The organism is Mycobacterium sp. IS-2888 (genome assembly GCF_001954215.1).
Classification (GTDB): Bacteria; Actinomycetota; Actinomycetes; order Mycobacteriales; family Mycobacteriaceae; genus Mycobacterium.
The window spans coordinates 55001-111921 of record NZ_MBET01000026.1 but is presented as its reverse complement, the minus strand read 5'-3'; the positions used below and the strand labels follow the sequence as shown (position 1 = coordinate 111921).

54 protein-coding genes (2 of these 54 running past the window's edge) are annotated in these 56921 nt (G+C 66.2%); 30 read left to right on the top strand and 24 right to left on the bottom strand.

Translation table 11 applies throughout. From position 1 onward, the window contains the following. Together A5745_RS05035 and A5745_RS05030 are read left to right on the top strand one after the other, a co-directional pair. On the top strand, window positions 1–2415 hold the final stretch of the coding sequence (locus tag A5745_RS05035; protein ID WP_076115318.1) for a type I polyketide synthase. It extends 10098 nt beyond the left edge of the window; 2415 of the gene's 12513 nt are visible here — the last part of the coding sequence; the start codon falls outside the window, past its left edge; the stop codon is at window positions 2413–2415. 19 nt (window positions 2416–2434) lie between these two features. Continuing rightward, window positions 2435–5002 carry a sugar epimerase family protein gene (locus tag A5745_RS05030; protein WP_076115317.1) on the top strand — a complete coding sequence of 856 codons (2568 nt, stop codon included), beginning with the start codon at window positions 2435–2437 and terminating at the stop codon, window positions 5000–5002. A gap of 20 nt (window positions 5003–5022) precedes the next feature. Here the strand turns inward: A5745_RS05030 and A5745_RS05025 are convergent, their stop codons facing one another. The 9 genes from A5745_RS05025 to A5745_RS04990 form a co-directional block, all read right to left on the bottom strand. Continuing rightward, a complete protein-coding gene (locus A5745_RS05025) occupies window positions 5023–6048 on the bottom strand; it encodes a fused (3R)-hydroxyacyl-ACP dehydratase subunits HadA/HadB (RefSeq protein ID WP_076115316.1) in 1026 nt (341 codons plus the stop codon). 158 nt (window positions 6049–6206) lie between these two features. Beyond that, window positions 6207–6647 (bottom strand): hypothetical protein, encoded by a 441-nt coding sequence (locus A5745_RS05020; protein WP_076058557.1) that lies wholly within the window; start codon window positions 6645–6647, stop codon window positions 6207–6209. 20 nt (window positions 6648–6667) lie between these two features. Beyond that, complete coding sequence (locus A5745_RS05015) at window positions 6668–7372, bottom strand: hypothetical protein (protein ID WP_170874416.1); 705 nt, start codon at window positions 7370–7372, stop codon at window positions 6668–6670. Continuing rightward, a complete protein-coding gene (locus A5745_RS25175; RefSeq protein ID WP_256385461.1) occupies window positions 7369–7497 on the bottom strand; it encodes a hypothetical protein in 129 nt (42 codons plus the stop codon). The genes A5745_RS05015 and A5745_RS25175 overlap by 4 nt, the downstream gene beginning before the upstream one ends. A 15-nt stretch (window positions 7498–7512) precedes the next feature. After that, window positions 7513–8322, bottom strand: a complete 810-nt coding sequence (locus A5745_RS05010) for a CbbQ/NirQ/NorQ/GpvN family protein (protein WP_076115315.1) — start codon at window positions 8320–8322, stop codon at window positions 7513–7515. Next, window positions 8319–9848 (bottom strand): nitric oxide reductase activation protein NorD, encoded by a 1530-nt coding sequence (locus A5745_RS05005; protein ID WP_076115314.1) that lies wholly within the window; start codon window positions 9846–9848, stop codon window positions 8319–8321. The genes A5745_RS05010 and A5745_RS05005 overlap by 4 nt, the downstream gene beginning before the upstream one ends. A 158-nt stretch (window positions 9849–10006) precedes the next feature. Beyond that, window positions 10007–10717, bottom strand: a complete 711-nt coding sequence (locus A5745_RS05000) for a hypothetical protein (RefSeq protein WP_076058564.1) — start codon at window positions 10715–10717, stop codon at window positions 10007–10009. Window positions 10718–10944: 227 nt separating this feature from the next. Beyond that, the gene (locus A5745_RS04995; protein WP_076115313.1) at window positions 10945–11544 is read right to left on the bottom strand and encodes a TetR/AcrR family transcriptional regulator; all 600 of its coding nucleotides are present in this window, start codon (window positions 11542–11544) and stop codon (window positions 10945–10947) included. Between the two features lie 213 nt (window positions 11545–11757). Beyond that, window positions 11758–12384, bottom strand: a complete 627-nt coding sequence (locus A5745_RS04990) for a TetR/AcrR family transcriptional regulator (RefSeq protein WP_076115364.1) — start codon at window positions 12382–12384, stop codon at window positions 11758–11760. A 94-nt stretch (window positions 12385–12478) separates the two neighbouring features. Here A5745_RS04990 and A5745_RS04985 point away from each other — a divergent pair, with 94 nt between their 5' ends. Next, window positions 12479–13693, top strand: coding sequence for a cytochrome P450 (locus tag A5745_RS04985; protein ID WP_083662732.1), 1215 nt, complete (start codon window positions 12479–12481; stop codon window positions 13691–13693). Further along, entirely contained in the window at window positions 13690–14655 is a 966-nt protein-coding gene (locus A5745_RS04980; protein ID WP_083662730.1) for an SDR family NAD(P)-dependent oxidoreductase, read from the top strand. Before A5745_RS04985 ends, A5745_RS04980 begins: the two co-directional genes overlap by 4 nt. A 15-nt stretch (window positions 14656–14670) precedes the next feature. Here the strand turns inward: A5745_RS04980 and A5745_RS04975 are convergent, their stop codons facing one another. Continuing rightward, window positions 14671–15363: a hypothetical protein gene (locus A5745_RS04975; RefSeq protein ID WP_076115310.1), complete on the bottom strand. Its 693-nt coding sequence runs from the start codon at window positions 15361–15363 to the stop codon at window positions 14671–14673. A 78-nt stretch (window positions 15364–15441) separates the two neighbouring features. On the opposite strand from A5745_RS04975, the gene A5745_RS04970 reads away from it, so the two are divergent. The 4 genes from A5745_RS04970 to A5745_RS04955 are packed head-to-tail and all read left to right on the top strand — an operon-like array spanning window position 15442 to window position 19900. Further along, entirely contained in the window at window positions 15442–16953 is a 1512-nt protein-coding gene (locus tag A5745_RS04970) for a carboxylesterase/lipase family protein (protein WP_076115309.1), read from the top strand. A gap of 18 nt (window positions 16954–16971) precedes the next feature. Further along, window positions 16972–18969 (top strand): phosphotransferase, encoded by a 1998-nt coding sequence (locus tag A5745_RS04965; RefSeq protein WP_076115308.1) that lies wholly within the window; start codon window positions 16972–16974, stop codon window positions 18967–18969. Further along, window positions 18939–19502 (top strand): gluconokinase, encoded by a 564-nt coding sequence (locus A5745_RS04960; protein WP_371336851.1) that lies wholly within the window; start codon window positions 18939–18941, stop codon window positions 19500–19502. Before A5745_RS04965 ends, A5745_RS04960 begins: the two co-directional genes overlap by 31 nt. Beyond that, window positions 19502–19900 carry a DUF2784 domain-containing protein gene (locus A5745_RS04955; RefSeq protein ID WP_076115306.1) on the top strand — a complete coding sequence of 133 codons (399 nt, stop codon included), beginning with the start codon at window positions 19502–19504 and terminating at the stop codon, window positions 19898–19900. The genes A5745_RS04960 and A5745_RS04955 overlap by 1 nt, the downstream gene beginning before the upstream one ends. Here the strand turns inward: A5745_RS04955 and A5745_RS04950 are convergent. Further along, window positions 19872–20867, bottom strand: coding sequence for a DoxX family membrane protein (locus tag A5745_RS04950; RefSeq protein ID WP_076115363.1), 996 nt, complete (start codon window positions 20865–20867; stop codon window positions 19872–19874). The genes A5745_RS04955 and A5745_RS04950 overlap by 29 nt on opposite strands. 105 nt (window positions 20868–20972) lie before the next feature. On the opposite strand from A5745_RS04950, the gene pncA reads away from it, so the two are divergent. Together pncA and A5745_RS04940 are read left to right on the top strand one after the other, a co-directional pair. Further along, on the top strand, window positions 20973–21533 hold the full coding sequence (gene pncA, locus A5745_RS04945) for a pyrazinamidase PncA (RefSeq protein WP_083662728.1): 561 nt from the start codon (window positions 20973–20975) through the stop codon (window positions 21531–21533). Continuing rightward, window positions 21533–22333, top strand: a complete 801-nt coding sequence (locus A5745_RS04940; protein WP_076115305.1) for a nuclear transport factor 2 family protein — start codon at window positions 21533–21535, stop codon at window positions 22331–22333. Before pncA ends, A5745_RS04940 begins: the two co-directional genes overlap by 1 nt. 23 nt (window positions 22334–22356) lie before the next feature. On the opposite strand, the gene A5745_RS04935 is transcribed toward A5745_RS04940, so the two are convergent. Then, entirely contained in the window at window positions 22357–22707 is a 351-nt protein-coding gene (locus tag A5745_RS04935) for a DoxX family protein (protein ID WP_076115304.1), read from the bottom strand. A gap of 119 nt (window positions 22708–22826) precedes the next feature. Here A5745_RS04935 and A5745_RS04930 point away from each other — a divergent pair, with 119 nt between their 5' ends. From A5745_RS04930 to A5745_RS04910, 5 genes are read left to right on the top strand one after another with little or no spacing between them, the layout of a single operon-like run. Further along, complete coding sequence (locus A5745_RS04930; RefSeq protein ID WP_076115303.1) at window positions 22827–23759, top strand: sigma-70 family RNA polymerase sigma factor; 933 nt, start codon at window positions 22827–22829, stop codon at window positions 23757–23759. Next, window positions 23749–25071 (top strand): sugar ABC transporter substrate-binding protein, encoded by a 1323-nt coding sequence (locus tag A5745_RS04925; protein ID WP_076115302.1) that lies wholly within the window; start codon window positions 23749–23751, stop codon window positions 25069–25071. The genes A5745_RS04930 and A5745_RS04925 overlap by 11 nt, the downstream gene beginning before the upstream one ends. Window positions 25072–25124: 53 nt before the next feature. Further along, a complete protein-coding gene (locus A5745_RS04920; RefSeq protein WP_254848502.1) occupies window positions 25125–26015 on the top strand; it encodes a carbohydrate ABC transporter permease in 891 nt (296 codons plus the stop codon). Continuing rightward, the gene (locus A5745_RS04915) at window positions 26002–26844 is read left to right on the top strand and encodes a carbohydrate ABC transporter permease (RefSeq protein ID WP_076115300.1); all 843 of its coding nucleotides are present in this window, start codon (window positions 26002–26004) and stop codon (window positions 26842–26844) included. Before A5745_RS04920 ends, A5745_RS04915 begins: the two co-directional genes overlap by 14 nt. 3 nt (window positions 26845–26847) lie before the next feature. Next, complete coding sequence (locus A5745_RS04910; RefSeq protein ID WP_076115299.1) at window positions 26848–27921, top strand: ABC transporter ATP-binding protein; 1074 nt, start codon at window positions 26848–26850, stop codon at window positions 27919–27921. Here A5745_RS04910 and A5745_RS04905 read toward each other — a convergent pair. Beyond that, the gene (locus A5745_RS04905; RefSeq protein WP_076115298.1) at window positions 27913–29205 is read right to left on the bottom strand and encodes a glycosyltransferase; all 1293 of its coding nucleotides are present in this window, start codon (window positions 29203–29205) and stop codon (window positions 27913–27915) included. The genes A5745_RS04910 and A5745_RS04905 overlap by 9 nt on opposite strands. Here A5745_RS04905 and A5745_RS04900 point away from each other — a divergent pair. The 5 genes from A5745_RS04900 (at window position 29180) to efeB (ending at window position 35043) form a co-directional block, all read left to right on the top strand. Further along, window positions 29180–29911 (top strand): TetR/AcrR family transcriptional regulator, encoded by a 732-nt coding sequence (locus A5745_RS04900; RefSeq protein WP_083662726.1) that lies wholly within the window; start codon window positions 29180–29182, stop codon window positions 29909–29911. The two genes, A5745_RS04905 and A5745_RS04900, sit on opposite strands and share 26 nt — an antisense overlap. Window positions 29912–29969: 58 nt before the next feature. Next, window positions 29970–30803, top strand: coding sequence for a DUF3097 domain-containing protein (locus A5745_RS04895; RefSeq protein ID WP_076115297.1), 834 nt, complete (start codon window positions 29970–29972; stop codon window positions 30801–30803). A gap of 88 nt (window positions 30804–30891) precedes the next feature. Continuing rightward, entirely contained in the window at window positions 30892–32502 is a 1611-nt protein-coding gene (gene efeU, locus A5745_RS04890) for an iron uptake transporter permease EfeU (RefSeq protein WP_076115296.1), read from the top strand. Window positions 32503–32545: 43 nt separating this feature from the next. Beyond that, the gene (gene efeO, locus A5745_RS04885) at window positions 32546–33721 is read left to right on the top strand and encodes an iron uptake system protein EfeO (protein ID WP_175879762.1); all 1176 of its coding nucleotides are present in this window, start codon (window positions 32546–32548) and stop codon (window positions 33719–33721) included. A 2-nt stretch (window positions 33722–33723) separates the two neighbouring features. Further along, window positions 33724–35043 (top strand): iron uptake transporter deferrochelatase/peroxidase subunit, encoded by a 1320-nt coding sequence (gene efeB, locus A5745_RS04880; protein WP_076115295.1) that lies wholly within the window; start codon window positions 33724–33726, stop codon window positions 35041–35043. A gap of 7 nt (window positions 35044–35050) precedes the next feature. Here the strand turns inward: efeB and A5745_RS04875 are convergent, their stop codons facing one another. Further along, window positions 35051–36172, bottom strand: coding sequence for a peptidase M42 (locus A5745_RS04875; RefSeq protein ID WP_076115294.1), 1122 nt, complete (start codon window positions 36170–36172; stop codon window positions 35051–35053). A gap of 129 nt (window positions 36173–36301) precedes the next feature. Between A5745_RS04875 and A5745_RS04870 the strand changes: the two genes are divergently transcribed. Further along, window positions 36302–37186 (top strand): universal stress protein, encoded by an 885-nt coding sequence (locus tag A5745_RS04870; protein WP_076115293.1) that lies wholly within the window; start codon window positions 36302–36304, stop codon window positions 37184–37186. On the opposite strand, the gene A5745_RS04865 is transcribed toward A5745_RS04870, so the two are convergent. From A5745_RS04865 to A5745_RS04855, 3 genes are read right to left on the bottom strand one after another with little or no spacing between them, the layout of a single operon-like run. Beyond that, entirely contained in the window at window positions 37128–38690 is a 1563-nt protein-coding gene (locus A5745_RS04865; protein WP_076115292.1) for a bifunctional 3-(3-hydroxy-phenyl)propionate/3-hydroxycinnamic acid hydroxylase, read from the bottom strand. The two genes, A5745_RS04870 and A5745_RS04865, sit on opposite strands and share 59 nt — an antisense overlap. Beyond that, the gene (locus A5745_RS04860; RefSeq protein WP_076115291.1) at window positions 38687–39637 is read right to left on the bottom strand and encodes a fumarylacetoacetate hydrolase family protein; all 951 of its coding nucleotides are present in this window, start codon (window positions 39635–39637) and stop codon (window positions 38687–38689) included. The genes A5745_RS04865 and A5745_RS04860 overlap by 4 nt, the downstream gene beginning before the upstream one ends. Then, window positions 39634–40761, bottom strand: a complete 1128-nt coding sequence (locus tag A5745_RS04855) for a VOC family protein (RefSeq protein ID WP_076115290.1) — start codon at window positions 40759–40761, stop codon at window positions 39634–39636. Before A5745_RS04855 ends, A5745_RS04860 begins: the two co-directional genes overlap by 4 nt. 98 nt (window positions 40762–40859) lie before the next feature. On the opposite strand from A5745_RS04855, the gene A5745_RS04850 reads away from it, so the two are divergent. Further along, entirely contained in the window at window positions 40860–41513 is a 654-nt protein-coding gene (locus A5745_RS04850) for a TetR/AcrR family transcriptional regulator (RefSeq protein WP_076058614.1), read from the top strand. Here the strand turns inward: A5745_RS04850 and A5745_RS04845 are convergent. After that, complete coding sequence (locus tag A5745_RS04845) at window positions 41510–42829, bottom strand: acyltransferase (RefSeq protein ID WP_076115289.1); 1320 nt, start codon at window positions 42827–42829, stop codon at window positions 41510–41512. The genes A5745_RS04850 and A5745_RS04845 overlap by 4 nt on opposite strands. Before the next feature lie 65 nt (window positions 42830–42894). Here A5745_RS04845 and A5745_RS04840 point away from each other — a divergent pair, with 65 nt between their 5' ends. The 7 genes from A5745_RS04840 to fdxA all read left to right on the top strand — a co-directional run bounded on the left by A5745_RS04840 (window position 42895) and on the right by fdxA (window position 49066). After that, window positions 42895–43866: an aldo/keto reductase gene (locus tag A5745_RS04840; protein WP_076115288.1), complete on the top strand. Its 972-nt coding sequence runs from the start codon at window positions 42895–42897 to the stop codon at window positions 43864–43866. 88 nt (window positions 43867–43954) lie between these two features. Then, window positions 43955–44326, top strand: a complete 372-nt coding sequence (locus A5745_RS04835; RefSeq protein ID WP_205866283.1) for a DUF1801 domain-containing protein — start codon at window positions 43955–43957, stop codon at window positions 44324–44326. 71 nt (window positions 44327–44397) lie between these two features. After that, window positions 44398–45627: an acyl-CoA dehydrogenase family protein gene (locus tag A5745_RS04830; RefSeq protein ID WP_076115359.1), complete on the top strand. Its 1230-nt coding sequence runs from the start codon at window positions 44398–44400 to the stop codon at window positions 45625–45627. A 14-nt stretch (window positions 45628–45641) separates the two neighbouring features. Next, entirely contained in the window at window positions 45642–46508 is an 867-nt protein-coding gene (locus A5745_RS04825; RefSeq protein ID WP_076115287.1) for a hypothetical protein, read from the top strand. 27 nt (window positions 46509–46535) lie between these two features. After that, a complete protein-coding gene (locus A5745_RS04820; RefSeq protein ID WP_076115286.1) occupies window positions 46536–47717 on the top strand; it encodes a cation:proton antiporter in 1182 nt (393 codons plus the stop codon). Between the two features lie 48 nt (window positions 47718–47765). Next, the gene (locus A5745_RS04815) at window positions 47766–48668 is read left to right on the top strand and encodes a universal stress protein (RefSeq protein WP_076115285.1); all 903 of its coding nucleotides are present in this window, start codon (window positions 47766–47768) and stop codon (window positions 48666–48668) included. A 56-nt stretch (window positions 48669–48724) separates the two neighbouring features. Further along, window positions 48725–49066 carry a ferredoxin gene (fdxA, locus tag A5745_RS04810; RefSeq protein WP_076115358.1) on the top strand — a complete coding sequence of 114 codons (342 nt, stop codon included), beginning with the start codon at window positions 48725–48727 and terminating at the stop codon, window positions 49064–49066. On the opposite strand, the gene A5745_RS04805 is transcribed toward fdxA, so the two are convergent. Continuing rightward, a complete protein-coding gene (locus A5745_RS04805; protein WP_076115357.1) occupies window positions 49063–50505 on the bottom strand; it encodes a multicopper oxidase family protein in 1443 nt (480 codons plus the stop codon). The two genes, fdxA and A5745_RS04805, sit on opposite strands and share 4 nt — an antisense overlap. Window positions 50506–50636: 131 nt before the next feature. On the opposite strand from A5745_RS04805, the gene A5745_RS04800 reads away from it, so the two are divergent. Further along, on the top strand, window positions 50637–51419 hold the full coding sequence (locus A5745_RS04800) for an SDR family oxidoreductase (RefSeq protein WP_076058623.1): 783 nt from the start codon (window positions 50637–50639) through the stop codon (window positions 51417–51419). A gap of 6 nt (window positions 51420–51425) precedes the next feature. Here the strand turns inward: A5745_RS04800 and A5745_RS04795 are convergent, their stop codons facing one another. The 5 genes from A5745_RS04795 to A5745_RS04775 all read right to left on the bottom strand — a co-directional run. Further along, entirely contained in the window at window positions 51426–54335 is a 2910-nt protein-coding gene (locus A5745_RS04795) for an RND family transporter (protein WP_076058624.1), read from the bottom strand. Beyond that, complete coding sequence (locus A5745_RS04790; RefSeq protein ID WP_076058738.1) at window positions 54332–54748, bottom strand: MmpS family transport accessory protein; 417 nt, start codon at window positions 54746–54748, stop codon at window positions 54332–54334. The genes A5745_RS04795 and A5745_RS04790 overlap by 4 nt, the downstream gene beginning before the upstream one ends. Window positions 54749–55013: 265 nt before the next feature. Beyond that, on the bottom strand, window positions 55014–55622 hold the full coding sequence (locus A5745_RS04785; protein ID WP_076115284.1) for a TetR/AcrR family transcriptional regulator: 609 nt from the start codon (window positions 55620–55622) through the stop codon (window positions 55014–55016). Between the two features lie 145 nt (window positions 55623–55767). Beyond that, window positions 55768–56709 (bottom strand): alpha/beta hydrolase, encoded by a 942-nt coding sequence (locus tag A5745_RS04780; protein WP_076058628.1) that lies wholly within the window; start codon window positions 56707–56709, stop codon window positions 55768–55770. Between the two features lie 89 nt (window positions 56710–56798). Next, window positions 56799–56921, bottom strand: the end of a protein-coding gene (locus A5745_RS04775; RefSeq protein WP_076115283.1) for a methylated-DNA--[protein]-cysteine S-methyltransferase. The gene runs 477 nt beyond the window's last position; the window shows 123 of its 600 coding nt (coding positions 478–600); the start codon falls outside the window, past its right edge; the stop codon is at window positions 56799–56801.

Genomic DNA, 56921 nt, shown 5'->3' with positions numbered 1-56921 from the left:
GTTCTCGCGGTCGGCGAGCCGCAGGTGTTGGTGCGCAGTCGGACGGTCTACACCGCGCGGGTGCTGGGCAGCCGCGCGGTCGGCGGTCTCTTGGTGCCACCGGATGCCGGGCCGTGGCGGCTGGGCATGAGCAGTCGGGGAACCATCGAGAATCTGCGGTTGGAGCGAATTCCCGACGCCGATGCGCCGCTGGGGCCCGGTCAGGTGCGGGTCGCGTTGTCGGCCATCGCGGCTAACTTCCGCGACGTCATGATCGCGCTGGGCCTGTATCCCGATCCGGATGCGGTCATGGGTATCGAGGCCGCCGGCGTAATCACCGAAGCAGCCTCGGACGACGGACGTTTCACGGTCGGCGACCGCGTCATGGGCCTGTTCCCGGACGGGACGGGCACGGTCGCGATCACTGACCAGCGACTGCTCGTCAAGGTGCCGCAAGGATGGTCATACACGGCCGCCGCGACGGCTTCGGTGGTGTTCGCGACCGCGCGCTACGCGCTGGTCGACCTGGCGGACGTCAAACCCGGTCAGCGGGTGCTGGTGCACGCCGCCGCCGGTGGGGTGGGCATGGCCGCCGTCCAGCTGGCCCGCCACTTCGGCTTGGAAGTGTTCGCGACGGCCAGCCGCGGCAAGTGGGACACATTGCGGGCCATGGGCTTTGACGACGATCACATCGGCGATTCGCGCAGCCTCGAGTTCGAGGAAAAGTTCCGGGCCGCGACCGGCAGGACCGGTGTGGCCGGGATGGACGTGGTGCTCGACTCGCTCTCCGGCGATTTCGTGGATGCCTCGCTGCGCCTGGTCGCCCCTGGTGGGGTGTTCCTGGAGATGGGCAAGACCGATATTCGCGACCCCGAGGTCGTCGCCCGCGACCACGCCGGCGTGCGTTACCGCGCCTTCGACCTGTTCGAAGCCGGACCGGACCGCATCGCGCAGATGCTCGACGAGTTGGCGGCACTGTTCGGTGACGGCGTGCTGCGGCCGCTGCCGGTGACCAGATTTGATGTGCGACGTGCGCCTGCCGCGCTGCGGTACCTGAGCCAGGCCCGCCACGTCGGCAAGGTCGTGATGACGATGCCGGATGCGTGGACGGCCGGCACGGTCCTGATCACCGGCGCCACCGGGATGGCCGGTTCGGCGCTCGCGCGGCATGTGGTGGCCCGCCATGGGGCGCGGAATGTGGTGTTGGTCAGCCGGCGCGGTCCCGATGCACCCGGCGGTGCGGAGCTGATGTTCGAGCTGCGCGCGGCGGGCGCCCACGTGGAGCTGGTGGCCTGCGATGCCGCGGATCGCGAGGCGTTGGCGAAGGTGATCGCCGACATCCCGGTGCAGCACCCGCTGACCGGGGTGATTCACGCCGCCGGCGTGCTGGACGACGCGGTGGTGGCGTCACTGACTCCCGAGCGGGTCGATGCCGTGCTGCGAGCCAAGGTCGACGCGGCGTGGAACCTGCACGAGTTGACGCGCGATTTGGATGTGTCTGCCTTCGTGATGTTTTCGTCGATAGCCGGGCTGGCGGGCGCATCGGGTCAGGCTAACTACGCGGCCGGCAATTCGTTCCTGGACGGGTTGGCCGCTCATCGACGGGCGCAGGGGCTGCCGGCGGTCTCGCTCGGCTGGGGGCTGTGGGATCAGGCCAGCGCCATGACCGGCGGGCTGGGCGCCGCCGATCGCGCCCGGTTCGGGCGGGACGGGATTGTCGCGATGTCCTCGGACGAGGCGCTGGAATTGATGGACACGGCGCTCGTCGTCGACGAGCCATTCATGCTGCCCGCCCACATCGACCTTGCGGCGCTGCGGGTGAAGTTCGACGCCGGCACGCTGCCGCCGATGTTCGTCGATTTGATCAATGCGCCCACCCGCCGCCAGGTCGACGACTCGCTGGCTGCCGCCAAGTCGAAATCGGCTCTGCTGCAACGCCTCGAAGGCCTACCCGAGGACGAGCAACAGGCCATCCTGCTGGATCTGGTGCGCTCGAACATCGCCACAGTGCTGGGGAGCTCCAGCGCCGAGGCCATCCATCCCGACAGGGCTTTCCAGGAGCTGGGCTTCGACTCGCTGACCGCCGTCGAGATGCGCAACCGACTGAAGTCCGCCACCGGCCTGGCGCTGTCGCCGACGTTGATCTTCGACTACCCGAACTCCGCCGCGCTGGCCGGTTACATGCACCGCGAACTCGTCGGCGCATCGGAGCAACAGGCCGTCGCCGCCGCGCCGGGCGAAGCCGAAATTCAGCGTGTCGTGGGGTCGATTCCGGTCAAGCGCCTGCGCCAGGCCGGAGTCCTGGAACTGTTGCTCGCGTTGGCAAATGAAGCCGACGGCGCCCCCGCCGCCCCTGCGGTGACGACAGAGAAGGACATCGCGGACATGGACCTCGACGACCTTCTCAACGCGGCCTTGATGGACGACGACGAGTAGCCATGAGCAAAGACATTCCGTGAGGGTCGCGATCACGGGGGCCAGTGGTGTGCTCGGCCGCGGCCTCGCCGCCCGGCTGCTCAGCCAAGGCCACGATGTCATCGGCATCGCGCGCCATCGGCCCGAAAGTTGGTCGAGCGCGGCCGAATTCGTCACAGCTGACATCCGGGACGCTGAAGCGGTCAAGCACGCCGTCGCCGGTGCGGACATGGTCGCGCATTGCGCCTGGGCAAGGAACGGCGAGCAGGTCAATATCGGCGGCACACGCAACGTCCTGCAGGCGATGGCCGAGTCCCGCACCGGGCGCATCGTTTTCGCATCGTCGGCACACGTCTACGGCGGGGCAGACGCCCCGAAGGCCGAGGCCGACGCGCTATCCCCGGTACTCGAGGACGGCCGGCACAAGGCCCGCGTCGAACAGATGCTTGAGTCATCGGGCCTGGAATGGGTCGCGATCCGTTCCGCGCCGATTCTTAGCCGCGGCGTCGACAACTGGGTGCGCCGGCTGCTGGCGCTGCCGGCATTTCCCGGCGGGGCAGCCGATCGTCGCATGCAGGTGGTCCATCTCGACGACGCGCTTCGGCTATTCGTCCGGGCGCTGCTGGACACCGAAACCGGTAGCGGCCCTGTCAATCTCGCAGCCCGCGGAGCGGTGAGCTTCCGTCAGGTCGCCGCGGCCGTGGGACGCCCGATCGTGCGGTTCGGCTTGGGGCCGGCGGACCTACAGCTGGTGCGCGGCGCCCCGCTGATGGATACCTCGCGGCTGCATGACGAGTGGGGCTTCGAGCCGACCTGGAACGCCGAGGAATGCGTCGACGATTTCGCGCCGGCGGTGCGGGGCCGGATCACCATCGGCAAGCGGGTGGTGTCGCTCCCGTGGCGGCTGACCAATATCGCCGACCTGCCCGCCGTCGACGCGCCATCCGAAGACGGGGTGAAGCCCAATTTGGCTGGCCCGGCGGGAGATAACGGCGAATTCGACACACCGATCGACCCGCGTTTCCCGACCTTCCTGGCGACCAACCTGTCGGAGGCGCTGCCCGGCCCGTTTTCGCCGTCGTCGGCCTCGGCGACCGTGCGTGGGCTGCGCGCGGGGGGAGTGACCATCGCCGAGCGGCTGCGGCCCGGCGGAATCGTCCAGCGGGAAATAGCGATGCGAACCGTCGCGGTGTTCGCGCACCGGCTGTATGGGGCGATCACGTCGGCGCACTTCATGGCCGAAACCGTGCCGTTCGTCAAGCCCCCGACGGTCGTCAGGAACAGCGGATACTTCGGCCCCAGCATGGCCTCCCTGCCGGTCTTCGGCGAACAGCGCCCGCCCACCGAAACCAGCCGTGCCCGAAGGAGATTGCGCACCGTCCGCAACATCGGCGTGTTCGGTGTCAACCTGGTCGGCCTGAGCGCCGGTTCGCCCCGCGACACCGCCGAGTACCTAGCCGATGTCGATCGCCTGGAACGGCTGGTCGGTGACGACGTCACCCGGCACGACGATCGTCGCCTGCTCAGCCTGATCCTGCTGGCGCGCGACGATGTCGTGCACGGCTGGGTGCTGTCTTCGGTGTCGTTCATGTTGTGCGCCGCGTTCAACGTGTTGTTGCGGGGCGTGTGCGGGCGCGACACCGCCCCGCAGGCGGGGCCGGAGCTGGTCAGCGCGCGGTCGGTGGAGGCGGTGCATCGGTTGGTGGTTGCCGCGCGGCGCGACCCGAACGTGGTACGGCTGCTTGGCGAGCCGGGTGAGCGGCTCGGCAAGCTGGCCGCCGACGCGCCGGAGTTTCACGCGGCGGTGTGCTCCGAGCTGGAGCTGATCGGTCATCGCGGCCCCGCGGAGCTGGAGATGCTGTCGACCAGCTATGCCGACATCCCCGAGCTGCTGGTCCGGATGGTGGCCAGGGCCATGACCGCCCCGCCTACGCCGCCGCCAGCTCCTCCGCGGATTCCGTTGCGCGCCAAGCCCATAGCGGCGCTGGCCGCCCGCCAGATCCGCGACCGCGAAGTCCGCCGCGACAAGATGGTCCGTGCGAACTGGGTGCTGCGCGGTCTGTTGCGTGAGTACGGGCGCCGGTTGGCCGACGCCGGGATCTTCGCCATCGCCGACGACGTGTTCTACCTCCTGGTGGACGAACTCGACGCGCTGCCACCCGATGCGGCCGACGTGGTGGCGCGGCGCCGCGCCGAACACCGCAGACTGGCCGGCGTCGTCCCCCCGACGGTGTTCAGCGGCAGCTGGCAGCCGACCAGCGCCTCGCCGCCCGGCCTGAGCAGCGGGGACACCCTGCACGGGGTCGGTGTGTGCGGTGGACGGGTGCGCGGCAGGGTGCGGATCGTGCGGCCCGAGACCATCGACGATCTGCAACCCGGCGAGATTCTCGTCGCCGAGGTCACCGATGTCGGTTACACCGCCGCCTTCTGCTACGCCGCGGCCGTGGTGACCGAACTCGGTGGCCCGATGTCGCACGCCGCCGTGGTCGCGCGCGAGTTCGGCTTCCCGTGTGTGGTCGATGCCCAGGGCGCAACCAGGGCCTTGCCGCAGGGTGCGCTCGTCGAAGTCGACGGCGGCACCGGTGAGATTCGCGTCCTCGAGCTCTGAGCTCGCCAGGCCGAAAAGCGTTAGCGGAAGCGGACGTTCAACGTCGCCATGCCGAAGATCTTCTGGCCACCGGACTTCGCGGCGACAATCACGACGCCGGTGCGGGTGGCCGGGTCCAGCGACTTGATCCGGCCGCTGAACTCGATGTCAGCTCCCTCGGCCGCCGACACGACCGCGGGCTGGGACAGCCGCACCGCGTAGCGGGTTACCGCACCGGGGTCGCCCGACCATGCGGACGCGAATCCGGAACCCAGACCCATGGTGAGCATTCCGTGGGCGATAACGTCGGGCAGCCCTGCGAGCTTGGCGATGGACTCGTCCCAATGGATCGGATTGGCGTCGCCGGCCACGCCGGCATAGTTCACCAGGTCGCCGCGGGACAGCCGGGTGTGATGCGTCGGCAGCTCGTCGCCGACGTGCACGTCCTCGAAGGGCGGCGTCCCCGGCGTCCGGGTGGTGCCTCCCTCGGCAATCCGAACCTCGTCCTCGGGCCGCACCGTCTTCTGGTAATCGTCTTCACCGATCCCGAAGATGTCGACGTCGTGCATCATCATCTTCTGCACCGCCGTTTTGATCGCCGGATCGACGTCCTCGTTGGTGAGACCGACAACGGTGGTGTGCAGGGTGTGAACCCGCTCGCCGTCCGAGTCGGTGAAGGTGTTGGTGACGGTGATGAAATCCCTGCCGGCCGTCCTGCGCACCGACGACAGCTCGACGTCGACGTGCAGTTCGTCGCCGGCCACGATCGGGCGGTGCTGTTCGAAGACTTCTTCGGTCTGCAGGTAGGTGTCGTAACCGACGACCACCGACTCGAACATCCGGCGATTGCAGGTCATGCCGGGGACCGACGTGAACGTCAGCGGCGCCACCACGTCCGAATAGCCCAAGTCAGCCGCCGCCGTGACATCCCAGTGCGCGGGGTGATAGTCCTGCACGGCACGGGCGTATTCGCGGAGCTTCTCGCGGCCGACCACGTACGTGCCGTCCATCTGGTAGTAATGGCCGACCCGCGCCTCGATCGGTGACGTTTCTGCTGCCGCGGTCATAAATTTGCTCAACTTCTTCTATCGACGTGTCCTGAGCACACTATCGTGCGGCCACCGTAGCAGCGATCAGGCTGTCAGCGGCAGCACCGAGCGTGGGGCCTAGGGACGAACCACCAGGCGATTCCCATGCATCGGGCCCACGCTCGGGCGCCCTGGGATCACGGATGCGCGGCCGCGTGCTGTTGGGCCGCCTGGCGAGCGAGCCTTTCGTTGTGGATCCTGACGAGTTCGCGGAACCCAAGCCGGTGGTATTTCGGTATCGGCTGGATGCCCCACACGTCCTGCGCGGTGGCCTTACCCTCGGCACCCTCCGGCGGCCCCAACGGCGGGTACGGGTACTTGCATTCCAGGGTGTCGTTGGAATACCGAATCTTCAGCAGCTCGCTACAGATTTCGGTCAGGCTCAGCGTGGGGTAGCCGTAATACACTGCCATGAACGGCAACGTGAACGCGCCCTCGATCACCAGCGCGATGAGGCACACCAAGACGGCCCGTTTGATCCATTTATGCATGCGGGCGTAGTACGGGGTTGTCCCCGGCTCGAGATCGGGAGTGGGGTCTTTTTCCTCGGTTGGTGACGGCACGGAAGAACTTGTCATCGCAATGCTCCTAAACTTATTCAGTCCGAAAAGATTTCGCGGTTAACGGTGTGCAGATACGGGATGGCGAGGAACGGGGTGATGTAGAAGATGTCGTACAGCCACCAACCGATCACCGGAAACACGACACCGGCGTAGCGCACGTCGGCGAACATCGTCATGTTGAACACATAGGCTGACCAGATCACCACGCCCATCCAGCAGGTGATGATCATCCACTGGTGGCCCCACCGCTTCATCTGCAAGAACCCGATCGCTGCGGCGACTCGCATGGAGAACACCGTCAGGATCAGTCCTGCCACATAGGCTTTTTCGCCAGGGCCCGCGGCGCCCCCGACCCAGAGCTCGTTGTAATGCCAGAAGTAGCCAGCGTCGAACATGTTGCCCCAGCCGACCATCAGCACCCGGTTGATCAACGTGTGGTTGGCGACGAGGTCCAGGGCCCAGCCCAGGCTGTTGAGCATGCCGTCGATCAGCACCAGATAGCCGATCAGGGTCACGATCATGGGCCGAACCGAGAGGCCGGCGCGCAGGGCCTGGCGCTGCAGCCAAACCCCACGCATGAAGATGGGAAATCCGATCAGACCCGGAGCCCACATGCCCATCAAGGCGGCGCCGGCGATCATCCACTTGTCGGCGCGGCGCTGCGCGCGGCGGGATTCGTCGTGGTGATCCTCGAGGCTAACCGAACTTCCCGAAAGCCGGTTGAGCAGAGGAAGATTCACAGGTCCCACCAACCGCGTGCAAATGACATATAGAGCTGGATTCCGAACATCACCGCCAAGTAGCCGTAGATGAAAATTTGGAAGACGATCAGCGCCCTCTTGCGTTTCCGCTCTTTCAGGTCCATGCCAAGGGTTCCTTCCTAGCTCAGCGTTTTGGACGTTTCAGCGTCGGCGAGGCTGGCCGCCGCGACTTCCCGTAGACCGTCGGTGACGGCGCCGTCGGTGCTCAGCGGCGCGAGTATGCACGTGTCGGCCGCTTCCAATTCGGTTGCGCCGGCCGCGATCAGCTGCGCGGCAGTGACCAACACCCTGGTCGACGGAGGCTCGAAGTGAAAGGCTTCGTCGGCGGTGCGGATCGCAACCGCGCATCCGACCAGTCGCCGCGCCGTCGCGATGGGAACTCCGGATTCGGCGACGATCACCTCGGCCTCGCGGTCCGGCGGCAAATACTTCATCGCGATCGTGACGAACCGCTGGCGGAACGACGGTTTGAGGTCCTTGAGCGAGCTGCGGTATGCGGGGTTGTACGAGCACACCAGCATGAAGCCGTCGGGCGCCTGCACCACCTCGCCGGCGCGGTCAAGGAACAGCGAGCGCCGATGATCGGTGAGCGAATGCAGGATCGCCAGCGAGTCGTGGCGAGCCTCCACGACCTCGTCGAGGTAACAGATCGCGCCGGCCTTGACCGCCCGGGTCAGCGGGCCGTCGGTCCACACCACGTCGCCGCCGGTCACCATGAAGCGGCCGACGAGATCGGAGCTGGTGAGATCGTCGTGGCAGCTGATGGTGACGACGGGTCGCCCCAACAGCAGGCCCATCTGCTCGACGAACCGTGTCTTGCCGCACCCGGTCGGGCCGGTGAGCATCACGGGCAGGTGCCGCTGGAAGGCCTGCTCGAACAGCACGACCTCGTTGCCGTTAGGGAAATAGGTATCGGTGGCGGCGTTCATGCGGCGACCAGTTCACGATGGACATGAGCCAATACCCGCGGAAGCTCCTCGATGCGTCGAATCCGTTGGGACCGACGAGGACCGAACACCTCCGGGAGGGGATCGACCCGCGTCGGTCCGACGCCCACGTAGTACATCGACACCCCCGCGTCGCTGGCCTCCTCGACGGCGTGCGCGGCGTCCGCCCAGGCGTAGCTGCCCTCGTAGCCCTCATCGGAGATCAGTCCGTCGCCGATCACGATCAGCAGGCGCCGTTCGGAGGGCTGCGCCAGCAATCGGCTCGTCAAATGGCGAAGTGGCGCGCCGAGTCTGGTGTATCCGCGGGTGGACAGGCCCAGCCCGCTCGGCGGCACAAACCGGCGGTCTTCGAAGTCCTTCAGGCGGCGCACTTCGACTCGATGACGGGTATTGCCCGTGAACACGAAGATGCCATGACGCTCGCGCGCCAGCGTCATGGCGCGCGACAGCGCGTCGGCACAAGCCAATTCCAGCCGGAAGATTCGCCCGCCGTGCACCCCCAGCGACGAACTGCCGTCGAGCAGCAACGCCGTGGTGACGTCCCGGCCGCTGGGCAGCAGGTCGCGGAATATCTTCGGCTCCTCCGCCTCGCCGGTCGTGAGATCGGTGTAGTGGCTGACGTATTGGTCGACATCGAGGTCGGAGCCGTCTTCGAGGCGGTTCGTCATCGCACGGTGGGTGTGCTCTTCGAACCACTTGCGGACGTCGATGGTCACGGGCGTCGGCCCCTGGACGCTGGGCGCGTCCGCGGTCTCGACGACGGCGACGTGGTCGCGCATGAATCGCTGGGTCCATGCGTTCCATTCGGGGTAGGGAATTCCGGGCCGGTGTTGCGGGGTGAGGTCGAGATCGTTGTCTTGGGGGCGGCTCGGCGGCGGCAGGTTGGGGTTGCGGACGCCGCCGTCGCCGCCGACGGGGACGGAATACGGCCGCGGAACCCGTTGCTGCGCTGTCGTCCAGGGCATCCTGCCGAAACTGCGTCGCAACTTGTCGGTCCATCCCTGTGGCATCGTGTAGGCCAGCGGCAAGCCGCCCAGCAGCGGATGGACCGTCAAATCCTGATCCGTGGACGCCAGCGCGATCGCGCGGTCGAGCATCTCCTCGGCGTTCGTATCGCCGTCGGCGGGGAGGACTTCGGGCAGCAGTCGACGAAGCTCGGGTAGTAGACCGGGCCAGCGCGAGGCTATCCAGCCCACGGCGACGCCCGCTTCGACGAGTGTGAGCGCCCGCAGTTCGCGTGCGGAGAGCTCGTTCAGCCGATATGCGGTGATGCGTTCCTTGGATGGCGAACATTGCAGCGCCACACCGCATGTCAGGGTCCTGCGCGTCCAGTCGGCTATGGCGGGGTAGGGGACATGGACGAAGGTCAGCCTTGCGCTCAATCCGAAGCGGCGCCGCTCACCCGTGACGAGCCGCGCGCCTTCGCGGCGGTGGTCACTCAACGCCACCGCCGTCACGGCGCAACGTCGTTCGAGCGCCATCGCATGGTTGTCGGAGCCTTCAGCCATCGGAAGCCGCTCAAAACGTGCCGATGTTGGAGAACAGCCAATACCAAAACCAGATGATCAGTCCGGTGCCGCCCCAGGCGGCGACGTAGCGAAGGATTTCCCAGAGATAGCCCACGATGCGACCTCCTGATCATCGATTCAGCTGTGGTTGCGGAGTCTCAGTCGGTGAAGAGTTCACGGTTGACGGTGTGCAGATACGGGATGGCGAGGAAGGGGGTGATGTAGAAGATGTCGTAGAGCCACCAGCCGACGACCGGCAGCACGACACCGGCGAAGCGCACGTCGGCGAACATCGTCATGTTGAAGACGTAGCCGATCCAGATCACCACACCCATCCAGCAGGTGATCACCATCCACTGATGGCCCCAACGCTTCATCTGCAGGAAGCCGATGGCCGCCGCGATCCGCATCGTGAAGACGGTCAGGATGAGACCGACTTCCCAGGCCTTTTCGCCCGGGCCCGCCGCGCCGCCCACCCACAGCTCGTTGTAGTGCCAGAAGTAGCCCGCGTCGAACATGTTTCCCCAGCCGTTCAACAGCACGCGGGCCAGCAGCGTGTGGTTTGCGACCAGGTCGAGCGCCCACCCCACGGCGTTGATCGCAGCGTCGATGATGACGAGGTAGCCGAGCAGCGTGACGAGCATCGGTCGAACCGAGAGTCCATCCCGTTGCGCCCGGCGCAGTAATCGAACGCCCCAGAGGAATAGCGGCAGCCCGAAGATGCCCAGGACCGCGGTGCCGATCAGGAGACTGCCCGAGATGAGCCATTTGTCGGCCCGACGCTGCGCGAACTGCGACCGCTCCGCGTGCTCGTCGAACGTCAGTGTGGGTAGGGCAGCGTCACGCTGGTGCAGCTTCGGCACGTCTATGAACCCTCCGCGTCATCGAGGCCGATTGAGCAGGTGCGAGCACTATAACAGGCTGACTTTAGTCAACAAAAAAGCTACCACTGATGGGTCTCAGCCGGGCATGACCAGCATTTCGTGCATTTGAAGGGTCGAGTTACTGATATTAGTCAAGTTTGGCGCGGTTCCGACGGTCGGGCTGGTGCCGTTGCCCTGCGTGGTCCGCTCGTAGCGTCTCACGTCGGCAAGGGTCAAGGCTGCAAGCTTCGCAACGTCCTCGCGACGTAGTCCTCGAGCAACGCGCGACCGGTGGGCCAGTGGTTGGTGGTGATCAACAGCGAGTACAGGCCGAGCAAGAAGAACACCGCACTGTTCATGGGAATGACGTCAGGATCAACGTCGCCACGTTCTTGAGCGCGCGCGATCTCCTGGGCGACCAAGACGATCAGGGGATGATCTTCTCCGTCTTCGGCGGGGGGACGAGTTTGCGAAAAATGCAGCGCAAGAAAGTCATTGAACAGCAAGTCGCCAAGCCGGCGTTCCAACCCAACTATCAGGCGGACCGCTTCATTCAATGCGGAGGCGATATCATGCTTCGACTTCAGGAAGTGCGCGAACTGCTTGGCGATGCGGTCCTCTTCACGCCGCTCAAGTTCGAGCAGCACGTGCTCCTTGGTCGGAAAGTGAAAGAAGAAGGTGCCGTGGGCGACGCCCGCTGCGGCCACGATGGCACTGACGTCGGCCTCCGCCATCCCGGCCCTGGCGAACTCGGCGATCGCGGCACCCATCAATCGCTCCCGCGTCTGCAAGCGCTTGGCTTCTCGCGCAGACACCCTTTCCGTCACCGCCATTTCGGTCCTTCAGTTGACTTCACTCACCTAGGAGTTCTGAGGGTAGCTCACCCATTATGACTTCTATGCGCTAGAAAGGCTTGTATTACTCCATATATCGTCATGCTGCGACTTCCTGTTCCAGCCCGGAGCCCGTGAAATCATTGACGTTAGTCAGACAGTGTTCGTAGATTGAACGGCGGTCGACGCCGGGGTGACCATCAACTAGATCGCTCACAAGCGCCAGCTGCTGGGCTCCGAGACGTGCCAGGGAGTGGCGGCGGGCAACGGCTCTGCCTCGGTGATCGATATCGCGTCGAGGATCAGGGCAACGTAGCGTCGCCAGCCATCGCTGCGCGGATCCATCGTCGGTAGCACGGAATAGAGCATCGCGATCAGGCGCGGAAGATCGTCGGCGACCAGGTCGGCGCGGACGAGCCCGGACCGCTGGCCTCGCCGAACAAGCTCGTGCAGGGTCTGGTTCAGCGAGTCTGAGATGTCGGCGGTCAGCGACCCGGCCCGGTGCACGGCGGTCAGCAGGTGGCGTTCGCGAGCACCGAGTCCTATTGCCGCCCCGATCAATTCGTTCAGGCCACGCAACGGGTCGTCGGCGCGCCGCGCGCGCTCGATCGCCGGCATCAGATCCTCGGCGATGCTCTGGTCCAGAGCCGCCCGGACCAGGTCGGCCTTGGCCGGAAATCTCCGGTAAAGCGTCCGCTCGCCGACTCCCGCGCGACGGGCGACCGCTTCGATCGGCGCATCGGGTCCGAGCTCGCCGTAGACGGCCCGCGCGGCGCGCAGTATCCGCTCGGCGTTGCGGGCCGCGTCCGCTCGCAGCGGCCGGTCCTCAATGGCGGTCACCAAGACAGCTTAACTGACAGTTGACTGCCAATTGCCGGAGTCCTACGCTCAATGCAATTGACAGCTATCTGCCACTTAATGGGAAACGTCGCTGATGACAACAACTTCCGAACGTCGCTCGGAGACAGATCTTCCAGTCATACCCGCTCCGCGTGCGGCGCAGTGCCCGCTGCAGCCACCCGCCGAATTCGCGAGCTGGCGGGAGGAGCCGGGGTTGCGCCGGGCGATGTACCACGGACAACCGGCCTGGGTAGTGAGCCGCTACCACGACATCAGGGCGGCCCTGCTCGATCCGCGCCTGTCCGCGGACACCATTCCGGACTCCATCCGCCCCTCTGGGTCCGGCGGCAAGGCACCGGTGATGTTCGCGCGGATCGACGATCCCGAACACCACCGGTTGCGTCGCCAGCTGACGAGCAATTTCACCTTCCGGCGCTGCGAAGCCATGCGGCCGCAGATCCAGGAACTGGTCGATCACTACCTCGGCGAGATGATCCGCAACGGGCCGCCGGCCGACATCGTGCGTGACTTCGGCCTACCGGTGCCGTCAATGGTGATCGCGCTGCTCTTGGGAGTACCGCCGGAAGATCTGCCGCTCTTCCAGCGTCACACCACGGCCGGATTGGACACCAAGTCGTCCGACGAGGAGAAGGCCCAGGCTTTCGGGGCGATGTATGTCTACATACAGGAGTTGGTGAAGCGCAAGGCGCATGAACCCGGCGACGACTTGATCAGCCGCCTTGTCACGGATTATGTGGCTACCGGTCAGCTCGACGACGAGACCGCGGCCATGACGAGTGTGATCATGATGCAGGCCGGCCACGAAACCACCGCCAACATGATTTCGTTGGGAACCGTTGCGCTGCTGCAACATCCCGATGTCTTCGAGCGGCTCGGCCGAACCGACGATCACACCGTCGTCGCCAACATCGTCGAAGAGCTGATGCGTTATCTGACCATCGTGCACAGCCAGGTCGATCGGGTTGCGATCGAAGATCTGACGATCGGCGGACAGTTGATCCGCGCGGGGGAGCCGGTCGTCATGAACCTGCCCGCCGGAAACTGGGACGGCCAATTCGTCGACAACCCGGAAACGTTCGACGCCGACCGAAACACCCGCGGCCATTTGGGCTTCGGCTATGGCGTGCACCAATGCATCGGCCAGAACCTCGCCCGAGTCGAGATGCAGGTCGCGTTCGCGACGCTGGCGCGGCGGCTCCCAGCGTTGAAATTGGCGGTGCCACCGGATGAACTCAGATTCAAAGACGCCGACATCTACGGGATGAAAGAACTGCCGGTCACTTGGTGACCACCCCGCTGCAATTCGACGACCGGGTCGCCGTGATCACCGGCGCCGGCGGCGGATTGGGCAAGGAGTACGCCCTGCTGCTCGCTTCGCGCGGCGCGCGCATCGTGGTCAACGACACGGGCGGCTCGGTGACGGGCGACGGTTCGGACGGCGGCGCGGCCGCCGCGGTCGCGGAGGAGATCCGCCAAGCCGGCGGCCAGGCGGTCCCCGACACCCACAGCGTGGCAACTCCAGAGGGCGGAAAGGCGATCGTGGACACCGCCATTCGCGCCTGGGACCGGGTGGATATCGTGATCAACAACGCCGGGATCGTGCGCGACGCGCCGTTCGAGGACATGACCGCCGACCTGCTCGAGCCCTTGCTGGACGTGCACCTGAAGGGCGCGTTTCACGTGACCCGGCCGGCATGGAAAGTCATGCGCGAGCAACGGTACGGCAGGGTGGTCAACACGTGCTCGGCCGCCGGAATCCTTGGCGCCGAACACATGAGCAACTACGGCGCCGCCAAAACCGGATTGATCGGTTTCACCCGAGTGGTGGCTGCCGAAGGGGCGGGCCACAACATCAAGGTCAACGCCATCGCCCCGATCGCCTACACCCGGATGCTGGCGCGCGAACTCGAGAACGCGACCGGCCAGCGGGCCGCCGAAAACGACGCGGCGGCGCAGGAGGTATTGGATGACCTTGTGGGCCAATACCTTCGGAAGCTTGACCCGGCGCTGGTGGCTCCCGTGGTGGCCTTCCTGGCCCACCAGGACTGCCCGGTCACGGGCGAGATCTACTCGGTGGGCGCCGGACAGGTATCGCGATTCTTCATCGGCAGGACAACAGGCTTCTACAGTCCCGCATTGTCGGTCGAGGACGTGCGCGATCATCTCGGCGAGATCCGCGACGAAACCGGTTACACCGTGCCCGCCGGTCCGGCCGACGAAATGAGCCAGCTCTTCGCGACGATCAACTAACGCGCCCGACGTGCCTCAGCAGCTGAATGCGACGCCGACGCCGTCGGGGGCCGGGACCGAGCGCAGGCACCCGAAGGGCTGGACGCCGGCGGCGGCGAAGCGTACCGCCGACTGGTGGGCGTAGTTCACGCAGAACAGCCCGGTTTCGTCGGCGCGACAGCGATTGTCGTCGTACGACAGCGAGTCGCCACTGGCCAACTCGGGTCCGTTGCCGTTGACGAATGGACCCGGGTCGGCACGGGCCGACCCGATCTGCAGTTTCGTGCCGTCGAAGTCCACCCAGCCGCCCTTCCAATCGCCGTAGGCGGTTTCGGGCCGGGGCGGGGGATTGGCGAGGTCGACCAGACAGGCCAGCGCGTTGCCGGTGTGCTTGGAGTCCGTCGTGCACACGACTTTGCCGCCTGCGACGGTGAAGGCGATGTCATTGCCCAATGGCGTCGCGACCCCGTCGCGCGTCACGGTGTGATAGCGGCCGGGATCGGCCGGATGACCGGCCTCGATCCACGCGATGACGTCCGGCATCGCCGCCCCGGCAACCGGCGGCGTCGACGGCGCGGGAGGTTTGCTCGACGAGGGCGCGGCGGCCGTTGGCGAGAAGCCCGATACCGCCGTGGTGTTCGGGGTCGGCGTCTGCCCCGAGTGGCTGCTGCCGGCGTGGGAGCATCCAGCGATCAGCAGCGACAGGGCGATCAGCGCGGTGATCCGCATCCCGTCAGGCTAGCCGCCACGCACCGGATTTAGGCGCTCCGCGCGCCCTACGTACGTAGTGTCGGCTACCGTCGGGTTATGCATCAGCGCAGCATCCGCGCACGCACTTCCGCCGGCATCGTTGAAGGCTTCACCCGCGACGGTGTGCACCGCTGGCGCTCCATCCCGTACGCACGGCCCCCGGTGGGCAGGCTGCGCTTTCGGGCGCCGCAGCCGGCCCAGCCCTGGTCGGGCGTGCGGCATTGTCATGGCTTCGCCAACTGCGCGCCCCAGCAGCGTCGCTACACCCTGCTGGGTGTCGGCAAGTATCAGCCAATGAGCGAGGACTGTCTCACGCTCAACGTCGTCGCGCCCGAATCCGGCCCCGAATCCGCCGAACCGCTGCCGGTGATGGTCTTCATTCATGGGGGTGGATACATCCTGGGCAGCTCGGCGACGCCGCTGTACGACGGTGCCGCGCTGGCTCGACGCGGTTGCGTCTACGTTTCGGTGAACTATCGGCTGGGCGCGTTGGGCTGTCTGGATCTGTCGTCGCTGTCCACGCCGGAGATCACCATCGACAGCAACCTGTATCTGCGCGATCTGGTGCTGGCCCTGCAGTGGGTCCACGACAACATCGCGGCGTTCGGCGGCGACCCGGGCAATGTCACCATCTTCGGTGAAAGCGCGGGCGCGTGCATCACCGCCACGCTGTTGGCGGTGCCCGCCGCCGAAGGCCTGTTCTCCCGGGCGATCTCGGAGAGCCCGGCGTCGGGCCTGGTGCGGTCGAAAGAGGTTGCCGACGAGTTCGCCAGCCGATTCGCCGACCTGCTCGGGACCCGTACCCAGGACGCCGCCAACGCGCTGATGCAGGCCTCCGCGGCCCAACTGGTCGACACGCAGGACCGCCTGATCGACCAGGGCATGCAAAAACGGCTGGGAGCCTTCCCAATTGGGCCGGTCATCGGCGACGACTGCCTGCCCATTGATCCGGTCGAAGCGATGCGCACCGGCCGGGCGCATCGAGTCCCGCTCATCGTCGGTACCAACGCCGAAGAGGGCCGACTGTTCACCCGCTTCCTGGGCATGCTGCCGACGAACGAAGCGATGATCGAAGAGCTGCTGGCCGACACCGAACCGGCTGCCCGCGAACGCATTACCGCCGCCTACCCGGACTACCCGTCGCCCTCGGCGTGCGTGCAGCTCGGCGGCGACTTCGCGTTCAGCTCGGCAGCCTGGCAGATCGCCGAGGCCCACGGTGGCCACGCGCCCACCTATCTGTACCGGTACGACTACGCCCCGCGGACATTGCGGTGGTCAGGCTTGGGAGCCACCCACGCCACCGAATTGCTAGCCGTCTTCGACTTCTATCGCACCCGGTTCGGTGCGTTGCTGACGGCCGCGGCCGATCAGCGTGCCGCGCTGCGAGTCAGCAACGAGGTGCAGCGGCGTTGGCACAGTTTCAGCCGCACCGGGGTGCCGGGCGACGACTGGCCCGCCTACACCTCCGAGGACCGTGCCGTCATGGTCTTCGACCGCAAGAGCCGCATCGAGTTCGACCCGCACCCGCAGCGCCGGATGGCATGGGACGGCTTCTCTTTGGCGCAGTGACCTGGCACGCTGACCCCCATGCACGCGGACACCGAACGAGTCATCGAACGCCCCACTGACCTCAGCGCCTCCTGGCTGGCCGCGGCCATCGGCGCCGGGAGTGTCGCCGATTTCGCCGTCGAGCGCATCGGTACCGGCCAGATGAGCGAGTGCTACCGCGTCCGGCTCGACTACGCCGGCGCCGACTCGACCGGACCGGACTCGGTCGTGCTGAAGGTCGCGGCCACCGATCCGGTAAGCCGGCAGACCGGCCTCGCGCTGGGACTCTATGAGCGCGAAGTCCGGTTCTACGGCGACATCGCGCCGCGGCTCGGCGGGCCGATCGCGCCCTGCTATCACGCCGCGATCGACACGGCGACCGGAGCGTTCGACCTGCTTCTCGGCGATGCCGGGCCGGCGGTCGTCGGCGACGAAATCGCCGGCGCCACAACCGAACAGGCCGCCCTCGCGGTCGCCGAACTGGGACGGCTGCACGGCCCACTGCTGGGCGACACGTCACTGGCCGAAGCGCCCTGGCTCAATCGGGACGCGCCACTCAACCAGGCGATGATCACCCAGCTCTACGCCGGATTCGTTGAACGTTACGGCGACCGGATCGCCACTGAGCACCGGGCGGTGTGCGAACGCCTGATCGCCGCCTTCGACGGGTACCTGGCCCAGGAATCCGAACCGGGCCGGATTCAGGGCCTGGTGCACGGCGACTATCGACTGGACAACATGCTGTTCGGTACCCCAGACGCCGACCGTCCGCTGACCGTCGTGGATTGGCAGACCGTCTCCTGGGGTCCGGCACTGACCGACCTGGCGTACTTCCTCGGGTGTGCGCTCTCGACGCCGGATCGTCGCGCCGGGTACGACGCATTGCTGCGCGCCTACCACGAGGCGCTGGGACCGGCGGCGCCCCTCACCGTCGACGACGTCGCCGAAGGTGTGCGCCGCCAAAGCTTTTTCGGCGTCATGATGGCGATCGTCTCGTCCATGCTGGTGGAACGCACCGAACGTGGCGACCGGATGTTCATGACGATGCTGGAACGGCACTGTGACCACGTGCTCGACACCGACGCGTTGGCGACGCTGCCCGGGGCGGCGGTGCCGGAGCCGCTGCGCCCCTCGGAGGAGGATGAGCTCGCACACCCGCCGACCGACGAACCGCTGTGGAGCGAGAGCTGGTATGCCGACTTCGCCGATGCGGCACAGGGATTGGGCGGTTGGTTCCGCATCGGCCTGATCGCCAACCAGCGGACGGCGTGGGTTCATGCGCTGCTGTGCGGGGCCGACATGCCGACGGTCGCCGTCGACGCGCAAGTCCCGCTGCCGGCAGACCCGTGGGTGCTGAACACCGACGCTTTCGAGCTCCGCCACTGCGCGCCCGCGCCGCTGCAAACCTACAGCGTCGACGTGCGGGCACGGGCTGAGGCATATGACGACCCGGCGGCCTTGTTGCGAGGGGAGCCGGGAACTCCCGTCGACATGACGATGCATTTGGTGTGGACCACCGACGGGACGCCGTACACATACCGGCTCACGACACGCTACGAGATCCCGTGCACCGTCTCGGGCACCGTCACCGTCGACGACACCAGCTACCGCGTCGACTCCGTCCCGGGGCAGCGCGACCACTCGTGGGGCGTGCGGGACTGGTGGAGCATGGATTGGATATGGAGCGCGCTGCATCTCGACGACGGCACGCATCTGCATGGAGTGAACATCCGGATTCCCGGCGCACCCACTTTCAGCATCGGCTACGTTCAGGGCGCCGACGGCACGGTCAGCGAACTGCAGACCGTCGCCTCCCGAGAACCGTTCGGCGCCAACGGGTTACCGCTGAACGCCACGCTTAGCCTCGATGGCATCACCGCGGACGTCGAGGTGCGTGGCCACGCTCCGGTACGCCTGACGGCCCCCGACGGGCGGGTGAGCCAGTTCCCGCGCGCCTGGGCCAGCGTCAGCACTCCCGACGGCCGGACCGGCGTTGGGTGGGTGGAATGGAACCGCAACCTCACGGATCCGGCATAAGTCCGGCCTCCGATGCCGCGCCGTCACCCATCGTGGTGATGGGTGTCTCCGGTTCGGGCAAGTCGACGGTGGGCTCCGCACTCGCACAACGCCTGCGGGTGCCCTTCGTGGATGCCGACACCCTGCATCCAATGGGCAACATCGTCAAGATGACCGCCGGCGAACCGCTCACCGACGACGATCGCTATCCGTGGCTGGAAAAGGTGGGCCAATGGCTGGCCGGCCACCGCACGGGCGGGGTGGTGAGCTGCTCGGCACTCAAACGCCAATATCGCGACAGGTTGCGCGCGCACTGCCCAAGCGTCGAATTCCTTTACCTGAACGGTTCACCGGACGTGGTCATCCGCCGGATGTCGGCCAGGACCGGCCATTTCATGCCGCCCGCGTTGCTGCGGTCGCAATTCGAGACTCTGGAACCCCTCGGCGCCGATGAGCGTGGCGTCACCGTCGATATCGAACACGATGTCGGCGCCATCGTCGAGGCCTTCTTGAAAAGCTCAGCGCCACAGCGGAACTCGGGCGGCCAAACCTGATGTACCAATCCGTGGTCGGGCTCGTCGTCGTGTTGCACTTCGCGTTCATCGGTTACGTCGTCGTCGGCGGTTTCCTCGCGCTTCGCTGGCCGCGCACGATCTGGCTGCACGTCGCGGCGGTGATCTGGGGGATAGCCATTGCCGCCAAACGCGTCGACTGCCCGTTGACCTGGCTGGAACGCTGGGCTCGCGCCCGCGCCGGAATGGGGCCGCTGCCGCCGGACGGATTCATCGCCCACTACATCACCGGGGTGGTCTACCCGACGGGTTGGGTCCTCGGCGTCCAGCTCGCCTCGTTCGCGGTGGTCGCGGCATCGTGGGCGCTATACGCCCGGCGCCGCGCCAACCGATCCCGGAACAACCGTGCGGCTACCACGGACGCCGGCGACGGGTCTTGACCCCGCCGCCGACTCGGTCACGGGCGGTGTCGGCCAGCTGGCCGCCCTGTTGGCGGGCGGCCTCGGCGAGCTCCACGCCGCGCGCCCGAGCCGTATCGGCGAGCTCCGTGCCGCGCACCCGGGCCGTGTCGGCCAGCTTCTCACCACGCTTGCGCGCTTTCTTTGCCAGCGGGCCACTCTTTTCGGCCGCCGTACTCGCGAGTTCTTCGCCGCGTTTGCGAGCCCTCTTCGCCAGTGGCGCACCTCGCTCGGCCGCAGTGCTGGCAAGCTCGCGACCGCGCTCGAGTGCGGCCTCGGCGTACGGTGCGCTTCGCTCGGCGGCGGTGCTCGCCAGTTCGCGGCCGCGTTCGAGTGCGGCCTCGGCGTAGGGTGCGCCTCGCTCGGCGGCCGTGGTCGCCAGCTCGCGACCGCGCTCGGCGCCGACCTGCAGGCCGTGCACGATTTTCTCGCCGAGTTCGCCGAAGTCGGCGTCGAGCGTGTCCTGCGAACCCGGCAGTGCCGAGGACACCCGCTCGGAGAGACGGGCGGCCGCGCGGCGCCCGCGCCATCCCAGCGACGGCTTGCCCGCGGTGTCCGCGGACGCGATGACCAGCCCGCCCACCAGGCTCAGATCTTTCAGGAACGCTTGGCGCAACTCGGCTTTGCGCTGCGGGTCGTTCTCGGTCCAGAACATGTGCGTGCCGAGGTTCGCCGGTAGCACCGTCAACGCCAGGGCGGCCGACGCGACGCGTGGCAGCTTGCCGGTGGCGAGCAGCAGGCCGCCCCCGATCTGGACGGCCGCGGTGATTTGCGCGACCGTCTGGGGGTCGCTGGGAATCTTGCTGCCCACCGGATCTGGCAGCGACTGCAGGCCGTCCACCGCGGGGGCCGCGGCTTCCGCCGCCGACTTGGGGTTGAGCAGCGATTCGACGCCTTGGCCGATAAACGCGACGGACAAGAGGGGTCGTGCGATTCTGCGGATCAACATGGCAGGTGGGTTACCCGACGGTCCGGCAAACAAACCGACGACGCATCGCCCCAGCTGGTCGGTGGCCGTGCGGGTGCGAAGCCCGGCGGCGATACGCTGGATTGCGTGCGAGCGTTGATCATCGTCGACGTGCAAAACGACTTCTGCGCGGGTGGCTCGCTGGCCGTAACGGGCGGGGCCGCCCTGGCCCCTGCCATCAACGACTATCTGGCGGGCCGGCCGGGCTACCAGCACGTCGTGGCCACTCAGGACTTTCACATCGACCCGGGCGACCACTTTTCCGACCAGCCGGATTTTTCGACCTCGTGGCCACCGCATTGCATCGCGGGCAGCTTCGGTGCTGATTTTCATCCTGACCTCGACACCGGTCCGATCGAGGCGGTCTTCCGCAAAGGCGCCTACGCCGCCGCGTACAGCGGCTTCGAGGGGGTCGACGAGGGCGGAACATCGCTACTCGACTGGTTGCGACAGCACGATGTCGACGAGGTCGACGTGGTCGGAATCGCCACCGATCATTGTGTCCGGCGCACCGCCGAGGACGCTGCCCGCGCCGATCTGACCACCCGCGTCATCGTGGACCTCACCGCGCCCGTGGCACCGGATTCGGCCGAGGCGGCCCTGGCCGAGATGCGATCCGCCAACATCGCGTTGGTGCAGAGCCACTGATGGTCGTGCCACTGGACCGGGAGCGTCTGCTTGCCGCGGTGGAGCGCTCGCCGCAGGCGGTCGCCGCGCACGACCGCGACGGCTGGGTGGGCGTCTTCACCGCCGACGCACGGGTTGAGGACCCGGTCGGCTCGCGGCCGCATGTGGGACACGAGCAGATTTATCGCTTCTACGACACCTTCGTCGGGCCGCGTGACATTAACTTTCATCGCGATCTCGACATCGTCTTCGGCACCACCGTGCTGCGTGACCTCGAGCTCGAGGTGTCGATGGGTCCGGCCGTGACGATGTACATTCCCGCCGTCTTGCGCTACGACCTCCGAGAAGCCAACGGCCAGTGGCAGATTGCCGAGCTGCGGGCCTACTGGGAGTTGCCCGCGATGATGCTGCAGTTCCTGCGACGCGGATCCCGAGCCGTGACGCCCGCCCTGCAGCTGTCACGGGGCCTGGTTGCCAATCAAGGATGGCGGGGGACCGCGGGCTTCATGGCCGGCTTTCGGCGGGCCGGGGCGCGGCACAAGAGACTGGCGGAGGCTTTCCTCGGCGCCGTCGCGCGCAACGACTTGTCCGCCGCAATGCGAGCGCTATCACCCAGTGCCCTAATAACTTTGGGCGACGACGATCCGCTTGACCCCGCCGAACTCGTCGAGCAACTCGAAGGGGCCAACTGGAGCAAGGTGATCGGCGCGGGCACAACGGTCGCAGTCTCGGTCAACTCGGATCATGGGCGCGGCATCGTGTTCGCCGATGTGGTCCGGCGGGCCGACACGATTGAGCGGATCCGGTATTTCCCATCCTGACCGTGCTCCCTGCCCGACCTAGCTCAGTGCGCGACCATCAGCGCCAGCGCCGCGGCCGACAGGCATAAGAAGGCGCCGGGAAACGCGATGTTGTACAGGACGCGGGCCCGCAGGTGCGTGATCACCGCACCGATAAAGAACAGGACCAGGCCGACGGCGGCGGCAATTCCCAAGGCCCGCAGCCCCAGGAGCCCGACGATCAGCCCGGCGGCGCCGGCCAGCTTCGCCGCGCCTAGCGCCGGCAGCCAGGACCGTGGCACCCCGACCTCGGCCGAGTTTGCCAGCACGAATTTGGCGGGAACGAGGTCGGCGACGGCAATTGCCGCGGTGACGACTGCGGTGGTCGCAGTTACCGCGATGAATGTCGTGTTCATTGGTCAATCCTGGTGCGGCGCACAATCGGTAGGGTCATGGTGCTGGGTCTCCTTTGCGACAGAGGGTTCGATGGATGTGGTCATCTGCTTGACGACTCCCATGCGGAAAAGGTGACCTTTTGAGCGCTCCGGAAAGGCTCGAGGATCTCGCGCAACGCTTCGACGCGGATCGCCGGCATCTAAGGTCGGTCGCGTTTCAGCTGCTCGGCTCGGCCGCCGACGCCGACGACGCGGTGCAGTCGGCCTGGCTCAAAGCCAGTCGATCGGATTTCGGCGCCGTCCAGAACCTCACCGGCTGGTTCACGACGATCACCGCGCATGAGGCGCTCGACCAGCTGCGGGCGCGCAAGCGGCGCGGCGAACAACCGCTGGCCGACGCCGATGACCTGGACCGGCTGGCGGGGACCGGTTCGGCGCCAGCCGACGCGGACGCGCTGCTTGCCGACTCGGTGAGTCGCGCGCTGCTCATCGTGCTCGACCGACTCTCACCGGCCCAGCGCGTTGCCTTTGTGCTGCACGACGTGTTCGCCATGCCGTTCGAGACGATCGGGGATGTCCTGGAGCGGTCGCCGGCCGCCGCGAAGAAGCTGGCAAGTCGGGCCCGCGCCCGACTGCTGGGGTACGCGCCCGCCGAACCTCGGCGCGTGGAGAAGCACGTCGAGATCGTGGAGGCATTCCTGGCCGCCTCCCGCGGCGGCGATATCGCGAAATTGCTCGAGTTGCTCGCACCCGGCGTGCTCCGCCGGGTCGATCCGACGCTGGTTCCCGGCGACGTGCCGACCGAGGTGCGTGGCGCACGGGAGGTGGCCGAGGAGACCCGTCGCTTCGCCCTGCGCGCGCGGGCTGGTGTCGTCATGCTCATCGACGGCGCCCCGGGCGTCGTGATCGCTCCGCACGGGCGTCCGCAGATCATGCTGCGGATCGGGATCGGAAGCGACGACCGCATTCACACGATCGACATCAGCGGCGACGCCGAGGGCCTGCGCCGGGCCGTTCTCGCACTGCCGCGCTGGCCGGTCGCGAGGCAAGATCGGGAGCATCATGCTCGATAGGCCGATCGGACGGCGGAGTCTGCTGCGCGGCGCCGGTGCGCTCACCGCGGCGGCGCTGGCCCCGTGGCCCGCCGGCTGTGCCGACGACGACGACGCGTTGACCTTCTTCTTCTCGGCCAATCCGGACGAGCGTGATGCCCGGATGCGCATCGTCGACGAATTCCAGCGCCGCCATCCCGACATCAAGGTTCGCGCGGTGTTGTCGGCGCCGGGCGTCATGCAGCAGCTGTCGACGTTCTGCGCCGGTGGCAAGTGCCCCGACGTGCTGATGGCTTGGGAACTGACTTACGCGGAGCTCGCCAACCGGGGGGTGTTGCTGGATCTCGGCACTCTGCTGGCGCGGGATCCGGCTTTTGCCGCGCAACTTAAGTCCGACAGCATCGAGGCGCTGTATGAGACCTTCACGTTCAACGGCGGGCAATACGCATTCCCCGAGCAATGGTCGGGAAACTACCTGTTCTACAACAGACGGCTCTTCGCCGAGGCCGGTGTGCCCGCGCCGCCGCGAACATGGGAGCAGCCGTGGAATTTCACCGAATTCCTTGCCACCGCACAGGCGCTGACCAAGCGCAACGGTTCGGGCCGCACCAGCCAGTGGGGCTTCGTCAACACGTGGGTTTCGTTCTACTCGGCCGGGTTGTTCGCGATCAACAACGGCGTGCCGTGGGCCACCCCGCGCATGAATCCGAACCACTTCAATTTCGACGATGAGGCGTTCATTGAGGCGGTCCAGTTCTACGCCGACCTGGCAAACCGGCACCGGGTGGCGCCCAACGCGTCCGAGGTGCAATCGATGTCGACACCCGATCTGTTTGCCGCGGGAAAGGCGGCGATCGCGCTCGGCGGCCACTGGAGGTACCAGACGTTCATGCGAGCCGACGGCCTGGATTTCGACGTCGCGCCGCTACCCGTCGGACCGCGCCGCCAGGGCCGGCCGGCCGCCTCCGACATCGGCACCACCGGGCTGGCCATCTCGGCGAGCAGTCAACGTAAGGAGCAGGCCTGGGAGTTCGTCAAGTTCGCGACCGGTCCCGTGGGCCAGGCATTGATCGCCGAGTCGTCCCTTTTCGTCCCGGTGCTGCGGTCCGCGCTCGACTCGACGGGATTCGCCGATGCCCACCAGCGGGTCGGCAACCTCGCCGTGCTGACCGAGGGGCCCGCGCATTCGGAGGCGCTGCCGGTCACCCCGGCCTGGGAAAAGGTCGCCGCCCTGATGGACCGCAACTTCGGGCCCGTGCTGCGCGGATCCCGTCCGGCGGCATCGCTGGCGGGGATGTCGGGCGCCCTCGACGAGGTGTTGCGCACCCCATGACATCGGTCGACTCCGCGCCGGCTGACGCGAAACGCCCCAACGGCCCCCGCCCCATGCGACGGCGCGCGTGGGCCGGTCGCTTGTTCGTCGCACCCAACCTGGCCGCCGTCGCGGTGTTCATGCTGTTTCCGCTCGGGTTCTCGCTGTACATGAGCTTCCAGAGCTGGGACGTCTTCCGGCCGCCAAAATTCGTGGGAACGAAGAACTTCGAAGACCTCTTCACCTCGGACCCACTGTTTTTGATCGCGATCCGCAACACGGTGATCTTCACCCTGGGGACCGTCGTGCCGACCCTGCTTATCAGCCTCGTCGTCGCTGGCGTGCTGAACCGAAAGGTCAAGGGCATCGGCATCTTTCGGACGATCGTCTTCATGCCGCTGGCCATCTCGTCGGTGGTGATGGCTGTCGTGTGGCAGTTTGTCTTCAACACCGACAACGGGCTGCTCAACATCATGCTCGGCTGGATCGGGATCGGCCCCATCCCGTGGCTGGTCGACCCTCGGTGGGCGATGTTCTCGCTGTGTATGGTCAGCGTCTGGCGCAGCGTGCCCTTTGCGACGGTCATCTTGCTGGCAGCCATGCAGGGGGTTCCGGAAACCGTGTACGAGGCGGCCAAAATCGACGGCGCGGGAGAGATCCGGCAGTTCGTGTCCATCACCGTGCCGCTGATCCGCGGGGCGATGTCGTTCGTGTTGGTCATCTCGATCATCCACGCGTTTCAGGCTTTTGACCTGGTGTACGTCCTCAACGGCGCGAACGGCGGTCCGGAGACCGCGACCTATGTGCTGGGCATCATGCTGTTTCAGCATGCGTTTTCGTTCCTGGAATTCGGCTATGCGTCGGCACTGGCGTGGGTGATGTTCGCGATCCTGTTGGTGGTGACCGTGTTTCAGTTGCGGCTCACCCAGCAGCGCTCACGGGAGGCTTCCAGTGGTCTCGGCTGATCGCGTGTTCAAGCGCAACGTCCTTCGCGCGGTGCTGGTCTACAGCGCCCTGATCGGCATCGCATGGTGTTGGCTGTTTCCGATCGCCTGGGCGGTGTCGGGTTCGTTGAAGCGCGAAGGCGAGGTCACCGAGCCGACACTGTTGCCGGCCCACCCGCGGTGGTCCAACTACACCGAGGTGTTCTCGCTGATGCCGTTCGGGCGGATGTTCTTCAACACCGTGTTGTACGCGGGGTGCGTCACGGCCGGGCAGGTGTTCTTCTGCTCGTTGGCCGGCTACGCGTTCGCGCGACTGCAGTTCCGCGGCCGCGACACGCTGTTCGTCTTGTACCTGGGCACGCTGATGGTGCCGCTGACCGTGACGGTGATCCCGCAATTCATTCTGATGCGAACCTTCGGTTGGGTGGACACGCCGTGGGCGATGATCGTGCCGGGCCTGTTCGGCAGCGCCTTCGGCACCTATCTGATGCGGCAGTTCTTCCGAACGCTGCCAACCGATCTCGAGGAGGCCGCGATCCTGGACGGTTGCTCGCCGTGGCAGATCTACTGGCGGATTCTGCTGCCGCATGCGCGGCCGGCGGTGATGGTGCTCGCGGTGCTCACCTGGGTCAACGTGTGGAATGACTTCTTGTGGCCGCTGCTGATGCTGCAGCGCAACAGCCTGGCGACGCTGACGCTCGGCCTGGTCCGGCTGCGCGGCGAATATGTGGCCCGCTGGCCGATAATCATGGCAACCTCGATGCTGATCATGGTGCCGCTTGTCCTCATCTATGCGATCGCGCAGCGTTCCTTCGTGCGCGGTATCGCCGTCACCGGGCTCGGTGGATAGCGCATGGCTTCTGTGACTTTCGAGGGGGCGACGCGGCGGTTTCCGGGCGCGGATCGGCCGGCCCTGGATGGCCTCGAGCTGGCCGTCGGCGACGGCGAGTTCGTCGTGCTGGTCGGACCATCCGGATGCGGAAAGACGACCTCGCTGCGGATGGTGGCGGGCCTGGAGACGCTGGACTCCGGGCGGATCCGGATCGGCGATCGCGACGTCACCCATGTCGATCCAAAGGATCGCGATGTCGCGATGGTTTTCCAGAATTACGCCCTCTACCCGCACATGACGGTTGCGCAGAACATGGGTTTTGCGTTGAAGATCTCCAAAACCCCCAAGGCCGAGATCCGCGAGCGGGTGTTGGCGGCGGCGAAATTGCTTGACCTGCAACCATATCTGGATCGGAAACCCAAAGACCTTTCCGGTGGGCAGCGCCAGCGGGCGGCAATGGGGCGTGCGATCGTGCGACGCCCCCAGGTATTCCTGATGGACGAGCCGCTATCCAATCTCGACGCCAAGCTGCGGGTGCAAACCCGCAACCAGATCGCCGCGCTGCAACGACGGCTCGAAACCACCACCGTGTACGTCACACACGACCAGGTCGAGGCCATGACCATGGGCGACCGAGTCGCGGTGCTGTGCGACGGCGTGCTGCAACAGTTCGCCACGCCCCGTGAGCTTTACCGCAATCCCGACAACGTCTTCGTTGCGGGATTCATCGGGTCTCCGGCGATGAACCTGTTCACCCTTCCGGTCGTGGACTCCTCGGTATCGCTGGGGGATTGGCCGATTCGGCTACCGCGCGAGATCACCGACGCCGCGGACGAGGTCGTCGTCGGGGTTCGTCCCGAACACTTCGAGCTGGGCAACCTTGGTGTCGAGATGGAGGTCGACGTGGTTGAGGAGCTCGGGGCCGACGCCTACCTGTATGGCCGAATCACGGGTTCGGGCAAGGTAATCGACCGGCCCATCGTGGCGCGCGCCGACGGGCGTCACCCGCCCGAGAAGGGTAGCCGCGTGCGCCTGCATCCGGAACCGGGGCACCTGCACTTCTTCGGCGTCGAAGGCCATCGAATCTCAGGTTGATGCCCGCGCAGAGTCACCGATCAATCGGTCAACGACGCCGGCCAAGCACGAAAAACCCGGGGCCGCAGCCAGGTCGGCCGCAACAAGCTGGCTGGCCTGCCGGTACCGCGGTTGATTAAGGACGGCGAGAATGTCGCGGCGTAGGGCACGCGGTGTGGGTCGTTCGCTTCTGATGCGCCGCCCGACGCCGGACCATGCAACGCGCGCGCCGACCTCAGGTTTGTCTTCCTTGCCGCCGGTGGCGACGATCGGCACGCCGTAGCGTAAGGCGTAGTGGACCCCTCCATAGCCGCCATTGGTCACGTACACCGCAGTGCGAGGGATCAATTCGTCGTACGGCAGGAACATCGCAGCGCGGGCGTTCGCCGGCAGCGGGGGCAGCGTGTCCAGCGGGCGACCACCCGTCGCGACTACGACGAGGACGTCATCGTCGGCAAGCGCGCGCAGCGTCGGCGCGATGGCTTGCTCGTAGTCGGTGTTGGCGGCGGTGCCTTGGGTGACGTGGATGACGGGCCGGGTTGCGTCCAAGTCAGACCACCACTCCGGTAGCGGAGCGCGCGAGCCGGTGGCGCACAGCGGGCCGGCGAAGTGAAGGGTGGGGGGTGCATCGGACCGGGGGTACTCGAAAGAGGGAACGGAAAACTGGACGAAGCCGTCGGCGCGGCGGTGCCAACCCGTAAACCCGCCCGGCATGTCTTTGCCGTGCACCTCGCTGTGCAGGTCGTTGATTATCTGGTTGCCCCCACGCAGGATTCGGCGTTGCAGAATACCCAGCGCGAAGTTGCGCTGACGGTTGAGAAAACGGGCCGGCGGCAGGCCGAAGCCGAAGGGGGCGATGTCGCGGCTCTCGATGCACAGCGGAATGACGCCACAGATGACGACCGCTGGGCGCGCGGCACGCTGGTGGCCGAGCAAGAGCGCGGCCCCGAGAAAATTCTGCTCGGCGAGCACGACGTCGGCGGGTTGCGCCGCAATGGCGGCGACGACGGTGCCGTATTGCGCCTTGGCGGGTCGGCAAAAGAAGTGTTCGATATCGAAGCCGATCGATTTGACGCCCTTCAATCGGGCGCGCTCGGGGAAGCGCTCGAAGAGGTTCCGGTCGTCGAAGTCGGCCTCTGGGGGCAGCGGCACATGGCGCGCACCTGTGGCGGCGACCTTGTCGGCGAAGCGTGAGCCCGTAACGAATCGCACGTCGTCGCCGCGCTTGACGAAGTTCTCGGCGACGGTCAGCAATGGCGTCACATGCCCGTGCGCCGGGATGCTGGCGATGATGACGGAGGACATGGCACCGCCCTTCTTCGGCTACAACCTGGTAGTATTCATTACTGTGTCACCCAAGTCAATACAGCAGCCCCGTGTGTATCGATCTGAGCTGCGTCAACAGCAGGCGCAGGCGACGCGGTCGCGGGTCGTTGCGGCCGCGGCGCAGCTGTTTACCACCGACGGTTACGCGCGAACGACCCTCGCGAAAATCGCCGCGGCGGCCGGTGTGTCGGCCGAAACCGTTCAGGCACACGGACCGAAGGCCGCCCTGCTGATCGCCGCCGTCGAGTACGCCGGACTAGGCGTGAGTGGCGAGGAAAGCATCTTCGATCTCGATATCGGCCGCAAACTGCTGGCAAGTGATGACCGCGAGGAAACGCTGGATCTCATAGTCGCTTTCGCAACGGAAACACACGAACGGAGCGCACACCTGGGTCTGGCGCTCATCGGCGGTGCGAGCACCGACCCCGAGTTGGATCGGCACCTCAACGACCTCATTGCGAGCATCAACCTGCAGATCCGGCGGGTACTGGACGTGTGCCGTGACCGCGGATGGCTTCGGGTCGACATTCCGTTCGACGAAATCGTCGAAACGGGCGCGGTGCTCTGCAGCGTTGACACCTATCTGCGGATGACCCACCGCGACGGATGGAGCGTGAAAGCCTACCGGGGATGGCTTCGCCGCATGCTGGCCGAAACCGTTTTCAGTTCGCCACAAGCAACTTGACGGTCAGTTCTGGCGCGCCGTAATGATGTTTGGCCGCAAGGCTTTCTAATATTGCCGCGTGGATCGCTACGGACCCGATGTTCTCGCCGCTCGCCGGCGCAAGCCTCGCTCGACCGAGCACCCTGCCGAGCTGGGGCTGGTCGTTGAGGATGTAGAGACCGGCTATGTCGGGGCAGTGGTCCGCGTCGAATACGGCCGCCTCGAGCTGGAGGACCGGCACGGCCACACCCGCGGATTCCCGTTGGGCCCCGGGTATCTACTCGAAGGCCGCCCGGTGATCCTCACGGCGCCACGGCGGCCGACACCCACCGCCGCGGGTAGGACGGCGTCGGGATCGGTCGCGGTGCCCGGCGTCCGGGCCCGGACCGCGCGCGCCAGCCGGATCTACGTTGAGGGGCGCCACGACGCCGAACTCATCGCACAGGTGTGGGGCGAGGACTTGCGGATCGAAGGTGTCGTCGTGGAACACCTCGGCGGGGTGGATGACCTGGTGAGCATCGTGACCGAATTCGAGCCCGGGCCGGGACGCCGGCTGGGCGTACTCGTCGACCACCTCGTGGCGGGCTCCAAGGAGGCGCGCATCGCCGATGCGGTGCGCCGCGGACCGGGTGGCCCGCACACCCTGGTCGTCGGTCATCCCTACGTCGACATTTGGCAGGCGGTGAAGCCGCAGCGGCTCGGCCTGAAGGCGTGGCCGACGGTGCCGCGGCACGTCGAGTGGAAGCACGGCGCATGCCAGGCGCTCGGCTTGCCGCATTCCAACCAGGCGGACATCGCCGGCGCGTGGCGACGCATCCGTTCGCGCGTGCGGGACTGGAACGACCTGGAGCCGGCGCTGATCAGCCGAGTCGAAGAACTCATCGACTTTGTGACGCAGCCTGCCGGCCCGTAACAGCCGGGTAAACCCCCCGCTTAACGGAGGCGGTTAGTTAGGCTACGCTAACTTGGGGCTCCCGATTGGCGGGACAGGAACCGGGTGAATGCAGGGGATATACGGCGTTTTCATAGGCACCTTCCTCATCGGCCTGCGCGAAGGTCTGGAGGCGACGCTCATCGTGAGCATCGTTGGGGCCTTCCTCAAGCGCAACGGTCAGTCGACGCGCCCGATGTTCATCGGTGTCGGCCTGGCCGTGGCGATCAGCGTCGCGGTCGGCGTCGGGTTGGATCTGGTTTCGGCAACCCTGCCGCAGGCCCAACAAGAAATGATGGAAACGGTCATCAACGCCATCGCGGTGGTGTTCGTGACCTCGATGATCATCTGGATGAACCGCAACGCCCCGCGGCTCAAGGGCGAGCTCGAGCGTGAGGCCCGTCAGGCGCTCAACAGGGGCGGCGCGCTGGCGCTGGTGGTCATGGCCTTCCTCGCCGTGCTCAAGGAGGGCTTCGAGACATCGGTGTTCCTGCTGGCGGCCGCCGAGACGTCGCACGGCAACCGGTGGTTCTCCGTGCTGGGCGGCGCGGCCGGAATCGCGGTATCGATCGCGCTCGGCGTCGGCCTCTACTTCGGTGGTTTGAAACTCAATCTCGGCCGGTTCTTCCGCGTCACCGGGGTGTTTTTGGTATTGATCGCCGCCGGGTTGGTGATGGGGGGCCTGCGCACCGCGCACGAGGCCGGCTGGGTGACCATCGGCCAGCAACAGGTGTTCGACTTCTCGGCGTGGATGCCCAGCCAATCGATGCTGGGTGCGCTGATCACCGGGGTGTTCGGGCTGCCCCCCGATCCCCGGCTGATCGAGGTGCTCGGCTGGCTGCTCTATGCGGTCCCGGTCCTCGTCGCGTTCCTGTGGCCGGCCCGGCTCGCCGCCGCGCCCCGAATCCGGCGTCGACTGTTGGCCGCCGCGTCCGCGGCCCTGTTCGTCGCCGCCGCGCTGCTGGCAATCGCGGTGCCCGCGGGTGGCTCCGCCGCCGGAACGCGGACCCGCGCCGTCACCGACCGTCTCGGTCACACCGCGAGCGTGTCGCTGCTGTCCAAACCCGGCGGCCGCTCGCTGGCAATTACGGGCGGGGACGGTCCCCGCAGCGTCGAACTCGGCGCGGCCGGTGTCCAGACCGTGGGCGGGGTCACGGTGCAGGCGTGGCAGGCGACGGTTCCCGCCGACCCCGGCCCCAGCTCCCCGACGGTCACGCTGGAGGAGTTGTCGAGTCTGACCGGTGGGCGGCTGCCCGTGGGCGTGACGCTGGCCCGCACCCCGGGCCCCTTCCAAGCGCAGTGGGCCGCCAGCACCGTGTATACGGTTCTGGCCCAAGGTGATTCGGTTGTGAGCGCCCAAGCCGCCAGCAATCGCACCGCGGTGCTCACCGGCGGCGGGCTCGCCGGCCCGAAGACCGTGAGCGTCGGCGCATTGCCCACCGATTGGTCCACGGCGAGTGCCGAAGACCAGGCGATGGCGGCGCGCATCTCGGCCGCCGCGCGTGAGCGCGACGAGCGGCAACTCTGGAGAGTCTGGCTTCCGCTGGTGCTGGGCGTATTCGCGGTGGCGTGCGCCCTGGGCGCGGTAGTTTCGGGACGCAGTGACCGCGCCGGAACCGAAGGGGAGAGGAGATCCATCGATGGTGAATCACACCGTCCGGGCACGGTGCCGGTCTCGTGAATTCTGGCTGACCGCACCGGCTTTGCTCGCCGTCGCGGCCTCGCTGTTCTTCGCGACCGCGTGTGGCCACTCGAGCGGTAGCTCGAGCCCCGCGAAACCGGGGCAACCTGGCGGCAAGAACGCGGTCAAGGTGACGATGGCCAACAATGGCGGCAAGGACGGCTGTGCGCTGGACACCACCAGCGTGCCCGCCGGGCCGGTCACCTTCACGGTGGTCAACACCGGCGCGCCGGGGATCACCGAAATGGAGTTACTCAGGGACCAGCGCATCGTGGGCGAAAAGGAAAACCTCGCTCCCGGCCTGGATCCGGTGTCGTTCACCATCACGCTGGACGGCGGCTCCTATCAGCTGTATTGCCCCGGCGCCAGCGCCGAATATCAAACCCTGACGGTGACGGGCCAAGCGCCGGCGACACCGACGGGCACGGTGGCAACCATCCTCAGCCAGGGCACCAAGGACTACGCCGCCTACATCGTCAGCCAGATCGGTCAACTCGGCGACGGCGTGAAGGCACTCGACGCCGCAGTGCAATCGGGCAACGTCGATGCCGCGAAAGCGGCGTACGCCAAGGAGCGACTGTTCTGGGAGCGATCGGAAGCCAGCGTGGAGGGCTTCGTCCTGCCGGGCTTCGCCGTCGGCGACAACGCCGGCAACCTCGACTATCTGATCGACATGCGTGAGTCGACCCCGGTCGACGCCAAAGTCGGATGGAAGGGCTTCCACGCCATCGAACGCGACCTGTGGCAGGGCGGCGCGATTAACCCGGGCACAAAGGCGTTCAGCACCGAATTGGTCGCCAACGTAAGCAAATTGAACACCACCGTCGCCACGCTCCAATACAAGCCCGAGGATTTGGCCAACGGCGCCAGCGACCTCATCGAAGAGGTGCAGAACACCAAGATCACCGGCGAGGAGGAGGCCTTCAGCCACATCGACCTGGTCGATTTTTCGGGCAACGTCGAAGGCGCTCAACAAGCCTACGCGTCGCTGCGGCCGGGTCTGGAGAAGATCGACGCCAATCTGGTCAACCAGATCGATCAGCAGTTCCAGGCGGTGCGCAACGTCTTGGATGGCTATCGCGACCCGTCCGCGTTGGGCGGCTATCGGACGTACACACCGGCGCTGCGGGCCAGCGACGCAACCAAACTCACGGCGGTGACCCAGCCGCTGCACCAGAGCTTGTCCACCGTCGCCCAAAAAGTCGTCTCGGCGGGCTGACCATGGCGGACGACGAGCAAGCCGAATCCGCCTCCGCGGCGGGCAATGACGCCGAGTCGCCGGTGGACAACAGCGGCGTATCGCGCCGGCGCATGCTGGGCGGTGCAATGCTGGCCGGGCTTACCGGCACCGCGGTGGGCGCCGTCGGGGGCGGGTTCGCCGGCTACGCGACCGCGGCCACACAGCGCGACGACGACAACGACACCGTCGACCTGCGCCGCAGCTACCGCTTCTACGGCCAGACTCACCAAGGCGGAATCGCCACGCTCCCACAGCGTTACGCGGTTTTCATGTCCTTCTCGCTGGCCGACAGCGCCAGCCGTCGAGATCTACAAAGCCTGCTGGCGCGCTGGTCGGCGGCGGCCGCGGTCCTGCAGCAGGGCAATCCCGTCGGCACCGTGCAGCCCCAGGTCGAGGTGCAGCCGCCCACCGACACCGGGGAGGCCTACGGGCTGAGCCCGGCCAGCCTCACCGTCACCGTCGGTTTGGGGCCGTCCCTGTTCGGGGAACGCTTCGGGCTCGCCGCGCGGCGCCCCGCCGTGTTCACCGACCTGCCCCCGCTCAACGGCGACAACCTCGATCCCCGCCTGCATGGGGGCGACCTGTCGGTGCAAGCCTGCGCCGACGACCCGCAGGTCTGCTACCACGCCGTGCGCAACCTGGCCCGCCTCGGGCGCAACATCGTATCGCCGTTCTGGGCGGTGCTGGGGTTCGGCCGAGCCTCGGCCGGCCCCGGCCAGCACACGCCCCGAAACCTGTTGGGATTCAAGGACGGTACCCGCAACATCACCACCCAGGCGGAGTACGACCGCTTCGTCTGGATCGACAACAGCGACCAGGCCTGGATGAACGGGGGCACCTATCAGGTCGTCCGCAAAATCCGGATGCTGATGGAGACCTGGGACGTCGACCGCGTCGGTAATCAGCAGAAGATCTTCGGCCGTACCAAAGAGGAGGGCGCGCCGCTCAGCGGCAAGGCCGAGTTCGACACGCCGAATTTCAGCGCCAAGGGCGCCGACGGCGAACCGCTCATCGACCCGCGGTCGCACATCGGTTTGGCCGCCCGGGAAAACAACGACGGCATCATGATCCGCCGGAGGTCCTACAACTACACCGACGGCCTCGACGCCAACGGCCAACTCAACGCCGGTTTGTTGTTCGTCTCCTATCAGAACGATCCACAGCATTTCGTCCGCCTGCAGAACCGTCTCGGGGCCAACGACCTACTCAACGAGTACATCCGCCACATCGGCTCGGCGATCTTCGCGGTGCCCCCCGCACCCGCAGAGGGCCACTACATAGCTCAAAGTCTGTTCAGCTGAACAACATTCACGGCTGCAGCAGGAAGTCGACGACGATCGCGGCCATGTCGTCGATGGCATCGCGCCGCACGACTTCGAAACCGTGAGTGCTCAGCGTGGGCAGGCACAGCAGCCCCGCCCGCGGTGTCAGCCCGTTAGCCTTCGCGTGCGAGGCGTCGGACATGAACGCGCCGAGCGTCGCGGACTGGGGCGCCAACCCACGGTCGGTGGCGATCTTCATCAGCCGGTCGGCGACATCCTTGTCGTACACGCACAGGGCGTCGCTGTAGGCGACGATAGGGCCACCCCTGACCGTGGTCGCATACTCCCGCTCGGTGGGCCCGACCTCCAAGGCGACCGTGAGTGTGCCAGGAAGGGTGCCGCTGGCGTACGAACCACCCACCCCGCCGATCTCTTCGTTCGTGGTGAACACGAGGTAGACGTCGTCTGCCGGTGGCTGATCGCGGTCGTGTAGTAGTCGGGCGGCGCGCAGCAGGGCGGTCACCGCGGCGCGGTCGTCGAGGAAATAGGCACCTACGTAGTCGCCGAACTCGACAAGGTCCCTCTTGCTGCGATCGACGCACACTCGGGTGCCCGCCTGTACTCCCGCGGCGGCAAGCTCCCCGGGTTCGCGTCCGGTGAAGACGTATACGTGCTGCCAGTCCAGCGCGCGGTCGCCCTGATCGGGTTTCGTTTCCCAGATCCGTGGGCTCTCTTTCGTGGTGTGCTCGGAGCCGAGCGTGAGCACCGCCGTGAGCGTCTGGTGCTCGCCGAGCACGGCGACGGGACCGAGCCCGAAGTTGCCGGGATACATCACCCCGAGCTCCGTCAGGTGCAGCGTGCCGTCCAGTTCGACCCGCTTGACAAGCATCGACAGTTCATCCATGTGCGCCATGACCCGAGTCGCGGAGCTGGGGCCGAACGTCAGGCGGTGGCGATGATCGTGGGCCGTCGGCTCCTCGCCGGCACTGGGCGACGCAGCGACATAGCCGATCAAATTTCCGGCGTCGTCGGTCCACATGTCATCAACGAGGGGTTGCAGTTCGCGGGCACAGACGGCGCGCACCGCCTCCTCCTGGCCGCACGGCCCATAGGTCCATAGCAGTTCCTGCAACAGGCCCTCGGTGGAGTCGTCGTCGCGGTGTTCCATTGGGTCCCCTTCGTGTCACGGCCACGGTATCGGCTGCGGAAGCCCTTTGTCCCGATCGTTGAGGACTAAAGCCTCACGCCCGGCACCTACTTCGGTCTATAGCGTCGCTCGTGACGAGAGGAGCACGAAATGTCCGCACCCATGAAACCGCGCGGCATCGTCGTCGCGGTCGACGGTTCACCCGCATCGAACGCCGCCGCGTGCTGGGCGGCCCGTGACGCCGCGCTGAGGAATGTTTCCCTGACGTTGGTGCATGCGGTGGTGACGCCCACCGTGAGCCGGCCGCCGGTGCCATACCCCGAGTCGTTGGCCGTGGGGCTGGAGGACGAGGGCAAAAGGGCCGTCATGCACGCGGCCAAGATCGCCGAAGATTCGATGCCCGCGGACCGCAAAGTCACGATCAACCGGGAGTTGGTGTATTCGGCCCCGATGCCTGCACTGATCAAGATGTCCGATGAGGCGGAGATGGTCGTCGTGGGCAATTCCGGGCGCGGATTGCTGGCCCGCGGCGTGCTCGGCTCGGTCAGTTCGGCCGTGGTGCGCCACGCGAATTGTCCCGTCGCGGTTATCCGCGACGAAGATCAGTTGATGCCTGACCCCCAGCACGCCCCCGTGCTGGTGGGCATCGACGGCTCGCCGGCCTCCGAACTCGCGACGGCGATCGCGTTCGACGAGGCGTCTCGCCGGGGCGTCGACCTGATGGCCCTACAGGCATGGAGCGACGTTGCCGTGTTGGACGTCGCCGGAATGGATTGGGCGAGCGTGGAAGCCGAGGCGGAACGCAGCCTCGCCGAAAACCTGGCCGGTTGGCAGGAACGCCATCCCGACGTGGCGGTGCACCGGCTGGTGGTGCGTGACCGGCCGGCGCGACAACTCGTTGAGAAGTCGGAATCCGCTCAGCTTGTGGTCGTGGGTAGCCACGGCCGCGGCGGATTGGCCGGCATGCTGGGCTCGGTCAGCAACGCAGTCCTGCATTCGGTTCGGAGGCCGTTGATCGTCGCCCGACCGTCGTGAGCGTCCATGCGCACAGCGCGGCAACGTCACGCCCGGCGCGCATGACCGTTCGGTCGGGACGGACGATGGCGGCGGTGGCATGCCCACGCCGCAGCCACGTCGCGAGCACACCGCCGGGTTGAGCGACCACGACGACGACCCCGCGCTGCCGCAGCGATGCTGCTAAGTCAGTGCCCGGCGGAGTGGACGTGATCACGGCGAAACCGGCACCAACGGCGTCGTCGAGCCGATGACCATCGGGCAGAACGGGATTCGGGCACAGCGTGCCGGCCAGCTCGCCCGGCCGGTGGCCCTTGCGCACCAGGGCGGAAGAGTGCAATGCCGGCGTGGTGGAGTCGACGACCTTTTCGCGCAGCCCCGGGACCAGCCGCAGCCGGGGCAGCACCGCGCGGCGCACCAGGTTGCCCAGCCGACCGCCGCCGGTCATCGACCGGCCGACCGTGAGCGCCAGCCGAATCATGGCCCGGGCGTGCGGTTTACGCTCCTTTTCGTAGCTGTCCAGGACGTGCGCCGCGAGCGTGCCGTTCAAAACCCCGGCGATCTTCCAGGCGAGGTTCATGGCATCCCGCAACCCCGCGCCCATGCCCTGGCCGATGAATGGGGGAGTGAGATGCGCCGCGTCGCCCAGGATGAAGATGTTCCCGCGGCGCCACCGATCGGCGATTTGGGCGCGGAAGGTGTACTCGGTGACGCGCAGCAGGGTCAGGTCGCCGTCGTCGACGTCGGCGATCCACGGCGCGATCAGCGGCCGCAATGTCTCCAGAGTGCTGAAATCGTCGGCACTTTCGCCGGCCAGCAACTGGAACTCCCAGCGGTACCGCGCCGGCCCGATGCGCATGTACGTTCCCGCGCGAACCGGGTCGCAGACTTGATGCACGCCCTCCCACTGGTGTAGGTCGGCCGCGGCGGCGACGTCGGCGACGAGCCAGCGCTGTTCGAACTTCAAATCGTGCATGACCGAGCCGATCTGCGCCCGCACCATGCTGTTGGCGCCGTCGCAGCCCAGCAGATACGCGGCGTCGACGTGGTGAACCTGCCCGTCGGAGCGGTCGGCGAACGTGACCCGCACGTACCTTCCGTTGTCCGTCACCTCGGTCACCTCGGTGTTCCCGCGCAATTGCGCGTTCGGAAAGCGCTCGAGGTTTGCCCGCAGCAGGCCCTCCAACTCCGGCTGGTCGAACATGTTGGCCTGCGGGAAGCCATTGCGGCTGCGCGACGTGTCGCGGTGGAACTCGGCGAGCACCCGGAATCGATTGTCCAGCAATCGCAGGCCCAACGTGGGCCGTGAAATCGCCGCGAACTCGTCAGCGATCCCCAAACGGGCGATGACGCGGTAGATTTCGTCATCGAGGTGCACGGCGCGGGGTTGCGGGTATACGCCGGGCCAGCGGTCCAGGACGAGGCATTCCACGCCGTATTGGGCCAGCAGCGTGGCCGCGGTGACGCCGGTCGGCCCGGCGCCGACGATGACGACCGGAACGTGCCGAATGGCCTTGTCGGTCACGCGAATCGAACAGCGCTGCGCTGCGTACCGAGGTCGATGGCGCCGTCGTCGGTGGACACGGACGCCTCGACGATGTCGCCGTGCCCCAGATATTTCGGGTTGGCGGCCTGACGTTTGAAAAACGCCTTCCACTTGATCGCGGGCGGCAACAGATTCCCGATGATCTCCACCGGCTTGGGCGGGGCGCTCAGCGCGGTGCCGACCGGGGTGCCCGTGAGGATGAGGTCGCCGGCGGCGAGCTCCTGAAACTGGGTGAGCGACTGCAGCGCTTGCAGCGGGCGATACAGCATGTCCCCGTCGACGAGCGCGTTCTGGCGCTCCTCGCCGCTGACGCTCAGGCGCAGCCGCAGCTCGCCGAACCGGCTGAGCTCGTCGGCGGTCAGCAGCACCAACTCCGGCCCGACCGGGGTGAACGTCGGATAGGACTTGGCCTCATAGAACTGCGTCTGCGGAAGCTGTATGTCGCGCGCGGAAACATCGTTGGTGACGACCAGTCCGGCGATGAAGTCGGCGAGGTTGGCTTCGGAAATTGTTGTGCCGACCGGGATTGCGCGCCTGATCACCAGCCCGATCTCCACCTCGTAGTCGAGGAGCTTCACGTGTGCCGGTTTGACGATGTCGTCGAACGGACCGTTGATCGACGCCGACGCCTTGCGAAAGAAGGTCAGCGGAACCGTCGCCGGGTCCATGCCCGCATCCTTGACATGCGACGCAAAGTTGGTCATCTGGGCCACAACTCGGCACGGTCGGGTCACCGGGGAGATCAGCTCGAGGCTGTCGACGGCGACGGTGTCCGCGCTGGCGGCGGCCGCATCGATCGCCGCGCGGTCGGCCAGCAGCTGCGCGGTCGTGGTCGCGGCGGTGTCGATTTTCACCGCGCCGTTCGGTGTTTTGCGCCACCATGCATGGCCGGTTTCAGAAACGCTGTGCAGGACGGAGACGGTCATGAGGTGGCTACCTTCAGGAGTCCGAAGAGGCGGCTGACGTCGAACTCGTTGCTGTCGCGAAGCGCGGTGATCATCGAAACCAGTTCGTGGCGGGCCGATTTGAACCCGGTCCCGAGGAAGTCTCTACTTACCGGCGGCCCCCACTGGGCCAACCCGGACGCGGTGAACGGCGCCCAACCCGGGTCGAGGGTGTTGTCGAACATGTCGCCGTCGGCGAAGTGCTCGACCAGGAAGCCATCGGGATCGCGCCAGTAGTCGAAGATCTGGCTGCCCTGAATGTGCCTGCCGATGCCCCAGGAGCGGAAATAGCCGCGCTCCCTGAGGTATTCGCCGCCGGCCGCCAGGGCGTCGAGGTCGCTGACTTGGTAGGCCGAGTGCACGTAGCGGTTGGCCGGACCCAGCGCAAGCGCCAGCGTGTGGTGATCTGCCGGTGCGGATCCCCGGTCGCAGCGAATGAAGCTCAGGGCCGGTCCGCGTCCGCGCTGGCCGGGGAAGAACAGGAAGTCGCTGACGATCATCCCCAGGTTGTCCAGATACCAGTTCAGCGTCTGGAGGTACTTGGTCGACTGCACCACCAGATGGCCCAGGCGCTGCACTCGAGCAGGCGCACGTGGGGGGCGCTGACCGGCGTTGGTGCGCTGCACGTCATGCCCGAAGTTGAACACGTGCGCCGGCTGGCCGGCGAGCTCCGGCAGTTCGTGCATGCCGGCGACGACCCGCACCGGCATGCCACTGGGATCGATGAGGTTGACCGACAGCCCGCCGAGGGTTTCCGGCAGCGCCTGCGCGGTGGCGCCGGATTTGTCGGCCAGCCGCAGCACGTCAGCCTCATCGGCGGCCCGAAACGCCGCGCCGGTGAATCGCGTCCGCTCCCCGCGGCGCACGATCACACACGGTGCTCCGGCATCGGTGCCGCGCAGCTGAACCTCGTCCGGACCGTGGTGTACGGCGTGAAAGCCGAAGGCCCGCGCGAACGCCTCGGCGCGCGTCAGGTCGGGCTTCTCGAATTCCAGCCAGGCAATATCGGCGATTTTGATCACCGGGTTGCGCGAGCGGCCGGGGTGTTCGCCGGGTAATGCGCCCTGCTCACTGTGCAGGTCCCGGTGGGCGCTTTGCGTCTGCATGATTGACCATCCCTCTAACTGACGAAATCGTCACATACGAGTCAACGTTCAGTCAAGGGTTCTGACGAAATCCTCAAAAGTGATGCATACTGCTACCCATGAGCGCGATGCCCGACGATTCCGAGTCGCCCAATCGCCTAGAGCGGCGCAAGCAACGCACCAGGACGGCGCTGGTCAAGGCCGCGCAGCGGTTGATCGCCGAGGGACGGGTCAACGTCCCGGTCTTGGAGATCACCCAGGCCGCCGACGTCGGCATGGGCTCCTTCTACAACCACTTCGACAGCAAGGAACAGCTGTTCGAGGCCGCGGTCGCCGACGTACTCGACGCCCATGGGGCGATGCTCGACCGGCTCACCGCGTCGATCGACGACCCCGCCGAGACGTTTGCCGCCAGCTTCCGGCTGACCGGGCGGCTCTTCCGTCAGCGCCCTCAGGAGAGCGAGATCTTGCTGGCCAGCGTGCCGGCGCTGTTGTCGTCGGAACGTGGTCTGGCGCCGCGGGCGTTGCGGGACATCAAAGCCGGGGTCGAGGCGGGCAGGTTCCATATCGACGACCCCGAACTGGCCCTCGCCATGGCCGGCGGCGCCCTGCTCGGGCTCGGAAAGTTGTTGCGTGACGACCCGAGTCGTGACGACGCGCGGGCCGCCGACACGGTTACCGAGAATGTGCTGCGGCTCTTCGGGTTGAGCGCCGAGGAGGCGCACGACGTGTGCCAACGCCCGCTGCCCGAGGGCACATTCGCCGAGGCCTAGGTAGCGGAATCCACTGACCGCAGCCCGACTTTCGCGGGTCGAAGCGCGACCAGGGTGACTCCGACGGCGAAGATCAGCGCGGTCACCCACGGCAGATGCCCATCGGGGGCGAAACCCTTCGCCGCGACGAATGCCAGGCCATACGCCGCCATGGCGGCACCGGCCAGCATGACCGGTTCGCCCCATCGGTCGGAAAGCGGTAGCCCGAACGTCGGGAGCGGGGCGGCGAAAAGCCGCCGGCCCCACCACAGCAGCACCAGCTCGGCGGCGGTCACCAGGCCGAGGATGACGACCCACACGAGCCTGGCCAGCCACCAGTCCGCCGTTCCTTCTGGCGGCTGCGGCAACAGTCCGGCCGGGTAGCCGACGACCGCGACGATCACGACGGGGATCATGTGCCATAGGTACAGCGCCATCACGTTGTTGTTGGCGATCGACAGCACGCGACGGACGGGGCCGGCGCGCAACGCTCGATTGAGCACGGGCGCAAGGGCCATCGCCACGCCTGTCTGTGCGCAGCCGAACGCGAGGAGCGCCACGGTGGGCGGCGTCGTATTGTCAATGGTCTGTCCGGGAACGCCGATCATGCTCACCGGGTAAAGTTTCAGCCAAATCAGAAGTGCCAGCGCGACCGCCGACCCGGCTCCGAGCGCCGCGGCGCCGCGAGTGCTCAATTGCCGGTCGTGCCAACTGATTCCGAGTTGGTACAGCGCGCCCCAAGCCAACAGGTAGTTCAGCCAGCCGACGTACGGCATGTGACCGCCGATCGATATCACGTCCACCGCCGCGATTCCCACCGCGAGCGCCGCAGGTACTCGAAGACCCCAACGGCGTTGTGCGGCAATGGCAATCGGCGTCAGCGAGACCACTATCACGTATACGGCGAGGAACCACAAATGCATGGCCACCGCCCAGCCAGCGTATTCCAGCAATGAGCCCGCGACGTGGTTGGCGTCCGCGACCACGACAATCGCCGACACCAGCGCGGCGTAGATCGCCGTCGGCCCCAGAACTCGAGCCAGCCGGTGGCGAAGCCAGATCGGGCGAGGCATACCGTCAGCGTCGTGGCGATGCGCCCAAGACACCGCGCCGGCGTAGCCGGCCGCCAGGAAGAACGTCGGGACCGCCTGGAACGGCCAGGTCAGCCACTGGGTCCACGGCATGTCGACGAGGGGGTTCTGCCGGCCGAACTGCCCGTCGTGGTAGGTCACCGATCCGGCCAGCCAGTGCCCGAGCACAATCAGGACGACGCCGGAGACCCGGTAGAAATCCACCGCCAGGTTGCGGGTGGGCCGCGCGGTGTTTGCGTGGTCCATCAGATCGCGGGAAGCTCGACGCGGTGCACAGCGCCACGGTACCCGGCCGAATGACAGGAGAACGTGTGGAACAGGCTCAGCTCGGCGACTTACAGGTCGGCCGTATCGGCTTGGGTGCGATGGGCATGTCCGCCGCCTATTCGATCGGTGGCTTTGACGACGCCGAGTCGATCCGGACCATTCACCGCGCCATCGATCTTGGCGTCACGCTGATCGACACCGCCGAGGTCTACGGCCCTTACGTCAACGAGGAACTCGTCGCACGCGGGCTGTCGGGCCGGCGAGATCAAGTTGTGCTGGCCACCAAGTTCGGCTTGATCTCGCACACGGGCCGCGACGGCCTGGACAGCAGCCCCGCCAATATCCGCATCGCCGTGGATGGTTCCCTGCAACGGCTGGGGACCGACCACATCGACCTGTACTACCAACACCGCCTCGATCGCGGTACCCCCATCGAAGACACGATCGGGGCGTTGGCCGAGCTGGTGGCCGCCGGAAAGATCCGGCACATCGGGCTTTCCGAAGTCGGCGTGAACAGCATCCGTCGCGCGCACGCCGTGCATCCCCTCACCGCCGTGCAATCCGAATACTCCCTTTGGACCCGTGACCCCGAGGAGGGGGTGCTCGACGTCCTGCGCGAACTCGGCATCGGATTCGTTGCGTACTCGCCGCTGGGCCGTGGGTTCCTCACCGGCGCGATCCGCTCCACGCAGGAGCTGCCCGACAGCGACTACCGCAAGACCAACCCCCGATTCTTCGACGAGAATTTCCAGCACAACCTCAACAGCGCCGACGAGTTGCGCGATATCAGCGCCGATGTCGGCGCCACTCCGGCTCAGGTCGCGTTGGCCTGGCTGCTCGCGAAAGGCCCTGACATCGTGCCCATCCCGGGCACTAAACGCGTGGCCCGCCTCGAGGAGAATGCCGCTGCGGACACGGTCGAGCTCACCCCCGAACAGGTGGCGAGGCTCGACCGGCTAACCCCGGCCGTCGGCGGTCATCACGCCGAGGCGCAGATGGGTTGGATCGACCGCTAGTGGGTGGCGACGAAGCGCGGACGTGCGAGTCATGTTGCGCCGCACCAGTTCTACCAAAGCGACGTTTTCGTTACGACATCAGAAAGGTATGGCAGTGGCGGACTCTCCCTCCAAACTGATCGACGCCAGAATCGAGGAACTCGGCGACTGGCGCGGCGAAACCCTCGCCCACATCAGAAAATTGATCAAGCAGGCCGATCCCGACGTGGTCGAGGAGTGGAAGTGGCGAGGCGTCCCGGTTTGGTATCACGACGGGATGATCTGCACCGGCGAGACGTACAAGAACGTCGTGAAGATGACCTTCGCCAAGGGCGCCTCGCTCCCGGATCCCGCGGGCCTCTTCAATTCCAGCCTCGACGGCAACACCCGCCGCGCCATCGACTTCCATGAGGGCGACCAGATCGACGACAAGGCGTTGACGGCACTCATCCGCGCGGCGGTAGACCTGAACAGCGCGTAGCCGGTCTGTACAGCCCCGCACCCGTGCTGTACAGTCGCTCAGCACCGATGCTCGATCGAGAGGCCTCTCCGCTGACTTCCGAGTCCGTCGAAGAATTTCGCAGCCGGGCCAGGGCCTGGCTGGCCGAGAACATGCCGCGCCTCGACCCGGGCGAGGCGGCGCTTCTCGAGCGCGACGAAGAGAAATCCTGGCAGCGCGCCCGTGAGCTGCAAAAGACCTTGTACGACGGCGGATTCGCCGGAATTTGCTTTCCCCGGGAGTATGGCGGGCTCGGACTGAGCTACCAATACAAGAAGGCATTCGACGCCGAGTCGGCGGCGTACGAGATCCCAATCCTGCTCAATGTGCCGTCGTTCGCCATTTGCTGCGCAACGATCCTCGACATGGGCAGCGAGGAACAGAAGCGCACGCACATTCACGCGGCGCTGCGAGGCGACGAGGTCCTCGTGCAGTTGCTGTCCGAACCCAGCGGCGGCTCGGACCTGGCCGGCGTCATCACCCGTGCCGAGCGGCGCGACGGCCGATGGGCCATCAACGGCGCCAAGACCTGGAGCACCTGGGCGTTCGCCGCCGACTACGCCCTGTGCCTGGCCCGAACCGATTGGGACGTACCCAAACACGACGGGCTCACGATGTTCCTGGTGCCGCTCAAACATCCTGGGATCACCATCAACCGCATCCGCCAGGTCAACGGATCGGTGGAATTCTGCGAGGAGTTTCTCGACGACGTCGATGTCGGCGACGACGCCGTCGTCGGGGAACCTGGCAAAGGCTGGGAGGTGGCGTCGCGCCAGCTTTACCACGAGCGCAGAACCATGGGCGACGGTTCGGAGTACACCACCGGGCCGGGAATCGCTGAGGCCGAAGATGTTTCGATCGACCTGATGTCGCTGGTCGACAAGACTAATCAGGGTTACAGCGAACGCGTCCGGGAGATGGTCGGCCGGGCCCTGGTCCACCGGGCTGTGCACGGTCAGCTCAGTGAGCACGTCTACCACGCCGTGGCGGATGGATCTTTGCCTGCGGCCGCCGGGTCGATCATCAGGCTCTACATGGCCGAGGTTCACAACGTCGAGACCGACACCGCCTACGCGGTCGCGGGTTCGTCGGGTGCGGTCGAGGACGAGGCTCAGCTGCTCGACGTCGGCCGGCGCTACCTGGGCCGTCAGATCGCCAGCATCGGCGGTGGCACCACCGAGATGGCGCGCAACGTGATCGGCGAGCGGGTCTTGAACTTTCCGCGCGAGTACGCAGCCGATCGCGGTGTCCCGTTCAAACAGGTGCGGCGGAGCAAAGCTTAGGAAGGCAAGCGACTGTGAGCGACCAACTTCGCGACATCCGAGAGTTGTCCAACGACGCCGATGCATACCGCGACGAGCTGTACCGCCGCTGGACCGGCCTGCTCAGCTACCGCTACATCGGGCGCAACCACTCGTCGATGAACCTCGGCGAGACCGATGACACCGTGACCATCCGCCGCGACATGCGCAACGAGGCCGGCGGCATCATGGTTGCGCCGCTTGCCATTTCGTCACCGGAGGGGTGTCAGACCGACATGGTCGCGGTGCCCAACCCGGTCATCGCGTCGGTACAGATCATCGACCCCGGTTACGACGTGACGAGAATCGAGATCGTGGGCTCCGGCATCGTCCACCAGGGCCGGACCATGGGCTACGGGCGCTGCAAGATCGTCGACGCCGACAATCCAGACCGGGTGATCGCGTTCAACGAGGGGCAGGGAGCGATCATCGGCGTACCGCCCGAAGGCCTGGACAAGATGGATGTCTCGGGGACCGAACTGGTCATCGAGGACTCGCCCGACCTACCGCCGCTATGGAAAGCCTTCGGCGCCAGCAGGCGCGACGACGGTCACTGGGTGCTGCCCGCGCTGAGCCCCGAACTCGCCTCACCGGATGCCGCCCTGCACATCGGACCCCAACACGTCGTACTCGAGACCGCGGCGACCGACCTCGCCGCCGACGCCGCCGGAACACGCAAGGTTCAGGTCATCAGCTGGCACGTCATGTTCATGTCGCGCGGCAAGGTCGGCCCGTTCCGTGTGCAGGGCACCGCACACGTCGGAGGGCCCGGGCGCATCGGCGTGCGGATGCTTCTGCACGACGAGGGTAACGCCGACAAGGCCGTCACCTCGGCCGCGGCGGTCTTCGACGTCGTCAGCTGATCCGGCCGGGCGGGGTAGTGTCCCAGCATGCACGGGTTCGGCTTCGCCACGCTCGCGTTGTTGACCGCCGTGGGCTTCGCCGGTCCACTGCTGGCGTCGCTGTCGCACTTGCGAATTCCGGTCGTCATCGGTGAGTTGATCGCGGGCCTCGTCCTGGGCAAGACCGGTTTCGGCGTCCTCAATTCCGCCAACCCGACGTTTCAGCTGTTCGCGAATATCGGCTTCGCACTGGTGATGTTCGTCGTGGGCACCCATGTTCCGATCCGCGACCCCGACATGCGCCCAGGGGTCCCGCGGGCGTTGGCGCGGGCGGCTCTGGTCGGCGCGGTCGCGGCGGCGCTCGGGGTGGGGATAGCGGCCGTGTTCGGCACAGGTCACGCAGCGCTGTATGCGGTTCTGATGGCTTCGTCGTCAGCGGCGCTCGCCTTGCCGGTGATCGACTCGCTCCGATTGCAGGGGCCCCACGTGCTGTCCGTCACCGTGCAGATCGCGATCGCGGATGCCGCATGTATCGTGTTGCTGCCCTTGGTGATCGACGTCCGTCGAGCGCCAACGGCGGCGCTGGGTGGACTCGCCATCGCGGGGTGTGCGGTGCTGCTCTTTGTGCTGCTGCGCGCGGTCGACCGCCGGGGCTGGCGCACACGCATGCACAACTATTCCGAGAAATCTCGGTTCGCGCTGGAATTGCGGACCAACCTGGTCCTGCTGTTCGCGTTGGCGGCCCTGGCCGCCAGCACCCATGTGTCGATCATGCTCGCGGGTTTCGCGTTGGGGTTGGTGATCGCCTCGGTCGGCGAGCCGCATCGACTGGCGCGTCAGCTTTTCGGCATCACCGAGGGCTTCTTCAGCCCGCTGTTTTTCGTTTGGCTGGGCGCCTCGTTGCAGGTGCGCGAGCTGGGGGCGCACCCCAAACTGATCTTGCTGGGCGTAGGTCTGGGGTCGGGGGCCGTGCTCGCGCATTGCGCCGGAAGGTTGCTCGGCCAGCCGGTGACACTCGCGGTGATGTCGGCGGCGCAGCTCGGCGTACCGGTGGCCGCGGCAACCATCGGCACCGAGGAACACCTCCTGGTCGCCGGCGAAGCGTCGGCATTGATGTTCGGGGCGCTGCTCACGATCGCCTCCACCTCGATCGCCGGTGTGCTGGCGGCACGCCGGCAGAGCGAACAGCGGGGCCTAAAGACCCTTCCGAAAAGCGCAGAGCAGGCATAACGTCATGTCCTGAATAGGCCGATCGGAATCGGCGTCGAGGAGTGCGAAATGTCGGAGGGCACAGCAAAGCACGGAATCTTGGTCTGCGTCGACGGATCTGCGGCCTCTCACGCCGCCACGGCTTGGGCCACCCGCGAGGCCATCCTCCGCCAGTTGCCGATCACGGTCATGCACGTTGTCCCTCCCGTTGTCGTCGGATGGCCCGTGGGGCAGATGTATGCAGACATGACCGATTGGCAGCAGGAAAACGGCCAGCATGTCATCGATGAGGCCCGCAAGACGTTGAGCGCCAACGCCGGAGGGGCCACACCACCCGAGATGCACACGCAGATAGTGTTTTCCGGTGTCCTTCCGGCGCTGATTGACGCCTCGAAGGATGCCTGGATGATCGTCGTCGGCAGCCAGGGCATGGGCGCGTTGGGCCGCCTGCTGCTGGGCTCGGTCACTACCGGTCTGATTCATCATGCCCGTTGCCCGGTCGCGGTCATCCATACCGATGACGGTGCGATTCCCGATTCGAATGCACCCGTGCTACTGGGTGTCGACGGGTCGCCCGCTTCGGAAGCGGCGACCGCCTTGGCTTTCGATGAGGCCTCCCGTCGAGGCGTTGACCTGGTCGCGCTGCACGCGTGGAGTGACGTCGGGGTGTTCCCGATGCTCGGGATGGACTGGCGTGACAGCGAGGCGAAGGGGCAGGAGGTACTCGCCGAACGTCTCGCGGGCTGGCAAGAACGGTATCCGGATGTGGGTGTAAAGCGATTGCTGTTCTGCGACAAGCCTTCCCGGTGGCTACTTCAGGAGTCCGAGAACGCTCAGCTGGTGGTGGTCGGTAGCCACGGCCGCGGCGGTTTCCGGGGCATGCTGCTGGGCTCGGTAAGCTCCGCGGTCGCGCAATCGGCAAGAGTTCCAGTAATTGTCGTCCGCGATAACGCGAGGGCCATTAGTCCCTGACATTGATGCTGTTCGGCAGGCGCAAGCCCCGCCGCTGTTGGCCTAGCCTGCTGTTCATGACCTACGTGATCGGCAGAGCATGCGTCGACGAGATGGACAAGTCCTGTGTTCAGGAATGCCCGGTCGATTGCATCTACCAGGGCGCGCGAACGATGTACATCAACCCCGACGAGTGCGTCGACTGTGGCGCCTGCAAGTCGATATGTCGCGTGGGAGCGATCTACTGGGAGGGCGATCTGCCCGATGACGAGCGGCAGCACCTGGACGACAATGCCGCGTTTTTCAATGAACCGCTCGCCGGCCGCGGCGGCCCGCTGGGTTCGCCAGGCGGCGCAACCAACGTGGGTCCGACGGGCGTTGACACACCGTTGATCGCCGCCATGCCGAAGATGCGTTAAACGGCATGCAGCAGCGCCATGAAGCCGAAGTCCATGTGCAGCTGTTGGTGGCAGTGCAGCAGAGACAGGCCGGGCTGGTTGGCGGTGAAGTCGAGGTCGATGGCTTGATAGCCGCCGACCATGGCGACGTCTTTGTGCAGCCCTGCGGTGGACGTCCCGGCGGTGTTAGTGATTTCGAAGGTGTGCCGGTGCAGGTGGATGGGGTGCACATCGTCGGTGCCGTTGCGTAGCCGCAGCCGGTATCGTGCACCGAGCTTCAGCTCGAACTGCGGTGTGCCCGTGCGCATATCGAACGGTGCGCCATTGAGCGTCCACTCGTTGAAGCCGTCGCGCTCCGCGTTACGTTTGCCGATCAGCAGCTCGATCGTGTGGTCGGGTGGGGCCGCCCTCGCATCAGGCTGGGTGAAGAGTCGATAGTCCCACGTGAACGGAGGCCGCGGCGCCCACTGCGGGTCGCCGGTGCTGTCCGCGTATTCGATGACGGTGCCCATGCCGTTGCCGCGATCGTCATCGGAGAGATCGCCCAGCACCCATTTCCCCGGATTGTTCATGTTCACGATTGCCGAGATCCGTTCCGCCGCGCCGAGCCACAGCACCGGCACCGCAACCGGTTTGGGGAGGGGGTTGCCGTCGAGGGCCACGACGGTAAACGTATGCCCGGGCAGCGCGAGGCTGCGGTTCTCGGTGGCGCTGGCGTTGAGGACATGCAGCAGTATTCGTTGGCCCTGCTTGACTTTGATCGGTTCGCCGTGGCCGAGCATGCGGCCGTTGATCGCGAACGATCGGTAGCCAACTTCAAATCCGTGTGGTTTTCCGGAGGCTAGGGACGCGGCCATCGCCGCTTCGCCCATGTCGCGCAGCTCTGGGATCGGTTGGCCGGCCAGGAAATTGGTAGCCATGTCGCCGCCCCTGCTGAGTGCGGGCTCGAACTCCTTGAGGGTGAGAAATACTTCTTGGTCGTAGGCACCTGGATTGTATTTCGGTTCGATGTAGAGCGGCCCGGCCAAGCCGTTGTACTGGCCCAGGCTCAGGTCCGCTCCGGGAACGAGGTGGGTGTGGTAGAAGCGGAACCCCGACGGCCCCGGAGTGAACGACAGTCGGCGCATCCCGTGCGCAGGGATATACGGGGTGCCTTCCTCGGCGGAGCCGTCGACGTCGACGGGCAGCGTCTGACCATGCCAGTGCAGTTGTTCGGGGGTGTCGCTGTCGTTGTGGACATCCACGACGACGGGTCTGCCTTCGGTGAGCCGCAGTAATGGTCCGGGGAACTGGCCGTTGTAGAGGGTGGTGGATACCACCCGATCGGGCGCCAGCTCCACCAGACCCCGTCCGATGCGAAGCGTGTAATCGGCCTTTGCGGGCGGCCCCTGCCGGCCGCATCCCGCCGCCGTGGCAGCCGAACCGGTGGCCGCAAGCGCCGCCGCGGCTGCGCCGCGCATCAGGAAGCCGCGCCGGTCCAGCACAGCTGAAACGGTAGCGCATCGCAGCCGCCGGACAGCCCGACGAGACCCTGGTCATCCACCAATACGCCTATGTATGGTGCGAGTACCGACACGACAGGAGAATCGAAGTGGCTGAACGGTTGGCGGGCAAGGTCGCACTCGTGAGTGGCGGTGCGCGGGGGATGGGCGCCTCGCACGTGCGGGCGATGACGGCCGAGGGCGCCAGGGTGGTGTTCGGCGACATCCTGGACGACGAGGGCAAGGCCGTCGCGGCGGAACTCGGTGACGCCGTCCGCTATGTGCATCTCGACGTCACCAAGCCAGAACAATGGGAGGCGGCGGTGGCCACCGCCATCGACGAGTTCGGCGGTATCGACGTGCTGGTGAACAACGCGGGCATCCTCAACGTCGGCACCTTCGAGGACTACGAGCTCTCCGAGTGGCAAAAGATCCTCGACGTGAACCTGACCGGGGTGTTTCTCGGCATCCGCGCGGTGGTGAAACCGATGAAGGAAGCGGGCCGAGGATCGATCATCAACATCTCCTCGATCGAGGGAATGGCCGGCACCATGGCGTGCCACGGCTACACCGCGAGCAAGTTCGGTGTCCGCGGGCTCACGAAGTCCGCGGCAATGGAATTGGGGCTCAACGGCATCCGAGTCAACTCGATTCACCCCGGACTCATCAAGACACCGATGACGCAATGGGTTCCCGACGACATCTTCCAAACCGCGTTGGGCCGCGCCGCGGACCCCGCGGAGGTCTCCAACCTCGTGGTCTATCTGGCCAGCGACGAATCCAGCTATTCGACCGGATCGGAGTTCGTCGTCGACGGAGGCACCATGGCCGGCTTGGGCCACAAGGACTTCTCGGCAATCGACGTGGCCGACCAACCCGAGTGGGTCACCTAGTCCGCGTCACGCGTTGGTCAGGGATTCTTCGGCTTTCTTGGCCGGGGTGGGCCACGGTGAGGGGACGGGGCGTTGGCGAACGCGTTGCGGCCACCAGAACCACTTGCCCAGTAGTGCGGCAATGGACGGCGTCATCAGCGACCGGACGATCAGGGTGTCGAAGAGCAGACCGAGGCCGATGGTGGTGCCGACCTGTCCGATGACGGTGAGCTCACTGACCGCCATGGTCATCATCGTGAAGGCGAACACCAATCCCGCCGAGGTGACCACCGAACCGGTTCCGCCCATGGATCGGATGATGCCGGTGTTCAGCCCGGCGTGGATCTCCTCCTTGAACCGCGCCACCAATAGCAGGTTGTAGTCGGCGCCCACGGCAAGCAGGATGATGACCGACATCGCGAGCACCATCCAGTGCAGCTCAATCCCGATCAGGTGTTGCCAGATCAGCACCGACAGCCCGAACGACGCGCCCAGTGAAAGCAGGACGGTGCCCACGATGACCGCCGACGCCACCACGCCTCGCGTGATGATGAGCATGATGATGAAAATCAGGCACAGCGAGGCGATTCCGGCGATCAACAGGTCGTAGGTGTTGCCGTCACTGAGGTCCTTATACATCGAAGCCGTGCCGGCGAGGTAGATCTTCGAGCCCTCCAACGGGGTGCCTTTGAGCGCCTCGTAGGCGGCCTTCTTGATGGCACCGATGTGCGAAATGCCTTCCTGCGACATCGGATCGCCGTCATGGCTGATGATGAAACGCACGGCATGGCCGTCGGGGGAGAGGAAGTTCTTCATGCCCTTCTTGAACTCGGCGTTGTTGAACGTCTCCGGCGGCAGATAGAACGAGTCGTCATTCTTGGACGCGTCGAAAGCCTTGCCCATGGCGTTGGAGTTCTTCTGCGCCTCGTTCTGCTGGTCCTGCAGACCCTTCTGGGTCGAATACATGGTCAGCATCGTGGTTTTCATGGCCTTCATGTTGTCGATCATCGAGGGCATCAACGCCACCATCTGCGGCATCAGCGTGTCGAGGTGATCCATGACGGGCAGCAGGCTCTGGATGTCGTCGGTCATCGTGTCGATCCCGTCGAGGGCGTCGAAGACCGAACGCAGCGACCAGCACACGGGGATGTCGTAGCAATGCTTTTCCCAGTAGAAGTAGCTACGGATGGGCCGGAAGAAGTCCTCGAAATCGGCCATCTTGTTCCGTAGGTCTTCGATGTCGATGGTCATGTCGTGCATCTTTTGCACCATCACATGCATATCGTTGGACATCTGCACGGTGATGCTCTGCATCTTGACCATGCTGTCGATGGTCGACTGCATCATGTCGGCCTGGCGTAGCATGTCGGCCATCTGGTCCGCCTGATACTTCTGGTTCATCTGCTGGGTGACGGCCTGCATGCTGATCTGAAAGGGGATCGAGGTGTGCTCGATCGGCGTGCCCTGCGGCCGTGTAATGGCTTGCACGCGGCCGATTCCCGGCACCCGGAAGACCGACTTGGCAATCTTGTCGATGACCAGGAAGTCCGCCGAGTTACGCAGATCGTGATCGCTTTCGATCATCAGTACCTCGGGATTCATCCGCGCCTGCGAGAAGTGGCGATCCGCCGCCGCGTATCCCTCGTTGGCGGGTAGATCGGTGGGCAGGTAGGTGCGGTCGTTGTAGTTGGTGCGGTATCCCGGCAGGGTCAGCAGGCCGACGAGCGCCACTCCGATCGTCATCACCAGGATTGGTCCGGGCCAACGGACGACGAGCGCGCCGACCTTGCGCCACCCGCGAATCCGTTGCGTTCTGCGGGGTTCCAGCGTCTTGCCGAACCGGGTTGCCACCGAGATGACCGCCGGGCCCAGCGTCAACGCCGCCGCCACCACGACCACCATGCCGATGGCCAACGGGATGCCCAGCGTCTGGAAATACGGCAGGTTCGTGAAATGCAGGCAGAACGTCGCGCCGGCGATGGTCAATCCCGAGCCCAGCACGACATGTGCGGTACCGCCGAACATGTTGTAGTAGGCGTCTTCTCGCGACTCGCCGAGGGATCGGGCCTCCTGATATCGACCTATAAGAAATATCGCGTAGTCGGTGGCCGCAGCGATGGCCAACGTGACCAACAGGTTGGTGGCGAACGTGGAGAGCCCGATGATCTTGAAGTAACCCAGAAAAGCGACCATTCCGCGCGCGGCCGAGAGCTCGAGCACCACCATCACCAGCGTGAGCAGCACCGTGACGATCGACCGATAGACCAACAGCAGCATCGCGATGATCACCGTGAACGTGGCAGCGGTGATGACTTGCAGGCTGCGGTCGCCGGCCACGTGCTGATCCGCCGACAGCGCCGCAGGCCCGGTGACGTAGGCCTTTACCCCGTGGGGCGGGGGGACGCTCTTGACGATGTCTTGCACGGCCTCGACCGATTCGTTGGCCAAGGCTTCGCCCTGGTTACCGGCGAGGTAGACCTGAACGTAGGCGGCCTTGCCGTCGTTGCTCTGGGCACCGGCGCCGGTCAGCGGATCGCTCCACATATCTTGAACGTGCTCAACGTGTTTCGTGTCGGCGTCGAGCTTTTTGACGATCTGGTCGTAATAAGTGTGGGCGTCGGCGCCCAGTGGCTGTTGGCCCTCCAGGACGATCATCACCGAGCTGTTGGATTTGTACTCGTTGAACACCGCGCCCATACGCTTGGTCGCGACGACGGACTGGGCGTCGTCGGGAGCCATCGACACCGAGCGCATTTTGCCGACCTCGTCCAACTGGGGCACGGCTACGTTGAGCACACCGATGAGAGCGATCCAACCCAGGATGATGGGTATGCCGAACTTTCGGATGATCCGCGGGATCGACGGCCGCGCTTTGTGTTTCGCGACGGGGATGACATCTGTGCGGGCGTCGGCCGTGTCTTCAGTGGTTGTGCTCATGCGGATTTCACCAAGCAGAAGGTCAGGGCGTGAACGCCGTTAACTGTTTTCTCGTCCTTGACTTCGTCGTCGATGGTGATGCGGCACCCGAGGTAGTCGCCGTCGCTTTGGGCTGAGAGGTTCGGGAAGACCGAAGGGGCGGTTGTGCTTAGGACCAGCGTCCAGGGGAGCGGCGCGGCGTCGACCCGCGTCGGGTCGGCGTTGAGATCCAGGTAGTTCACGTTCGCGTGGCTTGCCGAACCGAAGACCTCGTACTTGACGACCTTGGGCTTGAACGGCTTGGAATCATCGAGCCGCGGGCTTGTCATCACGCCGGTGTCGTGGGCGCCGAAAAACGACTTGACCCGGACCACCGCGAAGCCGCCGACAACCACGACGGCCACAATCAACAGCGGCAACCACGCATTTCGCAGAGCCTTTGACGTCTGCACTTGGGTGATTCCCTTCCTTACCGCGCGACGGTGATGTGGTCGGCGAGAACGTTCCCCCCGGGCGGAATCGTGGCCGGGTGGGCGCGCGATTTACACCGCCCAGCAATGAAATTCGGCGATTGGCGTGATTCGTGCGCATCGACCCCCACCTCGCATTGCGGAGGCCTTCTCGAATACCGCAACCAGAGCATAGTACATGATGTGCATATCTTGCACATCATGCAATATTCAGGTGCGGTGTTTCAGATCACTTCGTGAAGATGCTGTTGACCAGCGCCGCGGCCCGCTCCACATAGGGCATCGGCGTGTCGTCGGAGTCTTTCGGCTTCCCGCTTGCCCACTTCTCGATGCCCGAACGCACGGCCGTCAACGCCAGCGCGGAGATCAGGGCGGCCATCTCGTCGTCGGGACGCATCGCCTGGCGGCGGACGATGATGTCGGTCAATTGGTTCTGGAATCGCTCCAGCTCGGCCAGGAATGCCGCCAGCACCGCGGGGGAGGTCTTGGCGAGTTCGAGCATGCCGGTGGCCTGCTCGCGCCGTGGCGGCGTGTCACGGAGATGATGCGCGGCCAGGGCGATCAGCTCCGCCAACACCACCGAGTAGGGGGCGGGTCCGGCGGCGACGAAGTCCGCGGCCAGCTCGGGCGGGAGGTCCGAGGGCCCATAGGCGATCGCGGACTCCTTGTTCGGGAAGTAGTTGAAGAACGTGCGCGTCGACAGTCCGGCTTCGACGCAGATTTCCTCGATGGTCACCTTGTCGAAGCCGCGTTCTTGTGCCAGGCGCACCGCGGCGTCGCGGATGTCCGCGCTGGTCTGGCGGCGACGGCGCTCGCGCAGACCCACCTGATTGGTCATAACCCTATAGTTGCACGTTCTGCACACTTTGCAGTCAACTGGCGCCCAGTGAATTCGGCTGGACCGCTGACGGCCCTGCCGGCACCGCACGGGCTCCCGGCCGCCGGCATCACCGAAAACCATTCAACGGCAATGCGATTCGATGTCAGGGGGACAGGTTTCCGGTGGGCGCGGCGAGGGCGGCCCATAGGTGATCGCGTTGGCTGGCGAAGAAGTTCACCGATATCGGAGCCTTGTCCGCGATCTGGTCGAACGCATGAAATGCGCCCGGGACGATCTCCTCGTGGACGCTGACACCCGCCTCGCGTAAGCGTCGCGCGTACTCGAGACACTCCTGATAGAACAGGTCCAGCGTCCCGACACCGATCCACGCCGGCGGCAGGCCGGTCAAATCTTCCCGGCGCGCCGGCACCGCCTCCTTCGGGTCCGCGCCGTCGAGGTACCAGCGCCAGGCCAACTGGTTGTCGGATTCGGTCCACATGATCCGCTTCAGACCGTCGCGTGTGGTGCCCGTGCGATCGTCGAGCATCGGATAGACGAGCATCTGGTACGCGAGTTTGACGTCGCCGCGATCGTGCGCACGCTGTGCCACCGCGGCCGCGAAATGTCCACCGGCACTTGCCCCGCCGACGGCGACGCGATCGGGGTCCACCCATGGCTGGCGCGCCAGCCACCGCAGCGCCGCATAGCAGTCTTCCACCGGTGTGGGATACGGATGTTCGGGAGCGAGTCGATATTCGACCGCCGCCACCGCGACACCGGTGAGGCGGGACAGCTTGCGGCAGTACTTGTCGTCCTGCACGGCGGTCCCCATGATCGTGCCGCCGCCGTGGATCCACAGCAGCGCCGGCGCCCGATCGGGAAGGCCCGTCGGTCGATGGAGGCGGACCTTGACGTGTTCGTCGACCGCGACCACCGGTATGTTGCGGAGTCGGCCCGCGTTGCCCATCAGCAGCATCAGCGCCCGCTGGACTCTGTAGCCGCGGTGCAGGGCATACCCCCGGGGCAAGAAGGGGGCCACCTTGCGCAAGCCGGGATCCAACGCCCGCCGTGACGTGAAGGGTTTGTCGGACGATCTTCTTGCCATGGATGCCCTCTGCTCCGGTGCCAGGCCACGTTGACCATACACAGCGGAAACAGCCTCGATGCAGGAATTCGCCAGGGACGGCGCAGCCGTCAGGGCCGCTCGAGGTCGAGCAGAACGCGCTTGGCGTCGGGCCCGCCGCGGTACGCACCGACGGCTCCGTCGGATCGGATCACCCGGTGGCACGGCACGACGATCGGGATCGGGTTCGTCGC

What these genes read in the sequence shown, in the direction of transcription:
- A5745_RS05025 (WP_076115316.1), bottom strand. Translation starts at nt 6,048, where the DNA reads ATGACCGCGGCAGCAGAAACGTCACCGATCGAGGCGCGGGTCGGCCAT.
- A5745_RS05020 (WP_076058557.1), bottom strand. Translation starts at nt 6,647, where the DNA reads ATGACAAGTTCTTCCGTGCCGTCACCAACCGAGGAAAAAGACCCCACT.
- A5745_RS25175 (WP_256385461.1), bottom strand. Translation starts at nt 7,497, where the DNA reads ATGGACCTGAAAGAGCGGAAACGCAAGAGGGCGCTGATCGTCTTCCAA.
- A5745_RS05010 (WP_076115315.1), bottom strand. Translation starts at nt 8,322, where the DNA reads ATGAACGCCGCCACCGATACCTATTTCCCTAACGGCAACGAGGTCGTG.
- A5745_RS05005 (WP_076115314.1), bottom strand. Translation starts at nt 9,848, where the DNA reads ATGGCTGAAGGCTCCGACAACCATGCGATGGCGCTCGAACGACGTTGC.
- A5745_RS04995 (WP_076115313.1), bottom strand. Translation starts at nt 11,544, where the DNA reads ATGGCGGTGACGGAAAGGGTGTCTGCGCGAGAAGCCAAGCGCTTGCAG.
- A5745_RS04985 (WP_083662732.1), top strand. Translation starts at nt 12,479, where the DNA reads ATGACAACAACTTCCGAACGTCGCTCGGAGACAGATCTTCCAGTCATA.
- A5745_RS04975 (WP_076115310.1), bottom strand. Translation starts at nt 15,363, where the DNA reads ATGCGGATCACCGCGCTGATCGCCCTGTCGCTGCTGATCGCTGGATGC.
- A5745_RS04970 (WP_076115309.1), top strand. Translation starts at nt 15,442, where the DNA reads ATGCATCAGCGCAGCATCCGCGCACGCACTTCCGCCGGCATCGTTGAA.
- A5745_RS04965 (WP_076115308.1), top strand. Translation starts at nt 16,972, where the DNA reads ATGCACGCGGACACCGAACGAGTCATCGAACGCCCCACTGACCTCAGC.
- A5745_RS04960 (WP_371336851.1), top strand. Translation starts at nt 18,939, where the DNA reads ATGGAACCGCAACCTCACGGATCCGGCATAAGTCCGGCCTCCGATGCC.
- A5745_RS04955 (WP_076115306.1), top strand. Translation starts at nt 19,502, where the DNA reads ATGTACCAATCCGTGGTCGGGCTCGTCGTCGTGTTGCACTTCGCGTTC.
- A5745_RS04950 (WP_076115363.1), bottom strand. Translation starts at nt 20,867, where the DNA reads ATGTTGATCCGCAGAATCGCACGACCCCTCTTGTCCGTCGCGTTTATC.
- A5745_RS04940 (WP_076115305.1), top strand. Translation starts at nt 21,533, where the DNA reads ATGGTCGTGCCACTGGACCGGGAGCGTCTGCTTGCCGCGGTGGAGCGC.
- A5745_RS04935 (WP_076115304.1), bottom strand. Translation starts at nt 22,707, where the DNA reads ATGAACACGACATTCATCGCGGTAACTGCGACCACCGCAGTCGTCACC.
- A5745_RS04925 (WP_076115302.1), top strand. Translation starts at nt 23,749, where the DNA reads ATGCTCGATAGGCCGATCGGACGGCGGAGTCTGCTGCGCGGCGCCGGT.
- A5745_RS04920 (WP_254848502.1), top strand. Translation starts at nt 25,125, where the DNA reads ATGCGACGGCGCGCGTGGGCCGGTCGCTTGTTCGTCGCACCCAACCTG.
- A5745_RS04910 (WP_076115299.1), top strand. Translation starts at nt 26,848, where the DNA reads ATGGCTTCTGTGACTTTCGAGGGGGCGACGCGGCGGTTTCCGGGCGCG.
- A5745_RS04900 (WP_083662726.1), top strand. Translation starts at nt 29,180, where the DNA reads ATGCTGGCGATGATGACGGAGGACATGGCACCGCCCTTCTTCGGCTAC.
- A5745_RS04905 (WP_076115298.1), bottom strand. Translation starts at nt 29,205, where the DNA reads ATGTCCTCCGTCATCATCGCCAGCATCCCGGCGCACGGGCATGTGACG.
- efeU (WP_076115296.1), top strand. Translation starts at nt 30,892, where the DNA reads ATGCAGGGGATATACGGCGTTTTCATAGGCACCTTCCTCATCGGCCTG.
- efeB (WP_076115295.1), top strand. Translation starts at nt 33,724, where the DNA reads ATGGCGGACGACGAGCAAGCCGAATCCGCCTCCGCGGCGGGCAATGAC.
- A5745_RS04875 (WP_076115294.1), bottom strand. Translation starts at nt 36,172, where the DNA reads ATGGAACACCGCGACGACGACTCCACCGAGGGCCTGTTGCAGGAACTG.
- A5745_RS04870 (WP_076115293.1), top strand. Translation starts at nt 36,302, where the DNA reads ATGTCCGCACCCATGAAACCGCGCGGCATCGTCGTCGCGGTCGACGGT.
- A5745_RS04860 (WP_076115291.1), bottom strand. Translation starts at nt 39,637, where the DNA reads ATGACCGTCTCCGTCCTGCACAGCGTTTCTGAAACCGGCCATGCATGG.
- A5745_RS04855 (WP_076115290.1), bottom strand. Translation starts at nt 40,761, where the DNA reads ATGCAGACGCAAAGCGCCCACCGGGACCTGCACAGTGAGCAGGGCGCA.
- A5745_RS04850 (WP_076058614.1), top strand. Translation starts at nt 40,860, where the DNA reads ATGAGCGCGATGCCCGACGATTCCGAGTCGCCCAATCGCCTAGAGCGG.
- A5745_RS04845 (WP_076115289.1), bottom strand. Translation starts at nt 42,829, where the DNA reads ATGGACCACGCAAACACCGCGCGGCCCACCCGCAACCTGGCGGTGGAT.
- A5745_RS04835 (WP_205866283.1), top strand. Translation starts at nt 43,955, where the DNA reads ATGGCAGTGGCGGACTCTCCCTCCAAACTGATCGACGCCAGAATCGAG.
- A5745_RS04820 (WP_076115286.1), top strand. Translation starts at nt 46,536, where the DNA reads ATGCACGGGTTCGGCTTCGCCACGCTCGCGTTGTTGACCGCCGTGGGC.
- A5745_RS04815 (WP_076115285.1), top strand. Translation starts at nt 47,766, where the DNA reads ATGTCGGAGGGCACAGCAAAGCACGGAATCTTGGTCTGCGTCGACGGA.
- fdxA (WP_076115358.1), top strand. Translation starts at nt 48,725, where the DNA reads ATGACCTACGTGATCGGCAGAGCATGCGTCGACGAGATGGACAAGTCC.
- A5745_RS04805 (WP_076115357.1), bottom strand. Translation starts at nt 50,505, where the DNA reads ATGCGCGGCGCAGCCGCGGCGGCGCTTGCGGCCACCGGTTCGGCTGCC.
- A5745_RS04795 (WP_076058624.1), bottom strand. Translation starts at nt 54,335, where the DNA reads ATGAGCACAACCACTGAAGACACGGCCGACGCCCGCACAGATGTCATC.
- A5745_RS04785 (WP_076115284.1), bottom strand. Translation starts at nt 55,622, where the DNA reads ATGACCAATCAGGTGGGTCTGCGCGAGCGCCGTCGCCGCCAGACCAGC.
- A5745_RS04780 (WP_076058628.1), bottom strand. Translation starts at nt 56,709, where the DNA reads ATGGCAAGAAGATCGTCCGACAAACCCTTCACGTCACGGCGGGCGTTG.